Origin of the sequence: Kitasatospora sp. NPDC059673 (assembly GCF_042734215.1) — a bacterium.
Lineage (GTDB): Bacteria > Actinomycetota > Actinomycetes > Streptomycetales > Streptomycetaceae > Kitasatospora.
The window spans coordinates 1-41,414 of sequence record NZ_JBHWEN010000039.1 but is presented as its reverse complement, the minus strand read 5'-3'; the positions used below and the strand labels follow the sequence as shown (position 1 = coordinate 41,414).

33 protein-coding genes and 1 pseudogene are annotated in these 41,414 nt (G+C 73.7%); 13 read left to right on the top strand and 21 right to left on the bottom strand.

Annotation, left to right across the window (positions count from 1 at the left end; genetic code table 11):
- Positions 1-96: 96 nt before the first annotated feature.
- The 3 genes from ACFV18_RS30995 to ACFV18_RS30985 all read right to left on the bottom strand — a co-directional run bounded on the left by ACFV18_RS30995 (position 97) and on the right by ACFV18_RS30985 (position 3,278).
- A complete protein-coding gene (locus tag ACFV18_RS30995) occupies positions 97-1,008 on the bottom strand; it encodes a class I SAM-dependent methyltransferase (protein WP_380488616.1) in 912 nt (303 codons plus the stop codon).
- 96 nt (positions 1,009-1,104) lie between these two features.
- Positions 1,105-2,049 (bottom strand): YihY/virulence factor BrkB family protein, encoded by a 945-nt coding sequence (locus tag ACFV18_RS30990; protein ID WP_380488615.1) that lies wholly within the window; start codon positions 2,047-2,049, stop codon positions 1,105-1,107.
- Between the two features lie 230 nt (positions 2,050-2,279).
- Positions 2,280-3,278, bottom strand: a complete 999-nt coding sequence (locus ACFV18_RS30985; protein ID WP_380488614.1) for a glycosyltransferase family 2 protein — start codon at positions 3,276-3,278, stop codon at positions 2,280-2,282.
- A gap of 142 nt (positions 3,279-3,420) precedes the next feature.
- On the opposite strand from ACFV18_RS30985, the gene ACFV18_RS30980 reads away from it, so the two are divergent.
- Together ACFV18_RS30980 and ACFV18_RS30975 are read left to right on the top strand one after the other, a co-directional pair.
- Complete coding sequence (locus tag ACFV18_RS30980; protein WP_380488613.1) at positions 3,421-6,999, top strand: CDP-glycerol glycerophosphotransferase family protein; 3,579 nt, start codon at positions 3,421-3,423, stop codon at positions 6,997-6,999.
- Positions 7,000-7,114: 115 nt separating this feature from the next.
- The gene (locus ACFV18_RS30975) at positions 7,115-9,535 is read left to right on the top strand and encodes a CDP-glycerol glycerophosphotransferase family protein (protein ID WP_380488612.1); all 2,421 of its coding nucleotides are present in this window, start codon (positions 7,115-7,117) and stop codon (positions 9,533-9,535) included.
- Positions 9,536-9,544: 9 nt separating this feature from the next.
- On the opposite strand, the pseudogene ACFV18_RS30970 reads toward ACFV18_RS30975, so the two are convergent.
- The 7 genes and pseudogenes from ACFV18_RS30970 to ACFV18_RS30940 all read right to left on the bottom strand — a co-directional run.
- Positions 9,545-11,278, bottom strand: a pseudogene (locus ACFV18_RS30970) (stealth conserved region 3 domain-containing protein); the annotation flags it as partial.
- A 124-nt stretch (positions 11,279-11,402) separates the two neighbouring features.
- Positions 11,403-11,960: a 2'-5' RNA ligase family protein gene (locus ACFV18_RS30965; RefSeq protein ID WP_380488611.1), complete on the bottom strand. Its 558-nt coding sequence runs from the start codon at positions 11,958-11,960 to the stop codon at positions 11,403-11,405.
- Complete coding sequence (trpS, locus tag ACFV18_RS30960) at positions 11,960-12,997, bottom strand: tryptophan--tRNA ligase (RefSeq protein WP_380488610.1); 1,038 nt, start codon at positions 12,995-12,997, stop codon at positions 11,960-11,962. The genes ACFV18_RS30965 and trpS overlap by 1 nt, the downstream gene beginning before the upstream one ends.
- A 29-nt stretch (positions 12,998-13,026) precedes the next feature.
- Positions 13,027-14,340: a hemolysin family protein gene (locus ACFV18_RS30955; RefSeq protein ID WP_380488609.1), complete on the bottom strand. Its 1,314-nt coding sequence runs from the start codon at positions 14,338-14,340 to the stop codon at positions 13,027-13,029.
- A 69-nt stretch (positions 14,341-14,409) separates the two neighbouring features.
- Positions 14,410-15,402, bottom strand: a complete 993-nt coding sequence (locus tag ACFV18_RS30950) for a malate dehydrogenase (protein WP_380488608.1) — start codon at positions 15,400-15,402, stop codon at positions 14,410-14,412.
- 250 nt (positions 15,403-15,652) lie between these two features.
- Positions 15,653-16,051, bottom strand: coding sequence for a DUF3017 domain-containing protein (locus ACFV18_RS30945; RefSeq protein WP_380488607.1), 399 nt, complete (start codon positions 16,049-16,051; stop codon positions 15,653-15,655).
- Positions 16,052-16,068: 17 nt separating this feature from the next.
- Positions 16,069-16,923 carry a bifunctional methylenetetrahydrofolate dehydrogenase/methenyltetrahydrofolate cyclohydrolase gene (locus tag ACFV18_RS30940; protein WP_380488606.1) on the bottom strand — a complete coding sequence of 285 codons (855 nt, stop codon included), beginning with the start codon at positions 16,921-16,923 and terminating at the stop codon, positions 16,069-16,071.
- Positions 16,924-17,165: 242 nt separating this feature from the next.
- Here ACFV18_RS30940 and ACFV18_RS30935 point away from each other — a divergent pair, with 242 nt between their 5' ends.
- The 3 genes from ACFV18_RS30935 to ACFV18_RS30925 all read left to right on the top strand — a co-directional run bounded on the left by ACFV18_RS30935 (position 17,166) and on the right by ACFV18_RS30925 (position 18,927).
- The gene (locus tag ACFV18_RS30935; RefSeq protein WP_380488605.1) at positions 17,166-17,600 is read left to right on the top strand and encodes a hypothetical protein; all 435 of its coding nucleotides are present in this window, start codon (positions 17,166-17,168) and stop codon (positions 17,598-17,600) included.
- A complete protein-coding gene (locus ACFV18_RS30930; protein WP_380488604.1) occupies positions 17,597-18,067 on the top strand; it encodes a DUF2752 domain-containing protein in 471 nt (156 codons plus the stop codon). Before ACFV18_RS30935 ends, ACFV18_RS30930 begins: the two co-directional genes overlap by 4 nt.
- Positions 18,068-18,207: 140 nt before the next feature.
- On the top strand, positions 18,208-18,927 hold the full coding sequence (locus tag ACFV18_RS30925) for an RDD family protein (protein WP_380488603.1): 720 nt from the start codon (positions 18,208-18,210) through the stop codon (positions 18,925-18,927).
- 95 nt (positions 18,928-19,022) lie between these two features.
- Here ACFV18_RS30925 and purH read toward each other — a convergent pair whose 3' ends face one another.
- Positions 19,023-20,606 carry a bifunctional phosphoribosylaminoimidazolecarboxamide formyltransferase/IMP cyclohydrolase gene (gene purH, locus ACFV18_RS30920; protein WP_380488602.1) on the bottom strand — a complete coding sequence of 528 codons (1,584 nt, stop codon included), beginning with the start codon at positions 20,604-20,606 and terminating at the stop codon, positions 19,023-19,025.
- The gene (purN, locus tag ACFV18_RS30915; RefSeq protein WP_380488601.1) at positions 20,603-21,262 is read right to left on the bottom strand and encodes a phosphoribosylglycinamide formyltransferase; all 660 of its coding nucleotides are present in this window, start codon (positions 21,260-21,262) and stop codon (positions 20,603-20,605) included. Before purN ends, purH begins: the two co-directional genes overlap by 4 nt.
- Before the next feature lie 347 nt (positions 21,263-21,609).
- Between purN and ACFV18_RS30910 the strand changes: the two genes are divergently transcribed.
- Positions 21,610-22,200 (top strand): hypothetical protein, encoded by a 591-nt coding sequence (locus tag ACFV18_RS30910; protein WP_380488600.1) that lies wholly within the window; start codon positions 21,610-21,612, stop codon positions 22,198-22,200.
- A 7-nt stretch (positions 22,201-22,207) separates the two neighbouring features.
- Here the strand turns inward: ACFV18_RS30910 and ACFV18_RS30905 are convergent, their stop codons facing one another.
- Together ACFV18_RS30905 and ACFV18_RS30900 are read right to left on the bottom strand one after the other, a co-directional pair.
- Complete coding sequence (locus ACFV18_RS30905) at positions 22,208-22,894, bottom strand: response regulator (protein WP_380488599.1); 687 nt, start codon at positions 22,892-22,894, stop codon at positions 22,208-22,210.
- Positions 22,891-24,021, bottom strand: coding sequence for a sensor histidine kinase (locus ACFV18_RS30900; protein WP_380488598.1), 1,131 nt, complete (start codon positions 24,019-24,021; stop codon positions 22,891-22,893). Before ACFV18_RS30900 ends, ACFV18_RS30905 begins: the two co-directional genes overlap by 4 nt.
- Positions 24,022-24,128: 107 nt before the next feature.
- Between ACFV18_RS30900 and ACFV18_RS30895 the strand changes: the two genes are divergently transcribed.
- Positions 24,129-25,037 carry an ABC transporter ATP-binding protein gene (locus ACFV18_RS30895; protein ID WP_380488597.1) on the top strand — a complete coding sequence of 303 codons (909 nt, stop codon included), beginning with the start codon at positions 24,129-24,131 and terminating at the stop codon, positions 25,035-25,037.
- On the top strand, positions 25,034-25,768 hold the full coding sequence (locus tag ACFV18_RS30890) for a hypothetical protein (RefSeq protein WP_380488596.1): 735 nt from the start codon (positions 25,034-25,036) through the stop codon (positions 25,766-25,768). Before ACFV18_RS30895 ends, ACFV18_RS30890 begins: the two co-directional genes overlap by 4 nt.
- Before the next feature lie 516 nt (positions 25,769-26,284).
- On the opposite strand, the gene ACFV18_RS30885 is transcribed toward ACFV18_RS30890, so the two are convergent.
- Positions 26,285-27,553: a DUF6350 family protein gene (locus tag ACFV18_RS30885; protein ID WP_380488595.1), complete on the bottom strand. Its 1,269-nt coding sequence runs from the start codon at positions 27,551-27,553 to the stop codon at positions 26,285-26,287.
- A gap of 117 nt (positions 27,554-27,670) precedes the next feature.
- Between ACFV18_RS30885 and ACFV18_RS30880 the strand changes: the two genes are divergently transcribed.
- Positions 27,671-29,452 carry a sigma factor-like helix-turn-helix DNA-binding protein gene (locus ACFV18_RS30880; protein ID WP_380488594.1) on the top strand — a complete coding sequence of 594 codons (1,782 nt, stop codon included), beginning with the start codon at positions 27,671-27,673 and terminating at the stop codon, positions 29,450-29,452.
- A 380-nt stretch (positions 29,453-29,832) separates the two neighbouring features.
- Here ACFV18_RS30880 and sucD read toward each other — a convergent pair whose 3' ends face one another.
- The 6 genes from sucD to ACFV18_RS30850 form a co-directional block, all read right to left on the bottom strand.
- The gene (sucD, locus tag ACFV18_RS30875) at positions 29,833-30,723 is read right to left on the bottom strand and encodes a succinate--CoA ligase subunit alpha (protein ID WP_380488593.1); all 891 of its coding nucleotides are present in this window, start codon (positions 30,721-30,723) and stop codon (positions 29,833-29,835) included.
- 18 nt (positions 30,724-30,741) lie between these two features.
- Positions 30,742-31,914, bottom strand: a complete 1,173-nt coding sequence (gene sucC, locus ACFV18_RS30870) for an ADP-forming succinate--CoA ligase subunit beta (protein WP_380488592.1) — start codon at positions 31,912-31,914, stop codon at positions 30,742-30,744.
- A gap of 339 nt (positions 31,915-32,253) precedes the next feature.
- Positions 32,254-33,360, bottom strand: coding sequence for a VWA domain-containing protein (locus ACFV18_RS30865; RefSeq protein ID WP_380488617.1), 1,107 nt, complete (start codon positions 33,358-33,360; stop codon positions 32,254-32,256).
- 141 nt (positions 33,361-33,501) lie between these two features.
- Positions 33,502-35,832: a DUF5682 family protein gene (locus ACFV18_RS30860; RefSeq protein WP_380488591.1), complete on the bottom strand. Its 2,331-nt coding sequence runs from the start codon at positions 35,830-35,832 to the stop codon at positions 33,502-33,504.
- Positions 35,829-36,926 carry an AAA family ATPase gene (locus ACFV18_RS30855; protein WP_380488590.1) on the bottom strand — a complete coding sequence of 366 codons (1,098 nt, stop codon included), beginning with the start codon at positions 36,924-36,926 and terminating at the stop codon, positions 35,829-35,831. Before ACFV18_RS30855 ends, ACFV18_RS30860 begins: the two co-directional genes overlap by 4 nt.
- A 161-nt stretch (positions 36,927-37,087) precedes the next feature.
- Entirely contained in the window at positions 37,088-37,498 is a 411-nt protein-coding gene (locus ACFV18_RS30850) for a hypothetical protein (protein WP_380488589.1), read from the bottom strand.
- 92 nt (positions 37,499-37,590) lie between these two features.
- On the opposite strand from ACFV18_RS30850, the gene ACFV18_RS30845 reads away from it, so the two are divergent.
- The 4 genes from ACFV18_RS30845 (at position 37,591) to ACFV18_RS30830 (ending at position 41,373) form a co-directional block, all read left to right on the top strand.
- Positions 37,591-37,944 carry a MerR family transcriptional regulator gene (locus ACFV18_RS30845; RefSeq protein WP_380488588.1) on the top strand — a complete coding sequence of 118 codons (354 nt, stop codon included), beginning with the start codon at positions 37,591-37,593 and terminating at the stop codon, positions 37,942-37,944.
- A 139-nt stretch (positions 37,945-38,083) separates the two neighbouring features.
- Positions 38,084-39,397, top strand: a complete 1,314-nt coding sequence (locus ACFV18_RS30840) for an SWIM zinc finger family protein (protein WP_380488587.1) — start codon at positions 38,084-38,086, stop codon at positions 39,395-39,397.
- Between the two features lie 279 nt (positions 39,398-39,676).
- Positions 39,677-39,814 carry a hypothetical protein gene (locus ACFV18_RS30835; RefSeq protein ID WP_158071864.1) on the top strand — a complete coding sequence of 46 codons (138 nt, stop codon included), beginning with the start codon at positions 39,677-39,679 and terminating at the stop codon, positions 39,812-39,814.
- A complete protein-coding gene (locus tag ACFV18_RS30830; RefSeq protein ID WP_380488586.1) occupies positions 39,811-41,373 on the top strand; it encodes a DUF5691 domain-containing protein in 1,563 nt (520 codons plus the stop codon). Before ACFV18_RS30835 ends, ACFV18_RS30830 begins: the two co-directional genes overlap by 4 nt.
- The last annotated feature ends 41 nt before the right edge of the window (positions 41,374-41,414 follow it).

Here is a 41,414-nt window from a genome sequence, read left to right as displayed (position 1 = left end):
CGCCTGGCTCCACACCTACAATCACCACCGCGGACACACCGCACTCGCAGGCAAACCACCCGCCAGCCGCGTCCCCAACCTCACAGGACAGAACAGCTAGTCGGACTTGCGGGCGCGCCCGGCGGCCAGGGCGCGGCGTACCGCGCGGGTGGCGACCGGGGGCATCACGTCGAGCGCGACCCGGCGGGCGAGCGAGCGCCGCGGGCGCGGGCGGCCGGCGGGTCCGGCCGGGCTGCCGGCCTGGGCCCCGGCGGTGGTGTCCGAGCGGCCGGACGGCTCGTCCCAGGCGAGGCGGTGGCAGGTCTGCCCGGCCAGGTACTCCTCGTCCATCCGGAAGCCCTCGCCCCGCCAGTCCCGGGCGAACAGGTCGGCGCGGACCGCGTCCGGGTCGCCCCAGGTGCCGTAGAACTTCTCGGGGGTGAGCAGCACCGGCTTCAGGCCGAGGGTGAACACGGCCTCCCAGACGGCGGCGTGCACGCCGGGGGTGTGCGGGGCGCGGTAGTCGTCGAGGGCGACCACGCCGTTGCCGGCGAGGACATCGCGGGCCACCCGGATGTCGCCCGCGACGTGCTCGTACAGGTGCGAGGCGTCGATGTGGACGAAGCGGCAGCTGTCGGTGGGGATCCGGCCGTCGGCGAGCACCGAGGTGGGGGCCTGCACGATCGTCGGCAGTTCGGCGTGGAAGGCCTGGTAGTTGGTCTCGAAGGCGCGCCGGGTGAGGGTCGAGCGGTAGGACATCGACATCTCGGCGGAGTTCTCGTCGTCCGGCGCGTCCATGTCGAACAGGTCGCAGACGGTGAAGGTCTCCCCGGGGTGCAGGTGGTCACCGAGCAGGATCGCGGAGCGGCCCAGGTAGGCGCCCATCTCCAGCAGGTCGCCGGTGACGCCGGCCTCGCTCTGGCGGCTGAGCAGCCAGGAGAAGACCTCACGGTCGACGCGGAAGAACCACCCGGGAACGTCGTCGGGGGTGGCTGGCACGGGCGGAGCGGCGGTGGTGTCGAGTGACACACGGCCTCCTGGGAAGGTGGCCGGGGCGCGAGGACGCACCGGCAGGACGGTCGGACGGCGGGACGGCCGAGCTTGATGTTGTGACCGGGATCATAGTCAGTTGTCCGCATGTCGGACAGGGGGTGAACGAGGCGTTTCACCAGCCTGCGCCAGTGCCGCCTCGGCCTGTCTGACGGCCCGTCGGCGGGCGGCCTCCGGGTCGGCGAGTGCCGTCCAGGCCGCGCAGTACATCAGCAGTCTGGACACGAAGTTGATCCACAGCAGCAGTGCCACGGGCACCCCGAACGCCCCGTACAGGCTGCGGCCGGCGACCGAACCCAGGTACGAGGAGAGCGCCACTTTGAGCAGCTCGAAGCCGACCGCGCCGATCAGCGCCCCTTGCAGCAGGGCCCGGCGGCGCTGGACCACGATCCGCGGGAACGGGCCGAGCAGGTAGCAGAAGAGCAGCAGGTCGGCGCAGACGGCGATCAGGAAACCGAGCCCGGACAGCAGCCGGCGGGCGCCCCCGCCGTCCAGGCCGAGCCAGTCGGAGAACCGGTGCGCGAGCGTGGTGGCGACCGCGGACGCCGCCAGCGAGGCGAGGCAGACCAGGCCCAGTCCGAGCAGCACCACGCTGTCCCGGGCTTTCACCTGAACGAGGTTCCCGCCCTCGTCGGGCAGGCGCCACACGGTGCGCACCGCGCCGCGCATGGTGTCCACCCAGCCGAGGCCGGAGGCCAGCAGCAGGGCGCCGGAGAGCAGTCCGACGGTGCCGGCGTTGGCGACCATCGCGTTCAGGTCGAGCGCGTCGGCGAGGCCGGGCAGCTGTTCGGCGATCTTCTCCTGGAGCTGGTGCACCCGGGAGTCGGAGAGCGTGGCCAGCGCGATCGCCAGGGCCACGGTGAGCAGCGGGAACAGGGCCAGGAACCCGAAGAAGGTGACCGCCCCGGCCAGCCGGTTGCCCTCCACGTCGGCGAACAGCCGGTAGACCAGGTACGGGCGGCTGCGCAGGATCCGGGCCACCAGCGGACCGATCAGGGGCAGGCCGGTGAGGAAGTCCATCCTCCGCTGTATACCGGCCGGACGATGCGGCGTCCGGGTGACGCGCCGTCGGCCGGACGGCTCAGCGGCTCAGCGCTTCGAAAGCGGCTCCGAAGCAGCTCGAAAGCGGCTCAACGGCAGCTCGAAAGCGGCTCGAAAGCGGCTCAACGGCAACTCAACGGCAACTCGAAGGTGGCTCGAAGCAGCTCAAGGGCAACTCGAAGCCGGCTCGAAGCCGACTCGAAGGCGGCTCAGCGACGCACCGCGCGGCGGGCCTTGGCCAGCACCCGCAGGCTCTGGAAGCCCAGGTAGCTGCCGCGGCTGAGCAGTTCGCCGCGCACGCCCTCCGGCCCGGCGGGCGGCCGGTACCCGGCCGGGCGGTGCCGGGCGCAGTGCTCGGCGGCGCGGCGGAAGAACTCGCGGCGGTCGGCGGCCAGGACGCGTCCGGGCTTGGTGACGACGGTGGCGAGGTGGCCGAGCATCATCCGGTAGATGACCGGCCGCCAGCGGTCCAGGTCGGGGCGGGCGTCGAGGAAGGCGAACACCCGGTCGTACTGCTCGAAGACGTCGAAGTGCTTGCGGGAGGCGGTGGCCAGGATGTTTCCGCCCTCGCGGCGCTGCCGGTAGTGCACGCCGACCTGGTCGAGCAGGGTGATGGACTCGGCGGCGAGCAGCGCCGGGTAGGTCCAGGGGGTGTCCTCGTAGTACCCGGGCGGGAAGGTCAGGCCCTGCTGCTGGACGAATTCGCGGCGGTAGGCCTTGTTCCACACCACCTGGAGCAGGTCGAGCAGGTCGCGGCGCTCGTCCAGGGTGAAGGTGTCGGCGCCGGGCTTGGCGAACACGGGGGCGGAGGCGGAGCGCACCACGCGGCCGTCCCAGTAGCTGCGGGCGTAGTCGTACACCAGCAGGTCGGGGTCGCCGGTGGCGCGCAGCCGGGCGTCGGTGGCGGCCAGCAGGTCGGGGGTGAGGGTGTCGTCGCTGTCCAGGAACAGCAGATAGTCGCCGGTGGCGAGTTCGAGTCCGGCGTTGCGGGCGAGGCCCAGGCCGACGTTCTGCTCCAGGTGACGGACCGTCACCCGCTTGTCCCGGTAGGCGACTTCGTCGAGGATCGCGCCGCAGCCGTCGGGCGAGCGGTCGTCCACGGCGATCAGTTCGAAGTCGGTGAAGGTCTGCCCGAGGACGGACTCCAGGCAGGCGGGGAGGTACTCCTCGACGGCGTGGACGGGCACGATCACGCTGAACCGCGGCATCTCTTCACTCTCCTGACCTGGCCTGGCCAGGCGCAGACTAGCAAGCCCGGAGAGGTAGGATCGCGGCCGGTGCCGGTCCGGGTTCGACACATCTGCCGGGCCCACCCGGCCGCACTCCCTGAGGAAAGGCTCTGCGCTCCCGATGGCCCCCCGTCTGTCCGTCGTCGTCCCGATCTACAACGTCGAGCGCTATCTCGAGGAGTGCCTCGACTCGATCGCCGCCCAGACCTTCGACGACTTCGAATGTGTCATGGTCGACGACGGCTCCAAGGACTCCAGCGCGTCCATCGCGAAGGCCTACGCCGCGAAGGACTCGCGCTTCCGGCTGGTCCAGCAGGTGAACAAGGGCCTCGGCGCGGCGCGCAACACCGGTTACCGGCACATCTCCGAGGGCACCGAGTTCCTCGCGTTCGTCGACAGTGACGACACCATGCCGCCGTCCGCATACGAGCTGATGATCGGCACGCTGGACGAGACCGGCTCGGACTTCTGCACCGGCAACGTGCTGCGTTTCCGCGCCGTCGGCCACTACCAGTCCGGCGGCCACCGCAAGCCGTTCGCGGCGACCCGGCTGCGCACCCACATCACCGAGATCCCGGCGCTGGTCACCGACCGCACCGCGTGGAACAAGGTGTACCGCCGCTCGTTCTTCGACCAGGCCGGTGTGCTCTACCCCGAGGGCATCCTGTACGAGGACGCCCCGGTCAGCGTGCCGCACCACTACCTGGCCCGCCGGGTGGACGTGCTCGCCGAGCCGATCTACCACTGGCGCGAGCGGGAGGTCGGCGAGATGTCGATCACCCAGATGAAGACCAACCCGAAGGGCGTCATCGACCGGGTCAAGTCGATGGAGCTGGTCCGCGACTGGCTGGGCAAGCAGACCGACCCGAAGTTCCGCAAGTACCTGCACTCCTACGACGAGAACAACCTCGTCGAGGAGATCCCGATGTTCTTCGGCTCGGTGCTGGAGGGCGACCCGGAGTACAACGCCGCCTACCTGGAGTCGGTCGGCCGCCTGCTGCGCGCCATCGGCCCGGACCAGGTCCGCAAGCTGCGCGCCCCGCTGAAGCTCAAGTACCACCTGACCCTGCAGGGCCGGCTCGCCGAGCTGATCGAGCAGCTGCGCTTCGAGAAGGACAGCAACGGCGCCGCCCCGGCCCGCGGCCTGCTCCGCCCGTACGCCGACTATCCGTTCCTGCGCGGCGGACGCAAGAGCGTCCCGGCGGACGTGCTGCGGCTGAGCAACGCCCTGGTGATGCGCTCCCGGGTGTACGACGCCCGCTGGTCGGGCGGCCGGCTCCAGCTGACCGGGCACGCCTTCCCCGAGCACCTGGGCGCCGAGAACAAGCACGACATGGTCAAGGCGCTGGTCCTGCGCGAGGCCAAGAGCCGCCGGGTGGTGGCGGTGCAGACCCGGGCCGAGTTCAGCCCGGAGGCCACCGCCAGCTCCCCGCACGACCTGTACAGCTGCGACTGGGCGGGCTTCTCCGCCACCATCGACCCGCAGCGGCTCAAGCACCGCGGCGAGTGGAAGGACGGCTCCTGGCGGGTGCTGGTGGCCGGCGTCGGCAAGGGCGGCGTCTACAAGGGCCGGGTGTCGGTCGGCTGGCACGACCGCGCCGAGTACGCGCCCGTGCACTGGGTCGAGGACGACGTCCGGGTGGTGCCGTGGCAGCGCGACGGCCACCTGCTGCTGCGGGTGGAGCGGGTGCGTGCCCGCGCCACCGCGGTGTCCGCCGAGAACGGCACCCTCGAACTGCACGGCCTGGTCCGCTCCGGCGCCGACCTGGCCGGCGCCGAACTGCGGCTGAAGCACGTCGAGTCCGAGCGCGACGTGGCCGTCCCGCTGGACCTGGGTGTCCCGTCCGGCCGCGACCTGCCGTTCACCGCGCGGGTCCGGGTCGCCGACCTGACCGCCGTCCGGGAGGCCTGGAACGCCCTCGACCCGACCTCCGAGAAGCGCACCCGCGACCGCTGGGACCTCGAACTCAAGCTCTCCGACGGCACCGGCCTGCCGGTCGTCCTGGACGACCGCCGCGCCCCCGTCGGCCTGCACCTGCCGCTCGGCGACGGCGCCCGCGCGCTGTACGCCAAGCCCTCCCCCAGCGGCTACCTGCAGCTGTGCGACCAGGTGCTGCAGCCGGTCGTCGAGGAGATCACCCGGGCCAAGGGCGGCGAGGGCTTCATGCTCAGCGGCTCCTTCCCGCTGCCCGGCACCCACCGCTACGAACTGGTGATCCTGCACGGCAAGCGCCGCGAGGAGCACGCCTACCCGGTGGAGATCGCCGACGGCCGCTTCCGGGCCGCGCTGCCCGCGGTGCCGACCGCGTCCTTCGCCGGCGAGGTCCCGCTGCACAAGGGCACCTGGACGGTGCTGTTCCGCCCGGTCGGCGCCGCCGTCGACAGCGAGTGGCCGGCCGCGGTGCTCGCCGCGTCCACCTTCGACGCCCTGCCGCTGGAGCTGGAGGCCCGCGGCAAGCGGGTCGCCCTGGAGCGCCGCGCCTTCGACAGCCTGTCGCTGGAGTCCCACGACCCGCTGTCCCCCGCCGAGCGCAGTGGCTACCGGCAGCGGCAGCTGCGCACCGCGTACACCGAGGGGCAGCGCCGTCCGCTCACCAACACCGTGCTCTACCACACCGTCCGCGAGGACTGGTGGGCCGCCGACGGCGGCCTGTACGCGGACTCGCCGCGCGCCGTGCACGAGGAGCTGGTCCGCCGCGGCCTTCCGCTGCGCCACCTGTGGACCTCCGTCGATCTGCAGGCCGAGCTGCCGCAGACCGCCGAGTGCGTCCGGCACCGCTCCCCCGAGTGGTTCGAGGCGCTGTCCACCGCCAAGTACATCGTCACCTCCACCCACCTGCCGACGTACTTCCGCCGCCGCCCCGGCCAGGTCGTCCTGCAGACCTGGCAGGGCTCCCCGCTGAAGCGGATCGGCACCGACTTCGAGAAGGTCTGGTTCACCGACTCCGGCTACCTGGAGCACCTCAAGGAGGAGGTGCCGCAGTGGAGCCTGCTGGTGGCGGGCAGCCGCTGGGCCGCGCCCATGCTGCGTCGCGCCTTCGGCTTCGAGGGCAAGGTGCTGGAGAGCGGCTACCCGCGCAACGACCTGCTGTTCGCCCCCGACCGGGAGAAGACCGCCGAGCGGGTCCGCGAGCAGCTCGGCCTGCCCGAGGGCAAGCAGGTGGTGCTCTACGCGCCCACCTTCCGCGAGGACCGGCGCCTGCCCGACGGCGGCTACCAGCTCAACCTGCAGCTCGACCTGGAAGCGGCCCGCGCCGCCCTCGGCGACGACCAGGTCCTGCTGGTCCGCGCCCACGAGGTGGTCCGCGGCCGTCTCCCCGAGGCCGGCAACGGCTACGTCTGGGACGTCAGCACCTACCCCGACATGGCGGAGCTGCTGCTGGTCGCCGACGTCCTGGTCACCGACTACTCCGCCTCGGTGTTCGACTTCATGAACACCGGCCGTCCGGTGCTGTTCTTCACCTACGACCTGGAGCACTACCGCGACAACCTGCGCGGCTTCAGCCTCGACCTGGAGACCAAGGCCCCGGGCCCGCTGCTCAGCACCTCCGCCGAGGTGGTCGCGGCGCTCGGCAACCTGCCGCAGGTCACCGCCGAGTACGCGGAGAAGTACGAGGCGTTCCGCGAGGCGTACTGCGACCTGGACGACGGCGATGCCGCCGGACGGGTGGCGGACGCGCTGCTCGCCGAAGGCGAGTGAGCGGGAAAATAGCTCCAGGAAAATCGAATATCATATGCAAATAAGTCAATTCCCTCCCTTTTTTGCAAAGGGGGGGAATTGACTTTTCCCCGCATTGTGCACTGGGATATCTGGAATGTCCCACCTCGTACGGCGCCCCACCACCGCCCGGCCCGCGCGCCCCACCGAACCGGCCGCCGCCGCCGCGCTGCGCCGCGCCGTCTGGGAGAGCGGGGAGCTCGTCCTGACCGGCGAAGGCCGACTCCTCGACACACCCGGCGAACGCCCCGGACAGACCCGCATCGTCCTGGAACTGCACCCCACCGACGGGAGCCGCCGCCCGCTGCGGCTGCGCACCGTCCCGCACTACCTGCCCGAGGCCACCGACGACAGCGCGCAGACCCGGCACAGCCTCGACTGGACCGGGTTCACCGCCCACCTCGAACCGGCGCTGCTGCACGCCCCCGCGCTGCGGCCGGTCCCGGGCTGGCGGGTCGAAGCGGTGGTCGGCAGCGGCCCGCGCCGGGCCCGCGCCCCGCTGGCCGCGTACTGGTGCGGCAGCGGCGAGTACCCGCCCGCCGGGTGGACCGGCCCGGCGCTCCAGCTCGTGCCGACCGTCGAGGACGGCGTGCTGCACCTGACGGTGCGCCCGGCCCGCGCCCGGGTCGACTCCTGCCGCTCCCGCCCCGACGGCTTCGAACTGCGCGGCACCGCCGCCGGCACCAGCGGCGCCCTGGTCCTGCGGCACCGCGCCACCGGCGCCGTCGTGCAGAGCCTGGTGCACTGGCAGGGCCACGAGTTCACCGCCTTCGCCGGCAAGGTCCCGCGTCTCGCCGAGGGCCACTGGGAGCCCTCACTGACGCTCCCCGACGGCGACGCCCCACTCGTCCTGCGCCACCCGCCCACCGGCAGCTGCCAGCTGCCGGTGGGCGCCGGCCAAGTGCTGTACGCCAAGCAACTCGCCGACGACCGCCTGCAGTTCTGCGTCCAGCCGGCCGAACCGCTGATCGACCGGATCACCCCCGTGGACGGCGGCTTCGACCTCGCCGGAGAGTTCCCCGGCGCCCCCGACACCCCGCTGGAGCTGGTGCTGCGGCACTGCGGCGACGGGCGCGAACGGCGTACACCGGTCCGCCCGCCCACCCCGGACGGGGGCGGCCGCTTCACCGTCCGACTGCCGCTCACCCCCGACGGGCCCGACGGTGTGCCCCGCCCGCTCGGCAAGGGCATCTGGGAGGCCCTGCTGTGCCCCGCCGGCCCCGACCGGCACCCCGGCCACCCGCTGCGCCTGCACCCGGCCGCGCTCCCGCTGCTCCCGGCTCCAAGACGGTCCGGCGACAAGTCCTTCCTGCTGCAGCGCCGCTGGCACGACACCCTGATCGTGGACAGCCTCCCGGTGCTCGCCGCCCTCGAACGCAGCGCCCTGCGCCAGCACCGGCTGCGCACCGAGAGCTACCCGGCCGCCCGCCGCCGCCCGCTGCGCGACGCCGTGCTGTACGACGTCTTCGGCGGCCGCGGCTACGCCTGCAACCCGCGCGCCGTGCACGCCGAACTCGCCCGCCGGAAGCTCCCGCTGGAGCACCTGTGGGTGATCGAGGACGGCCAGGAGCAGCCGCCCGGACCGGTGCGCGCGGTCCGGCAGTGGAGCCCCGAGTGGTACGAGGCGCTCGCCACCTGCCGCTACCTGGTCGGCAACACGCACTTCCCGGACTTCCTGCGCCGCCGCGACGGCCAGGTGGTGGTACAGCTGTGGCACGGCACCCCGCTGAAACGGATCGGCCACCGCATGCCGGAGAACTGCACCACCGCCGGCGGCTACCTGGAGCGGCTGGACCGCGAGGTGCGGCAGTGGAGCCTGCTGCTGTCGCCCAGCCCGTTCGCCACCCCGGAGCTGGTCGCCTCCTTCGGCCACCGCGGCGAGGTGCTGGAAGGCGGCTACCCGCGCAACGACCGGCTGGTCCGGTCCGACCCGGACGAGGTGGCCGCCGTCCGCCGCCGGCTGCGGGTGCCGCCCGACCGCCGGGTGGTGCTGTACGCGCCGACCTGGCGGGACGACCGGCGCGGCGCCAGCGACCGCTTCGAGGTCGATCTGCACCTCGACCTGGCCGCCGCCCGGGCCGCCCTCGGCCACGACCACGTGCTGCTGCTGCGCCCGCACGTGCACTGCGGCGGCGCGCTGCCGGACGACGACTTCGTCCGCGACGTCGCCGACTACCCGGACGTCCAGGACCTGCTGCTGATCGCCGACGTGCTGGTCACCGACTACTCCTCGGTGATGTTCGACTTCGCGGTGACCGGCCGTCCGATGCTGTTCTTCACCTACGACCTGGAGCACTACCGCGACCGCCTGCGCGGCTTCACCTTCGACTTCGAGGCGCAGGCCCCGGGCCCGCTGCTGACCGGCTCCGAGCAGGTGGTGGCCGCGCTACGCGACCTCGACCCGGCGCGGTACCGGGAGAACTATCGCGCGTTCCGCGAGCGGTTCTGCCCGCTGGACGACGGCGGGGCAGCAGTCCGCCTGGTCGACCGGATGCTCGCCCTCGGCGCCGCCGGCTGAGCCGGCCGGCCGCTCGTACGGGCCGGGCACCGGGAAGTACGCGGCCAGGAACGCGGCCATCGCCCGGTCCTGCTCCTGCGCGGGGCTGCCGTCGCCGCTCCCGTCGGCCAGGCAGAACGCCAGCAGGTCGCGCTCGTCGAGCAGCCGGGCCATCCGGTCCCGGTCCTCGGCGCGGTCCACCGCCAGGTACCCGTGGGCGAGGGTGCCGTCCACCGCGGCGCCGCGCAGTTGCGCGTGGTACAGCGCCAGGGTGACGGGGGCGACGTCGGTGGCGGAGCGGAACGCCGAACGGCCGGTGGCCTCCAGTTCGGTCCGCCAGCGCCGCGCGGAGTCCTCCAGCAGGGTGCGCCGCAGCGCGTACGGGACGTGCGCGAGCACCCTGGTGAAGGCCCGGCCGTGGTCGCGTTGCAGCGCCCGCCGGGTGTTCTGCTGGGCGGCCGTGTAGACGTCGGCGGAGCCGGCCCCGGCGGACGGCGGGACGATCCGGGTGTCGCGGAAGACCCTGGGCAGTCCGTTGCCGAGGAAGAAGTGCTCGGGGCGGACCGGCCCGCCGAGGAACATGTCGTCGTTGAAGTACAGGAAGTGCTCGGCCAGGCCGGGGATCCGGTGCAGTCCGGTCTCGATCGCGTGCGAGTTGAACACCGGTCCGCCGTCCAGCAGTTCGCGGTGCGACACCAGGGTCAGCCCGGGCACCGAGGTGTCCAGCCACGACGGCGTCTGGTCGTCGGTGACCAGGAAGATCCGCCGGATCCAGGGGGCGTACATGGCGATCGAGCGCAGGCAGTGGCGCAGTTCGTCGCGGTTGCGGTAGCGGTGGTCGCCGTCGTCGTGGTCGGTGTCGTCGGCGGACGGCCCGGCGTCTCCGTACAGCCGGGTACGGGCGGCGTCGCGGCGTTCGCACCAGGCGGGGTCGCGGTCGTCGACCCAGGTGATCACGGCGTCCACCGGGAAGCGGACGTCCTCGGGCAGGGCCTGCAGGAACGGTTCCGCGACGGGGTAGTCGTGGTCGCCGACCCGGACGGTGCCGGCCACCTCCAGTGAGGGCAGCCACCAGCCGAAGGGGGTCTGGTCGATCGAGGCGACGGCGCCGCGCGCCGAGCCGTCGGTGTCCCAGAACTCCAGGTCGCAGCCGTGGTCCGAGCCGTAGTACAGGGTGCGGGTACCGGTCACCACCGGCCGGAACAGGCGCACGCCCTTGACCCGCTCGGGCGGCTCGACAGGCTCCACCGGTTCGCTCGCCTCGTCCACCGCTTCGCCCGTGTCCTGCGCGGTCTCCTCCACCTGCGGCGGCAGCTCGTGCTCGGCGACGGCCTGCGGCAGCTCCTCGGCGAGCACCGTGCGGTGCACACTGCCGTGGCCGAGCAGCGCCGCGTACACGGGGGCGCCGCGGAAGGCGTCGGCGACCACGTCCAGCACCCGGTCCCGGCCGCCGGGGGGAACGGCCAGCCGGTGGCGCGGGCCGCGGTCGGGGATCAGGGTGTAGCGCACCTCGGCGGCGTCCAGCACCCCGGCGACGGCGGTCAGGTTGGCCTGGCGGGCCTGCGGGGCGAGCAGGTCGTCGCGGAGCTCGGCCAGCCGGTCGTGGTGCCGCACGAGCCGGCGGTCGGCGGCCAGCAGCTCGTCCTCGCGGACCCGCCGCGGGTCCGGCGGCGGGTCCGGAACGGCGGCGGGAGCGGCGGGGGCCGGGAGGACGCCCAGTCGGCGAAGCACCCGGCCCGCAAAACGCCGCGCCAGTTTCCGCATCGACCTGCCAGCCATTCTTCTCCTGCCCCGCGATCGCCCCATTCGACGGTAACAATGGGGAAAGCCCGGGCGAAGGAATGGCAAAGGACTCCCAGACAACTCCGGGAATCCGCGAACGGAACGCTCAGGATCGGCCGAACGCGTAACTGCGCCAGGGCCGCCACACCGCGTCGGCACCGAACGTCGAGAGGACGAATTCGGTGACCTCGAACACCGCGCGGAAGGTGCGGGCCTGTTCGTGGGCCTCGTCCAGGACGGGGTCGGGGAGGCCGTGGGCGACGGTGACGTGCGGGTGGTAGGGGAAGGCGAGTTCGCGGGCCAGGGGGCCGGAGCGGACTTCGGCTTCCAGGGCACGGCACTCGTGGGCGCCCTCCTCGACCCGGACGAAGACCACAGGGGAGACCGGGCGGAAGGTTCCGCTGCCCTGGAGCAGCATGCGGAACGGGCGGTTGGCGGCGGCCACGGTCCGCAGGTGGTGCTCGATTCCGGGGAGCCGGTCGGCCCGGGTCTCGGTGGGCGGCAGCAGGGTGACGTGGGTGGGTATCGCCCGGGCCTGCGGGTCGCCGTGGCCGGCCCGGGCGTCCTGCACCTGGCTGCCGTACGGTTCCGGGACGTGTATGGACACGCCGATGGTGACGGCCTCGTCGAGCCCGTCACCATCGGGGGCGGCAGCCGTCGGCATCAGCGCTTCGGCGCCAGGAAGCCGACGCGGTCGTACACCTCGGCGAGCGTCTCGGACGCCACCGCCCGGGCCTTCTCGGCGCCGAGCGCGAGCACCCGGTCCAGCTCGGCCGGGTCGTCCAGGTACTCCTGGGTGCGGGTCTGGAACGGGGTGACCCAGTCGGTGAACAGGTCGGCCAGTTCGGTCTTCAGCGCGCCGTACATCTTGCCGTCGAAGTGCGCGACCAGCTGCTCGATGCTCATCCCGCTGAGCGCGGAGTGGATCCGCAGCAGGTTGGAGACGCCGGGCTTGTTGGCCTCGTCGTAGCTGACGACGGTGTCGGTGTCGGTGACGGCGCTCTTGAACTTCTTGGCGCTGGTCTTCGGCGGGTCGAGCAGGCTGATCAGGCCCTTGTCGCTGGCCGCGGACTTGCTCATCTTCGCGCTCGGGTCCTGCAGGTCCTGGATCTTGGCGGTGGCCTTCAGGATGTACGGCTCGGGGACGGTGAAGGTCTTGCCGTAGCGGGTGTTGAAGCGCTCCGCGAGGTCGCGGGTGAGCTCCAGGTGCTGGCGCTGGTCCTCGCCGACCGGGACGGTCTGGGTCTGGTAGAGCAGGACGTCGGCGACCATCAGTACCGGGTAGGTGAACAGGCCGACGGTGGTGCGGTCCGCGCCGTGCTTGAGGGACTTGTCCTTGAACTGCGTCATCCGGGAGGCCTCGCCGAAGCCGGTGAGGCAGTTCATCACCCAGGCCAGCTGCGCGTGCTCGGGCACCTGGGACTGCACGAACAGGGTGCAGCGCTCGGGGTCGAGACCGGCGCCGAGCAGCTGCGCGACCGAGACCCGGGTGTTCTGCCGCAGCGTCGCCGGGTCCTGTTCGACGGTGATCGCGTGCAGGTCGACGACCATGTAGAAGGCGTCGTTGGCCTCCTGCATGTCGACCCACTGACGTACCGCGCCGAGGTAGTTGCCCAGGTGGAATGAGCCTGAGGTGGGCTGGATGCCGGAGAGCACCCGGGGACGGTCCTTCACCGGACCGGTGACCGCTGCGTTGACCATGGGCCCATTGTTCCAGTTCCCCCGGCCGCTCAGGAAACGTCCGGCGCACCCGGGTTGGGCAGTGTGACGGCACTCACCCGCAGCCGTTCGATCCGGCGTCCGTCGAGGCGGGCCACGGTGAGCCGGGCGCCGGACTCGGTGACCACCTGGTCGCCCTTCTGCGGCAGCCGGCCGAGTTCGCGCACCACGAAGCCGGCGACCGTCTCGTAGGGGCCCTCGGGCAGGGTGAAGCCGGTCTCCTCGGTGAAGTCGGCGAGATTGAGCAGGCCGTCGAGTTCGACGCCGCCACCGGCCAGGCGGCGGGTCGCGGTGGTGTCCTGGGCGTCGTACTCGTCGCGGATCTCGCCGATCACCTCCTCGACCAGGTCCTCCAGGGTGACGATGCCGGCGGTGCCGCCGTACTCGTCGACCACGATGGCCAGGTGGTGGCCCTCGCGGCGCATCTCGCTCATCGCCTCCAGCACCCTTTTGGTGGCGGGCAGCAGTTTGACGGGGCGGGCCAGGTCACGGACCCGGGCGGCCTGTTCGCCGCGCACCCCGTACAGGTCGCGGACGTGCACGAAGCCGGTGACGGCGTCGTAGGAGCCCTCGACCACCGGGTAGCGGGAGTGCGGGGAGGAGTCGGTCTCGGCGCGGACCTCGCGCACCAGGCGGTCGCCGTCCAGGAAGGTCACCTCGGTCCGCGGCACCATCACCTCGCGCAGCTGGCGCTCCCCCGCCGCGAACACCTCGTTGATCAACTCGCGTTCGTCCGAACCGAGTTCGGTGTTGGCGGCGACCAGGCCGCGGAGCTCCTCGGGGCTCATCACGCCGCGGCCGGCGGACGGGTCGCCGCCCAGCAGGCGCACCATCAGGTTGGTGGAGTGGCCGAGCAGCCAGATCACCGGACGCAGCGCCACCGACATCACGTCCACCACCGGCGCGGCCAGCAGGGCGATCGACTCGGCCCGCTGCAGGCCGATCCGCTTGGGCGTCAACTCGCCCAGCACCAGGGAGGCGTAGGAGATCACCAGGGTCAGGCCGACCAGCGCGACCGCGTCCGCGACGCCGTCCGAGAGTCCGGCCTTCACGAACACCGGGGCGAGTTTGCCGGCCAGCGTGTCGGCGCCGAACGCCGCCGACAGGAAGCCCATGCACGTCACACCGACCTGCACGGCGGCCAGGAACCGGTTCGGGTCGGCCGCCAGGTGCGCGGCCCGGGCGGCGCGGCGTGAACCGGCCGACTCCAGGGTGCGGATCTGCCCCTCGCGCAGTGAGATCAGCGCGATCTCGGCGACGTTGAACAGACCGCCCAGCATGATGAACACCAGGACGAGCGCGGCGTCCTGCAGGGTTTCGGTCACGGCCCGAGTGTAGGAGAACGGCCGGGCGCCCCGTGGGCACCCGGCCGTTCACACGCGGCAAAGCGGCACTCAGATGAGGCCGAGCTCCTGCACCGCGTCGCGCTCCTCGGCGAGCTCCTTGACGGAGGCGTCGATCCGGGCGCGGTCGAACTCGGAGAGGTCCAGGCCCTGGACGATCTCGAACTTGCCGTCCTTGGTGGTGACCGGGAACGAGGAGATCAGGCCCTCCGGCACGCCGTACGAGCCGTCGGAGACGATGCCCATCGAGGTCCAGTCGCCGGCCGGGGTGCCGTTGACCCAGGTGTACACGTGGTCGATGGCGGCGTTCGCGGCCGAGGCGGCCGAGGACGCGCCGCGGACCTCGATGATCTCGGCGCCGCGCTTGGCGACCTTCGGGATGAAGAAGTTCTCGACCCACTCCTGGTCGGCGCCGACGGCGTCGAACGCGGACTTGCCGGAGACCTCGGCGTGGAACAGGTCCGGGTACTGCGAGGCGGAGTGGTTGCCCCAGATGGTGACCTTCTTGACGTCCTCGACCGTCACGCCGGCCTTCTTCGCCAGCTGGGCGACGGCGCGGTTGTGGTCCAGGCGGGTCATCGCGGTGAAGCGCTCGGCCGGCACGTCCGGGGCGTTGCGCTGGGCGATCAGGGCGTTGGTGTTGGCCGGGTTGCCGACCACCAGGACCTTGATGTCGTCCGCGGCGTGGGCGTTGATCGCCTTGCCCTGCGGACCGAAGATGCCGCCGTTGGCGGACAGCAGGTCGCCGCGCTCCATGCCCGCGGTACGCGGACGGGCGCCGACCAGCAGCGCGACGTTGGCGCCGTCGAACGCGACGTTCGCCTGGTCGGTGATGGTGATGTCACGCAGCAGCGGGAACGCGCAGTCGTCCAGCTCCATGGCGACACCCTCGGCGGCCTTCACGCCCTGCGGGATCTCCAGCAGGCGCAGGTTCACCGGCACGTCGGCACCCAGCAGGTGACCGGAGGCGATGCGGAAGAGCAGCGCGTAGCCGATCTGGCCGGCCGCTCCGGTAACGGTGACGTTGACGGGGGTGCGAGTCATATCTACCTTCTCCAGCTGTCGCCAGGCGCCCCAGGCACATCGGCGCGCCGGAGCCGAGGATGATCTCTCGATGTCGAGAGACCCGAGACAGGCTATCGCGAAGGCAGGTGGCTGGGAAAACAGGGGCGCGTGGGGGTACCTCCCGGCCCGCCAGGACTGGGGGAGAACTGCGCGCAGCGGAAGGCACCCGACCGCAAGATCGCGACGTGGGCAATGACTTGCCGTTGATCGCGACCTTGCGGACGTGGGCCTAGTGCACGGGGTGCCCGATGAGCCGTCCGATGTTGTCCAGCATCGGGACGTTCAGCCACGGGTTGGGCTGCGCCACCAGCGTGAGCAGCACGATCACCCCGCCGAGCACGAACATCAGGGTGACGTCGGTGAACCGGCTGCGGACGGCGAGCATGCCGACGTCCGGCAGGCCGAGTCGCAGCAGGGCGCCGAGCAGTGGTGCGGCGCCGACGGCGAGCAGGCCGAGCCGGAAGTTTCCGGCCCAGGTGACCAGCAGGCCGAGGGTGGCGACGGCGAGGACCAGGGTGATCGGCCACTGCCGGAGCGGGAGGGTGTGGCCACGGCCGAGTGCCGCCCGGGAACCCTCCGGCGGGAGGGTTCCTTCGGTGGTGACGGGTCGGCGGCGGGCGCGCTTCATGACGCCGGGCACCGGTCTCAGACGCCGGCGCGGCGCTCGGCCGCCTCGACGATGTTGTTGAGGAGCATCGCGCGGGTCATCGGGCCGACGCCGCCGGGGTTGGGGGAGATCCAGGCGGCGACCTCGGCGACGCCGGGGTGCACGTCGCCGACGATCTTGCCCTCGCTGCGGGAGACGCCGACGTCCAGTACGGCCGCACCGGGCTTGACGTCCTCGGGCTTGACCAGGTGCGGGACGCCCGCGGCGGCAACCACGATGTCGGCCTTGCGCAGGTGGAAGGCGAGGTCGCGGGTGCCGGTGTGGCACAGCGTCACGGTGGCGTTCTCGCTGCGGCGGGTGAGCAGCAGGCCGATGGAGCGGCCGACGGTGATGCCGCGGCCGACGACCACGACCTCGGCGCCGTCGATGGCGACGCCGTGGCGGCGCAGCAGTTCGACGATGCCGAGCGGGGTGCAGGGCAGCGGGCCGTCGATGCCGAGGACGAGGCGGCCGAGCGAGGTCGGGTGCAGGCCGTCGGCGTCCTTGTCGGGGTCCATGAGTTCGAGCACGCGGTTCTGGTCCAGGCCCTTGGGGAGGGGCAGCTGGACGATGTAGCCGGTGCAGGCCGGGTCGGCGTTGAGCTCGCGGACGACGTTCTCGACGTCTTCCTGGGTGGCGGTGGCGGGCAGTTCGCGCTGGATGGAGGCGATGCCGATCTCCGCGCAGTCGCGGTGCTTGCCGTTGACGTACCACCGGCTGCCCGGGTCGTCGCCGACCAGGACGGTGCCGAGGCCGGGGACGATGCCCCGTTCCTTGAGGGCCGCCACGCGGACGGCGAGTTCGGACTTGATCGCGGCCGCGGTGGCCTTGCCATCGAGAATCTGGGCAGTCATGTCTCCATTCTTCCGGATCCGGGGTCCGCGCCGTGCCGCCGGGCGGGCGTGCACGGAGCGTCCCTGCCGGACACGGAGCGTGCCGGGGGATTGCGGTTGTGCCACGGTCGTGTCCGTGGCCTGCGTGTGGCTGGACAGCGTGCGGCGCCAAGGCTCACGATGACAAGGCAAGTACCGCCGCCCAGGTCCTGGTGACGGACCGTCGGGCCGCGGGGGACGAACACAGTCGGGGGAATCGACACGTGAGCAATCCGTACCAGCCGGATCCGTACGGCGGTTACGGCCAGGCCGGCGGCCCGTCGGGTCCGCCGCCGCAGCAGCCGTCGTACGGCTATCCCCAGGCGCCGCAGCCACCACAGCCGCAGCCCGGTTACGGCTACGGGTACCCGCAGCAGCCGCCGCACCCCTCGCACCCGTACCCGCCGGGCGTTCCGATGGCGGTGAACAACAACGCCGCCACGACGTCGGTGGTGATCGGTTTCATCGCGGTCCTGCTGTCCTGCGTCTACGGCGGCGTGCTGGGCCTGGTGGGTCTGGGCTTCGGCGTCTCGGGCCTGAACAGGTCGGCGCAGCTGGGTGGTACGGGCCGAACCGCCGCGATCGGCGGCATCGTGCTGAACTCCCTGTCCGTACTGATCACCCTCGGCATCGTCGTCCTCGGGCTCACCGTCACATGAACCCCGCGACTCCCGGGCCGGCCGGGTCGGTGACGGCCTGTCCGGTGCCGCTGTCCGGCGGCGCGCTGACGGCCCGCCGGTGGCGGTCGGCCGGTACGGTGCCGGGCGCGGTGGCGCGGGTGCTGGTGCGGCCGGCCGCGGCGGCGGGGGCGGCGCTCGCGGTGGCGGCGGTGCACGACGCCCACGACCCGGGCGTGCTCTGCCCGTTGCGGTTGATGACCGGCGTACCGTGCCCGTTCTGCGGCAGCACCACCGTGTTCATCGAGGCCGGTCACGCGCACTGGGGGGCCGCGTTGGCGGCGAACCCGGTGACGGCGGTGGCGGTGGTGGCGCTGCTGTTCGCGCCGCTGGGACCGGGGCGCTGGTGGCGCCGGCTGTCGTACGGCCGCCGGAACCTGCTGCTCGGCGCGGCCGCGATGGCCGCCTGGGCCTGGGAGTTGGCCCGCTTCGGCATTCTCGCGCTCTGAACGGAGGGTCCGCGGTTGACTGTTGATCCCCCCGTCGTCGGACTCGTCCGCTACTCTCCGACGCGGTCGGCGTGTCCCCTGCCCACCCGTCCCCAGGATTTTTTCGTTCCGTCCACGCTCCTTCCTGCCCGGAGGCATCGATGAGCTACCCGCCCGACCCCAACAACCCCTACGGCCAGCAGCCGGCGCAGCCGGGTTACGGCTACCCGCAGCAGCCGCCGCAGCAGCCCGGCTACGGCTACCCGCAGGCGCAGGTGCCTCCGCAGCCCGGTTACGGCTACGGCTACCCGCAGATGCCCGGCACGATCCAGGCCAACAACGGCTACATCAACATCGCCAACCTCGGCATGGTGCGGGTCGCCACCATGGGCCAGCGTTTCCTGGCCCGCCTGCTGGACGGCCTGATCAGCAGTGTCGTCGTCGGCATCGCGATGGCGCTGGGCCTGGCCGGTGCGCTGGGCTTCACGGACGGCGCCAGCAAGACCTGCACGGGCTACGGCACCGCCGCGTACCAGGCCTGCGTCAACGAGCGTGCGCAGGCCTCCACCGGCGCCGCCGCCGCGCTGTTCGGCATGGTCGCGGTGGTCGCCATCTTCAACCTGCTCTACGAGTGGCTGATGATCAGCTTCGCGGGCGCCACCCTGGGCAAGATGGCCCTGGGCCTGCGCGTGGTCAAGGAGAACACCGGTCAGAACCCGGGCGCGGGCGCCGGTTTCGTCCGCTTCATCATTCCGCAGGTCGGCTACTTCCTCTGCGGCATCGGCATGCTGCTGGTCTTCCTGTCGCCGTTCTTCGACAACTCCGGCAAGCTGCAGGGCTGGCACGACCGTGCCGCCGGCACCCTGGTGATCAAGAAGTAACGCTCGCCCCGAGCGCCCGAGGGCCCCGCACTCCGGAGACGGAGTGCGGGGCCCTCGGCGTTCGGAACCGGCCGGTCGGTGCCGGTCGGCGCCGGTCAGTGGAAGAAGTGCCGGGTCCCGGAGAAGTACATGGTCACGCCCGCCTTCTCGGCGGCGGCGATGACCTCTTCGTCGCGGATCGAACCGCCGGGCTGCACCACGGCCTTGACGCCCGCGGCGAGCAGGATCTCCAGGCCGTCGGCGAACGGGAAGAACGCGTCGGAGGCGGCGTAGGAGCCGGTGGCCCGCTCGCCGGCCCGGGTGACGGCCAGCTTGCAGGAGTCGACCCGGTTGACCTGGCCCATGCCGACGCCGACCGAGGCGCCGTCCTTGGCGAGCAGGATCGCGTTGGACTTGACGGCCCGGCAGGCCCGCCAGGCGAAGGCGAGTTCGGCCAGCTCGTCGGCGGACAGCGCCTCGCCGGTGGCGAGCGTCCAGGTGGCCGGGTCGTCGCCCTCGGCGTCCACCCGGTCGACCTGCTGGAGCAGCACGCCGCCGGAGATGCGGCGGGACTCCAGCTTGTCGGCGGGGGCCTCGGGGGCGAGCAACACCCGCAGGTTCTTCTTCTTGGTCAGCACCTCGAGGGCGCCGTCCTCGTAGCCGGGGGCGACGACGACCTCGGTGAAGATCGGGGCGATCTGCTCGGCCAGTTCGACGGTGACCGGGCGGTTGACGGCGATCACGCCGCCGTACGCGGAGACCGGGTCGCAGGCGTGGGCCTTGCGGTGCGCCTCGGCGGCGTCCGCGCCGGTGGCGATGCCGCACGGGTTGGCGTGCTTGATGATCGCGACGGCGGGGCCGGCGTGGTCGTAGGCGGCGCGGCGGGCGGCGTCGGTGTCCACGTAGTTGTTGTAGGACATCTCCTTGCCGTGCAGCTGCTGGGCGCCCGCGAGGCCGCCGGTGCCGTCGGTGTAGAGCGCGGCCTGCTGGTGCGGGTTCTCGCCGTAGCGCAGGACGTTGCCCAGCTCCCAGGTGTTGCCGAGGAAGGACGGGAACGCCGCGTCGGTCTCGGTGTAGCCGGACTCCTCGAACCAGCTCGCCACGGCGACGTCGTACGCGGCGGTGTGCGCGAACGCGGCGGCGGCCAGGCGCTTGCGGGTCAGCAGGTCGAAGCCGCCGGACTGCGCGGCCGTCAGCACGTCCGCGTAGCGGGCCGGGTCGACGACGACGGCCACCGAGGGGTGGTTCTTGGCGGCGGCGCGGACCATCGACGGGCCGCCGATGTCGATCTGCTCGACGCACTCGTCGGGGGTGGCGCCGGAGGCGACGGTGGCGGTGAACGGGTACAGGTTCACCACGACCAGGTCGAACGGCTCGACGCCGAGCTCGGCGAGCTGCGCGCGGTGCGACTCCAGGCGCAGGTCGGCGAGGACGCCGGCGTGCACCCGCGGGTGCAGGGTCTTGACCCGGCCGTCCAGGCACTCGGGGAAGCCGGTCAGCTCGGAGACCTCGGTGACCGGAACGCCCGCGGCGGCGATCCGCCCGGCGGTGGACCCGGTGGAGACGATGGCGACACCGGCGGCGTGCAGGCCCTGGGCCAGCTCCTCCAGACCGGTCTTGTCGTACACGCTGATCAGCGCGCGGCGGATCGGGCGAACGTTCTCGGAGACGGGCGGAGTGGCGGAGGGAGCGGCGCTCATGCCGGGATCCATACCTTTCGGTCCTCGATGCGGTGTCCTTCGCGGGCCAGCCGGCCCACGACCTCGACGAGCAGCTTGCGCTCGACAGTCTTGATGCGTTCGTGCAGCGCCTCGCCGCCGTCGGCGTGGTCGGTGTCCTCGACCTCCACCACGCCCTGGGCGAGGATCGGCCCGGTGTCCACGCCGGCGTCCACCAGGTGCACGGTGCAGCCGGTGACCTTCACGCCGTACGCCAGCGCGTCGGGGACGCCGTGGGCGCCGGGGAAGGCGGGCAGCAGCGCGGGGTGGGTGTTGACGGTGCGTCCGGCGAAGGCGCCGAGGAACGCGGGGCCGAGGATCTTCATGAACCCGGCGGAGATCACCAGGTCGGGTTCGTGCGACGCGACGGCGGCGGTCAGCGCGGCGTCCCAGGCGGCCCGGTCGGCGTGGTCCTTGACCCGCTCGACGAACACCGGGATCCCGGCCTGCTCGGCCCGGTCGATCCCGGCGATGTCGTAACGGTCGGCGCCCACCGCGACGATCCGGGCGCCGAAGGCGGGGTCGGCGGCGGCGTCGATCAGCGCCTGGAGGTTGGTGCCGGAGCCGGAGACCAGCACCACCAGCCGGGCCGGTCCGGGGGTACGGGGCGGGAACACTTGGGTGTCAGCGGCAGCCACGGCGCGATTCTCCGTAGGTCGGTGTCGCCCGCTGGTACGTCCACCGTCGGTGGGGCCATTACGGGCGGCGGCAGGTCGGGAGCCGTCGATGGCGCGGGCGGCCGCGGCGCTGCGGGACCCGGGGAACCGTCGGGAGCTGCCGACCGTCACCACGATAACGGCTGGTGGGGGGCCATTCGTCACCACCCCGCAACGCTACGCGCGTAGTTGAGACGCGGATCTCCCGGCCGCCCGGCAGCGGTCTGGCGGGGTGCCGTACAGCCGCCGACCGGTTGGGGGATCATTGACGGACCGCCCACTCCCCCACCACCGGGCGGACAAACCGACGAGCAGAAACGGCCGACACCATGAGCAGCGGCGAGGACAGCGGCGAGCGCAACCCCTTCGCGCCCCCTCCGCCCGGCGCCCCGGACCAGCCCTGGCGCCCCCGCCTCCCGCAGCCGCCCGAGTCCGGCAACCGGCCGGACGGGCAGCCGGACGGCGAGCACCCGCAGCCGCCGCAGTGGGGCCCGCGCCCCGAGCCCGGCCCGCAGGGGCCGCGCCTCGACCTGTCCGACCCGGCGCACCGCACCGCACGCAACGCCCTGCTGTCGGGTTTCATCGCCCTGCTGTCGGTGCTGTTCGGCCTGTACTGGATCGGTTTCCCGCTCGCCCTGCTCGCCGTCTGGTACGCCGTCACCGTGCTGCGCGCGCCCGCCGAGCCGGTCACCGACCCGTTCGCGCCGCGCCCGGTCCGCCCGCAGGTCCCGGCCGCGCTCAGCGCGCTGCTCACCGGCGGCCTGGCGCTGGTGATGTCGCTGGCGACGTTCACCATGCAGTTCGCGTACCACGACTACCTGGACTGCGTGAACTCCGCGATCACCAAGGAGGGCGTGCGCAGCTGCGGCACCGACGTCCCCTCCTGGGTGACCACGATCTACGAGGGCCCCGCGGAGTGACCTGCCGTCAGGCGTGGCCGGCGGCGGGGTCCGGATCGGCGGCCGGGGAGACGAAGCCCGACTCGTAGGCGGCGATCACCGCCTGGGTGCGGTCGCGCGCGCCAAGCTTGCCGAGCAGGCTGCTGACGTGCGTCTTGACGGTCTGCACGCCCAGGTGCAGCCGTTCGCCGATCTCCGCGTTGGACAGTCCGCGCGCCATCAGCCGCAGCACCTGCCCCTCCCGCTCGGTCAGCCCGGCCCGGGCCACCGCCCCGCCGTCCGCCGCGCCCCCGCTCCGGGCCGCGGCGAGGCGGCGGATCGACGCCGGGAACAGCAGCGACTCGCCCGCCGCGACCAGCCGCACCGCCTGGACGATCTCCGCCGGGCGGGAGCGCTTGAGCAGGAAGCCGTCCGCGCCGGCCCGCAGCGCCTCGTACACGTAGTCGTCGGCCTCGAAGGTGGTGACCACCAGGATCTTCGGCGGCCGGTGGGCGGCGCGCAGGATCGCCCGGGTCGCGGCCAGCCCGTCCAGACCGGGCATCCGGACGTCCATCAGCACCACGTCGGGGCGCAGCGAGCGGACCAGGCCGAGGGCCTGGGCGCCGTCCTCGGCCTCGCCGACGACGCCGATGCCGTCCTGGGCGTCCAGGACGGCGCGCAGGCCGGCCCGGATCAGCTCCTCGTCGTCGACCAGCAGCACCTTGATCACCGTCACCGGCCCAACCGTAGTGGCAGCCGCACCCGCAGCACCCAGTCCGGGCCGTCCGGGCCGGCCTCGCAGTCGCCGCCGAGCAGCACCGCGCGTTCCCGCACGCCGCGCAGGCCCTTGCCGCCGCCCCTGCGCGAACTCCCCTTGCCGGTCAGCGTGTTGCGGCAGGAGAGGGCCAGCTCGCCGGCCGCGACCAGGGCGCGGATCCGGATCGGCGCGCCCGGCGCGTGCCGCAGCGCGTTGGTGACGCCCTCCTGGACGATCCGGTACGCCTCGCGGGACAGCACGCCGGGCAACTCGGCCGCGCAGACGTCCAGTTGGGCGTCCACGGGGCTGCCGGCGGCGCGGGCGGCGGCGAACAGCTCCTCGGCCCGGTCCAGGCCGGGCTGTTCGCCGGCGGCCGCCTCGGGGGCCTCGCGCAGCAGCACCAGCATCCGTTCCAGGTCGTCCAGCGCGCGGCGGCCGGTGGTCTCGATCGCCTCCAGCGCCCGTTCCCGGAAAGCCGGGTCGGCGACCTCGCGGGCCGCGCCCGCCTGCAGGACCGTCACGGTCAGCGCGTGGCCGATCGAGTCGTGCAGTTCGCGGGCCAGCCGGTTGCGCTCCAGCAGCCGCTCCGCACGCAGCTCCGCCGCAGCCAGCCGCTCCGCCGCCGAGGGACCCAACAGGCGCATGGCGAGCGCGAGTTGGAGCCGGCCGGCGAGCACCACCAGCCACAGCAGCGCGCCCAGCGCCGGCACCGCGAGCACCGGCCACCGCGCAGCCGCGCCGAACGCCGCGGCCATCAGGACGCCCGCCGCCGTGCCCAGCGCCACGCGCGCGACCAGCCAGAGCGCCGTCCGTCCGCGGTCCGCCCAACTCGCCGACGCGGCAACGCCGATCGACTCCTCGCGCTCCGGCACCAGCAGCAGCCGCGCCTGCACGCCCTCCGCCCGCCGCACCGCCGGCACCAACGCGACCAGGCCCAGCAGCGGCACGTCGACCGCGCCGCTGAGCAGCAGCGCCCGCCCGGTCGAGACGCCCTCCGTCCCCGGGTAGACCAGCAGCACCATCCCGGCGAACACCGCGCCGACCAGCAGGTGCAGCCATCGGGCCCAGGTCGCGGGCAGCAGCAGCGGGGCGAACAGAGCGGGCATCGCGCCATCCTCCCTCCCGAGAGGGAGACGGACCACTCCCGGGCGGGATCCGCCGCTTCCCGCACGCCGATTGACTGATGGTCACACCCGACGAGAGGAGCGCCGCCGTGATCGAGATCCGCGACCTGACCAAGGCCTACGGAGAGCGCCGGGCCGTGGACGGCCTCGGCTTCCGGGTGGAAGCGGGCCGGGTCACCGGCTTCCTCGGACCGAACGGCGCGGGCAAGTCCACCACCCTGCGCATGGTGCTCGGCCTGGACCGGCCGACCTCCGGCACGGCCCTGATCGACGGCCGGCCCTACCACCGGCTCACCGAGCCACTGCGCCGCGTCGGCGCCCTGCTGGACGCCCAGGCCGTGCACGGCGGCCGCACCGCCACCGGCCACCTGCGCTGGATCGCCGCCTCGCACGCCCTGCCCGCCCGCCGGATCGACGAGGTGCTCGCCCTGGTCGGCCTCACCGACGCCGCCCACCGCCGGATCCGCACCTACTCGCTCGGCATGCGCCAGCGCCTGGGCATCGCCGCCGCCCTGCTCGGCGACCCGGCCGCGCTGCTGCTGGACGAGCCGGCCAACGGCCTGGACGCGGAAGGCATCCGGTGGATCCGGACGCTGCTGCGCCGACTCGCCGACGAGGGCCGCGCGGTGCTGGTCTCCTCGCACCTGATGGCGGAGATGGCGCAGACCGCCGACCACCTGGTGGTGATCGGCCGGGGCCGACTGCTGGCCGACACCTCCACCACCGCGTTCCTGGCCGAGCACGGCCGCCGCCGGGTCCGGCTCCGGGCCGTCGACCCGGCCGCCCTCGCCGCGCTGCTCGCCGAAACCCACCCCACGGCGGTGCCGCTCGGCAACGGCGCCTACGACGTGCCGGACGCCGACCCGGGCGAACTGGGCGCACTGGCCGCGTCCCGCCGGGTGGCGCTGGTCGAACTGTCCGTCACCCACGACTCCCTGGAGGAAGCTTTCATGCGGATGACCGCGGACGCCGTCGAGTACCGGGCGGTGGCGGCATGAGCACCCACCCGCTGCGCGCCGAATGGGCCAAGTTCACCACCCTGCGCTCCCTGTGGACGACGCCGCTGCTGGCGGTCGCGCTGAGCGCGGGCATCACCGCAGCCGTCCAGTTCGCCTACGGCCGCACCGACACCTCGATCACCGAGGACCCGATGGAGGGCCTGTTCTACGGACTCAACTTCGGCCAGGTCGCGGTGGTCTGCCTGGGCATCCTGCTGGTCGGCCAGGAGTACGCCTCCGGCACCCTGACCACCTCGCTCGCCGCCGTCCCCGACCGGACGCGGTACTACCGGGGCAAGCTGCTGCTCGGCGCGGGCCTGGGCCTGGCCGTCGGTCTGCTCACCGTGGCAGGCCAACTCGCCGCCACCGCCGCCTCGGTCGGCCTCGACCTGTCCGCCCCGGGCAGTTGGCGGGCCCTCGCGGCGGGGGTGCTCTACCACCCGCTGCTGCTGGTGCTGTGCCTGTCGCTGACCACCGTGCTGCGCAACCAGACCGCCGCGCTGGGCCTGCTCTCCCCCCTGGTCTTCCTCGGCACCACCGCGCTCTCCGCCATCCCCGGCATCCGCGAGGCCGCCCAGTTCCTGCCCGACCGGGCCGGCCTGTACGCCACACGCCTGCAGGACGCCCCCGGCGTCCACTACGGCCACGGCACCGGCCTGCTGCTGATGGCCCTGTGGACGGCGATCGCCGCGGCGGCGGGCCTGCGCACGCTGCTGCGCCGCGACGCCTGACCGCGCCCGCCCCACCCACCCACCCGTGACCCCGCCGCCAACGTGCACGCGCCACCCCCCACTGCGCCAGCCCCTCCCGCGGGCCCGTCCCACCAACCCGGCCCCGCGCAGCGGACCCGGCCGGGCTTCGCCCCACCCCGCTCCCGACCCCAGCCCTACGCAATGGGCTGCCCCGGGTCAGGCCTGCGCAGCATCCGACCCCTGGCCCACTCACCCCTCAGCCCCGCGCAACGGACTGCCCCGAGCCGGCCCGCGCAGCGTCCGCTCCCCATCAACTCACCCAGCTCCCGACCAGCCCCGCACAGCAGACTGCCCCCCGTTCACTCACCCAGCTCCCGACCCCAGCCCCGCGCAGCGGACCGCCCCCCTCGTCCACTCACCCCACTCCCCCCAGCCCCGCGCAGCGGACCGCCCCCCTCGTCCACTCACCCCACTCCCCCCAGCCCCGCGCAGCGGACCACCCCGGGTTCACCTCGGCGGCGGGGTCACGGGTGGGTGGGCGGGCGGGCGTGGGCGCTACGCGGCAAGGCGGCACACCAGGCGGTACGCGCCGACCCGGGCGCGTACCACCGGGCCCGCCCCCTTGCGGGTGTGCCACCAGCGGGCGAGCAGCGCGCCCGGCACCGCCACGGCCAGCAGCCAGGCGCTCTGAGCGAGGCCGAACTGCCATGGCACCGGCCCGAGTTCGGCCATCCGCCGGGTCCCGAGCGCGCCCCCGCAGGACCAGCCGGCCAGCACGCCGAGCGGGGCGGCGGCCAGCGCGGCGACGGCGGCGACCCCGGCGGTCTGCGAAACACTCCAACGAGTGGCGGCGCGACCCAGCAACAGCGCGGCGACGACCGCGGCGGCGGCGGGCATCGCGCAGGCCAGCAGGTGCCAGTCCGCACCGCGCCGGTCGGGCAGCACGGCGAGCAGCGGGAAGTCGGGGACGGCACCGAGCCCGGTGCCCAGCGGCCCGGCGTGGCTGCCCGCGCCGACCGTGAAGCCCGGGCCGAGCGCGTAACCCACCGCCCAGAGCAGCGCGTTGGGCACCAGCGCCGCGCTGGCCAGCAGCATGCCGAGCCATCCGGCGGCGCCGCCGCCGAGGCGCTGGGCGCTCTGTCCGGCCGAGCCGAGCAGCACCGCCGCCCCGAACACTGCCCCGCCGCCGGCCAGCAGCGCGCCCGCCCACCCGGCCAGCGCCCGCAGGACCGCCGGCTCGGCGCCGTCCGGCGGCCACAGCGCGGCAGGCAGCGGCAGCCGTCGCAGCTGCCCGGGCCGGCCGAGCCCGCCCCACAGCCCGTAGCCGAGCGCACCGGCCGTCAACCCGGCGACCGCCAGCAGGTCCAGGACCCCCCGGGAGCACAGCGCGGCCTCCGGATCGGCGCACTGCGCGACGGCTCCGGCCGAGACCAACTGGTACCCGGCGTACATCGCCAAGGGGGAGCGCCAGCGGACGAACCCGCGCCCCCGGGCGCGCCGGGCCACCCGGCGTCCGGCCCGCGCCACCAGCACCGCGAAGACCACCGTGAGCAGCAGCGGCGTGACCGTCACCGGCGCGGCCTCGGGCCCCCGGGCGAGGGGCGCGCCGTGGCCGAGCAGCCACAGCCCGAACGCCGTCCTGGCCGCACCCTCCGCCGAGTCGTCGCCGTACGGGGCCAGCACCCACAGGCCGAACACCGGGACGGCGACCACGGACAGGGTGAGCAGCGCGGTACGTACTCCGGCGAGCAGATCGGCGAGGGAGGAACGACTGTCGAGTTCGCTCGGCAGGCCGAGGATCGGACGGCCCATCAGCTGCGTCATGGGCCACATGCTGCCAAGGCCGCGCGTTACGGGGTGTCAACGCGCAAACCTTCGCCGTGTCCCGGATTATCAGTACATGTGCCTATTGCCGGGACGGACTCACAGCGGAGGATTGCGGTGACTTCACCTTTGACCGCCGGACCTGCGCGCACCACCGGAGACCCCTCCCGCACCCGCGACCTGCTGCGCAGCCTCACCCCGCGCGAGGCTCATGCGCTGGCGCGCGTCGCCGCCGGCGACGACGACCTGCGCATCATGGCCCGCAACCTCGGCGTCTCCCCCGGCACCGCCCGCGCCCACCTCAACCGCGCCGTGCGCAAACTCGGCGCCCGCACCCCCGAGGAAGCCGCCGCCCTCGCCACCGCCCTGGCCCCACCGGGGGCAACGTCCGGCGCAAAAACGGCCCCTGACGCTCCGAACGCCACCCCACGGCCCGCCACCACCGCCCCGCCGCCCGCCACCACCGCCCCGAAACGCAGACCGGCTAAGGCCGGCCCTGCCGCGCCACCCGCCAAGGCCTCACCGGCGTCCGGCCCCGCCCGCCGCCAGAAGCGCAAGCCCGCCAAGGCTCCCCGAGCGACAACACCGGGCACGGAACCGGCCCCTGACTCCCCGGCGACCAAGACCTCACCGACACCCGACCCCGCCCGCCGCCCGAAGCCCAGGCCCGCCGCCCCCGAAGCCCCCCACGCCCCGTCCGGTGGATTCCCGCAGCAGCCCGCCGGGGCCCGCCCGTCCGCCGAAGACGAAACCCCCGCCGACCCCGAAGCCCCCCACGCCCCGTCCGGTGGATTCCCGCAGCAGCCCGCCGGGGCCCGCCCGTCCGCCGAGGACGAAACCCCCGCCGGGTTCGAGGACTTCGTCGCCCTGGTGCACACCCGTCTGGTGCAGCAGACCTTCCTGCTGACCGGCCACCGGCACCGCGCCGTGCACTGTGTGCACCTCGCACTGGGGGCGGCGGGGCGGCGCTGGGCGGAGGTGTCGGCGGCGGACCCGGAGGGGTGGGTGCGGTCGGCGGCGTTCGACCTGGCGCTGTCGCCGTGGCACCGGGGCGGCCCGCGCCGGACCCGGGTGCTGCGGCGGGCGGCGCGGCGCCGGATCAAGGTCGCCGAGCCGGTCGTCCCGGAGCCTCCGACCCGGCTGACGCCCCGGGACCGGGCGCTGTTGAAGGCGTTGCAGCGGCTGTCCCGGCCGCGCCGCCGGGCGCTGGTGCTGCACGACACCCTGGGGCTGTCGGTGGAGCAGCTGGCGGTGGAGGTGGAGTCGAGCACGGCGGCGGCCGAGGCCCGGGTGCGTTCGGCGCGCGCGTCGCTGGCCCGGGAGGTTCCGGCGCTGGTCGGCGACCCGGCCGACCCGGAGTTCGTGGAGCGGCTGGGGGAACTGCTGCACAAGGCCGCAGTGCACGGCTGCCCGGGCCCCCGGCTGCCCTCGCCGGCCCTGCTGGTGGCGGACAGTCGCCTGCACACCGGCCTGCTGACCGGCGCGGCCGCCACGCTGACGGTGGCGGTGGGCGCGGCCGTGGCGGCCACCCTGCTGGGCGTGGGCCCGGCCGACCTGCTGCGGGCGGGCCTGCCGGCGGCGACGGCCTGCACGGCGGCGGGCTCGGGCAGCGCGGGGCCGGCGGCGGGGGCCGGCGCGCCGGGCATTCGGACGCCGTGGTGCGGCCCGACGCCGGGGGTACCGGCCCGACTGGTCGGCCCACCGGCCCGGGTGCTGCCGTCGGTGCAGCCGTCCGACGGCGACGACGGGGACACCGCGAACAGCGTGGACGCCCTGCCGCCCGGGCCGTTCGGGGCGCCCCGCCGACCGCTGCTCCCACCGGCAGCACACCGCCGGCTTCCGCCCCCACTGGCCGACGCGTGCGTACCACTGGCGCACTGCCGACCGCGCGAGTCCTGACCGGCCCCCCGTCGCCCTTCGGGGCCTGGTCAGGACCCCGCCCGTCCCCGCACGACCCGCACGCCCCCCACGACCCGACCGACCCGCCGAGCACCACCACCCCAACGCCCCACGCGCCCGCCGCTCGCACCACCCCACCGCACGACCTGCCCGACCCGTCGAAACACCACCAACCCGACCGCCCGCTGCGCCCGCCGCTCGCACCGCCCCACCACCCCACCGCCGTCGTCGTCCCGCCACCACCCCGACGACCCGCGCGCACGCCCCCTCCGCACACCGCGCGACCCGACCGCCCCGCCGAACGCCGAAGGCGCCGCCCACCTCACGGTGGACGGCGCCTTCGTGCCGAAAGCCGAAGCGGAAGCGGAAGCGGCGCTGCCTTACTTGGCGGCGGCGATCAGCTCGCGGGCCAGGCGGGCGGTCTCGGACGGCGTCTTGCCGACCTTGACACCGGCGGCCTCGAGGGCCTCCTTCTTCGCCTGGGCGGTGCCGGAGGAGCCGGAGACGATGGCGCCGGCGTGGCCCATGGTCTTGCCCTCGGGCGCGGTGAAGCCCGCGACGTAGCCGACGACCGGCTTGGTGACGTGCTCGGCGATGTAGGCCGCGGCACGCTCCTCGGCGTCGCCGCCGATCTCGCCGATCATCACGATCAGCTCGGTCTCCGGGTCCTCCTGGAACGCCTTGAGGGCGTCGATGTGGGTGGTGCCGATGACCGGGTCACCGCCGATGCCCACCGCGGAGGAGAAGCCGAGGTCGCGCAGTTCGTACATGAGCTGGTAGGTCAGGGTGCCGGACTTCGACACCAGACCGATCTTGCCCGGGCCGGTGATGTTGGCCGGGATGATGCCCGCGTTGGACTGTCCGGGGCTGATCAGGCCGGGGCAGTTCGGGCCGATGATGCGGGTCTTGTTGCCCTTGGCGCCGGCGTGGGCCCAGAACGCGGCGGTGTCGTGCACCGGCACGCCCTCGGTGATGACCACGGCCAGGCCGATCTCGGCGTCGATGGCCTCGACCACGGCGGACTTGGTGAACGCCGGCGGGACGAAGATGACGGTGACGTCGGCACCGGTCTTCTCCATCGCCTCGACCACGGTGCCGAACACCGGGACCTCGGTGCCGTCCACGTCAACGGTGGTGCCGGCCTTGCGCGGGTTCACGCCGCCGACGATCCGGGTGCCGGAGGCGAGCATGCGGCGGGTGTGCTTCATGCCCTCGGAGCCGGTCATGCCCTGGACGATGACCTTGCTGTCCTTGGTAAGGAAGATAGCCATGGTGTTAAGTCCCCTTCCTTACTTGTTGGCCAGCTCGGCGGCGCGGTCAGCGGCGCCGTCCATGGTGTCCACCTGCTGCACCAGCGGGTGGTTGGCGTCGGTCAGGATCTGGCGACCCAGCTCCGCGTTGTTGCCGTCCAGGCGGACGACGAGCGGCTTGGTGACGGCCTCGCCCTTGCTCTCCAGGAGCGCGAGGGCCTGCACGATGCCGTTGGCGACCGCGTCGCACGCGGTGATGCCGCCGAAGACGTTGACGAAGACCGACTTGACGTCGGTGTCACCCAGGATGATCTCCAGGCCGTTCGCCATCACCTCGGCGGACGCGCCGCCACCGATGTCGAGGAAGTTGGCCGGCTTCACGCCGCCGTGGTTCTCACCGGCGTACGCGACGACGTCCAGGGTGCTCATGACGAGGCCCGCGCCGTTGCCGATGATGCCGACCTGGCCGTCGAGCTTGACGTAGTTCAGGCCCTTCGCCTTGGCCGCGGCCTCCAGCGGGTTGGCGGCCGCCTTGTCCTCGAGCGCCTCGTGCTCCGGCTGACGGAACTCGGCGTTGGCGTCCAGGGAGACCTTGCCGTCCAGGGCGATGATCTTGCCGTCGCCGGACTTGATCAGCGGGTTGACCTCGACCAGGAGGGCGTCCTCCTTGACGAAGACGGTCCACAGGGTCTGCAGGACCTCGGCGATCTGGTCCGCGACCTCGGCCGGGAACTTCGCGGCGGCGACGATCTCGGCGGCCTTCTCGGCGGTCACGCCCTCGTTGGCGTCCACCGGGATCTTCGCGAGCGCCTCGGGCTTGGTGGCCGCGACCTCTTCGATGTCCATGCCGCCCTCGACGCTGGCCATGGCCAGGAAGGTGCGGTTGGTGCGGTCGAGCAGGAAGGAGACGTAGTACTCCTCCTCGATGGACGCGGTCTGCGCCAGCATCACCTTGTGGACGGTGTGGCCCTTGATGTCCATGCCGAGGATGGCCTCGGACTTGGCCACGGCGTCCTGCGGGTCGGACGCGAGCTTCACGCCACCGGCCTTGCCTCGGCCACCCACCTTCACCTGAGCCTTGACGACGGCTCGGCCGCCGAAGCGCTCCGCGATGGCGGCAGCGTCTGCGGCGGTCTCGATGACATCGCCGTCAAGCACGGGTACACCGTGCTTGGCGAAGAGGTCCCTCGCCTGGTACTCGAACAGGTCCACGTGTTTGTCCTTGTTCGTGGTCGCGGAATGTGTCTCTACGAGCGTGCCACGGCAGGATCTTCGCTGCGGGTCGTCGGCGCTGAGCGGGTACGCAGATGTACGGCCTTGCGGCCCACCCAGTTGCCGGGCGCATCGTGGATCAACACGCGCGTCACGTCCGCATGGCAGGTTATCCCCGGACGGCGGGCGTGTTTCGCCCGGGACCGGCTCGACCTTCGTGAGAACCGTCACAGCGGACCCGACCCGGCGTGTCGCCGGGCCGTCGGCGGCCCCGGGGCGCGCGACGGTCGGCCGCACCACAGGATCACCCCGACGGGTGGTACCCGCGGCCATTGACCGTCACTGCCGGTCCGGCACCGGCAGCGGACGCTTCTCGATCGCGGCCGCCATGATGTCCGGAAACGCGTCCGGGGTGCAGGCGAACGCCGGGGCCCCCAGCGCGGCCAGCGCCTGCGCGTGCGCGTGGTCGTACGCCGGCGCGCCCTCGTCGGACAGCGCCAGCAACGCGATGAACTGCACCCCCGACGCCTTCATCGACGCCACCCGCTTCAGCATCTCGTCCCGGATGCCGCCCTCGTACAGGTCGCTGATCAGCACCACGACGGTCTCCGACGGGCGGGTGATCTTCGACTGGCAGTACGCCAGCGCCCGGTTGATGTCGGTGCCGCCGCCCAGCTGCGTCGCGAACAGCACGTCCACCGGGTCGCTCAGCTGCTCGGTCAGGTCCACCACCGAGGTGTCGAACACCACCAGCCGGGTGTCCAGGCTGTGCATCGACGCCAGCACCGCGCCGAACACCGCCGAGTGCACCACCGACGGCGCCATCGACCCGGACTGGTCGATGCACAGGATCACGTCCTTCTTCACCGCCCGCTGCGCCCGCGCGTAGCCGACCAGCCGCTCCGGCACCACCGTGCGGTACTCCGGCAGGTACTTCGACAGGTTCGCCCGGATCGTGCGGTCCCAGTCGATGTCCCGGTGCTTGGGCCGGTTCACCTTGGCGCTGCGGTCCAGCGCCCCGCCCAGCGTGGAACGGGTCTTGTCGGCCAGCCGGCGCTCCAGCTCCGCGACCACCTTGCCGACCACCATCCGCGCCGTCTCCCGGGTGGTCTCCGGCAGCGCGTGCTTCAGCGACAGCAGCGTCCCGACCAGATGCACGTCCGGCTCCACCGCGGCCAGCATCTCCGGCTCCAGCAGCAGCCGGTCCAGGCCCAGCCGGGAGATCGCGTCCTGCTGCATCAGCTGCACCACGCTGGTCGGGAAGTACTCCCGAATGTCCCCCAACCACCGTGCCACCTGCGGCGCCGACCCCCCGAGCCCCGCCGAGCGCTTCCCGTCCTCCCGGTACAACGCCCCCAGCGCCCCGTCCATCGCCGCATCCCGCCGCGAGAGCCGCACCCCGGTCCCGTCCCCGTCCGCACCGAGCACCAGCCGCCAGCGCCGCATCCGCTCATCATCCTGACGGACAGTCACTTTGAATCACTCCTTAACCCCCACGCCCCATCAGGGGCGCGGGGAACTGCGCGAAGCGGAAGAAAGAAAGAGGAAAGGATCGGGGCGCCGCGGAACACGGATCCTGTGGGCCGGTCAACCGGCGCGGCGGTCCAGTTGGCGCGGGATGCCCACCTGCACGCCCAGCAACAGCGCCAGCACCGGCGTCGTCGCGTCCGCGCGCTCCGCGTCCATCTCGATGTCGGGGCCGCTGTCCGCCACGGACGTGCTCAGCGGTCCGGCGGCCACCCGCGACCCGACGGTGTGCCGGACGCCCGTCTCCAGCGAGGAGAAGGTGCGGCGCAGGACCGGCAGCAGGTCGGTGAAGGTGTCGGCGGGGACGCCGCACAGCCAGGTGTCGATCAGCCCGAGCAGCGCCGGGTCGTGCAGCAGCAGCGCCCCGCCGCCGGAGACCAGGCCCTCGACCCAGCCGGCGGCGTCCAGGGGGCCGGAGGCGACCGAGAGGACGAGACCCAGCCGCCGCCCGGCCTCCGCCGCGTCGATCCGTCCGTCGTCCAGCAGCAGCCGAACCGCGCGGCCGCGCAGCAGTCCGGGAACGCCGGTGGCCGGGCCGCCGTGCGGTTCGCGGGCGGCGATCGCGGTGAGGGTGCCGGCCCATTGTTCGCCGACCGCGGTGGAGGAGAGCAGGGCGATCGCCTGGTGGACGGCGTCGATCTCGGTGCGCCGGGCACTCGCGCCGTCCGCGTCCAGTCCGGTGCAGGCGGCGGGCAGGGCGACGCAGAGGCGTTCGGCGAGGCCGAGGGCGACGGCGGTGAGGGCGCTGGTGTCGGTGGCCCGGACGTCGCCGTAGCGCAGGGTGCGGACCAGCGCGGGCAGTGCGGTGGCGAGGTGTCCGGCGTCGGTGTCGAGCGCGGCGCGGTCGGCGAGGCGTCGCATCACCTCGGGCAGGGCGTCGGGCAGGGCGGCGAGCAGGCAGTGTTCGGCGAGTTCGGTGAGCGCGGTGAGTTCGGCGGTGGCCGCGTCGGCGACGGCCTTGCCGGTGGCGGCGCCCTGCACGGTGGTGCCCCACTGGCCGGCTTCGACCAGGCGGACGGAGAACTCGGGTTCCCAGGCGAGCTGCCAGGTCTCCCGGAAGGTGCCGGTGGACTGCACGCTGTCGCGGACGATCCGTCCCCAGTGCAGGCCGAGCAGCCGCAGCCGGTGCAGCAGTCGGGAACGTTCGGCGTCGAGGTCCTTGCGCAGGTCGAGGACGAGTTCGCGGCTCGTCGCTTCGGGCTTGAGCCGCAGGGTGCGCTGAAGGCGGGTCAGGTCGCGTTGCAGCGGCACCGCGGGCGCGCCGTCGGGGACTTCGCCGAGCGCGTCGCCGACCACCAGCCGGTCGTGGATCAGCGCGAGGGCCAGGTCGGAGCCGTCGCACATGACGGCGCGCACCGCGTCCAGGGTCTCGGTGAGGCCGGGCAGCGGGCGGCCGCGCATCGCGGCGAGGGTGTCGGCGAGCCGGATCGCCTCGATGACGTGCGCGGAGGAGACCGGGTGGTCCTCGGCGCGCAGCAGTTCGGCGACCTTGGTCATCCAGCGGGCGATGGGCTGCTCGGGCGTGGTGTACAGGTGGTGGTACCAGCCGGGCGAGTCGATGCCGGCGCCGTAGCCGGTGTGCTGGGACAGCCGGCGGTGGGTCCAGGGCACCCAGGTGAGTTCGGTCTTCAGCTTCTTGGGGAGTTCGGCGAGCAGCGCCCGGTCGTGCGCGACGGTCGGCATGACGGCCAGCGCGGGGACGTGCCAGGCGCCGCAGACCACCGCGATGGTGCGGTGCCCGGCCCGGCGGGCGGCCCGGATCTGCTGCCGCATGGCGGCCTCGCGGATCCGGTCGCGCCGCTCGACGGGGTGATGCTCGCGCAGCGCGCTCATCGCCTCGGCGAGGGCGGCGAACGGCGCGAGGGGGTCGTCGCCGGGGGCGCGGTGCTCGATCACGTCCTCCCACCAGGCCTCCGGGTCGAGGTGCCCGGCGGCGGCGGCGAGTTCGGCGATCGGGTCGACGGGGGCGGGCCCGGAAGTGCCCCCCGGCACTCCCGACCCCTCCTCCTCTTCTTCTGACGCGCCGTCGGCCTCTTCTGTGGCACCCGGATTCGATCCGCGCGGGCCGAGCGCGAGGCTCTGCCCGGCGGGCAGGTCGATGAAGCGGACCGGCACCCCGGCGTCCGCGGCGTACCGCAGTGCCACCCACTCGGGGGAGAACTCGGCGAGCGGCCAGAACGCGGCCCGCGCCGGGTCGTCGCTGACATGGGCGAGCAGGGCGACCGGCGGCACCATGTCCTTCTCGGCGGCCAGCCCGGTCAGTTCGTCGGCCTCCGGCGGGCCCTCGATCAGCACCGCGTCGGGCTGCAGGGCGGCCAGCGCGGCGGCGACCGCGCGGGCCGAGCCGGGGCCGTGGTGGCGCACCCCGAGCAGCGTCACCTGGGCACTCACGCGGAGACCTCCCGGGCGGCCCGGTAGAAGTCCTTCCAGCCGTCGCGGTCGCGGACCACGCCTTCCACGTACTCGCGCCACACCTGCCGGTCGGCGACCGGGTCGCGGACCACCGCGCCGACGATGCCGTCCGCGACGTCGCCGGCCCGCAGCACGCCGTCACCGAAGTGGGTGGCCAGCGCAAGGCCGTTGGTGACCACCGAGATCGCCTCGGCGGTGGAGAGGGTGCCGCTGGGGGTCTTCACCTTGGTGCGGCCGTCGGCGGTCAGGCCGGCCCGCAGCTCGCGGAAGACGGTGACCACCCGGCGGATCTCCTCGGCGCCGCCCGGCAGTTCGGGCAGGTCGAGGGAGCGGCCGAGCTGGCCGACCCGGCGGGTGACGATCTCCACCTCCTCGTCGAGGGTGGCGGGCAGCGGCAGCACCACGGTGTTGAAGCGGCGGCGCAGCGCGGAGGAGAGCTCGTTGACGCCGCGGTCGCGGTCGTTGGCGGTGGCGATCACGTTGAAGCCGCGCACCGCCTGCACCTCGGTGCCGAGTTCGGGCACCGGCAGGGTCTTCTCGGACAGGATGGTGATCAGGCTGTCCTGCACGTCGGCGGGGATGCGGGTGAGTTCCTCGACCCGGGCGATCTGCCCGTCCCGCATGGCGCGCATCAGCGGGGACGGCACCAGGGCGTCCTCGCTGGGCCCGTGGGCGAGCAGCTGCGCGTAGTTCCAGCCGTACCGGACGGCCTCCTCGGGGGTGCCGGCGGTGCCCTGGACGAGCAGCGTGGAGTCGCCGGAGATCGCGGCGGCCAGGTGCTCGGACACCCAGGTCTTGGCGGTGCCGGGCACGCCGAGCAGCAGCAGCGCCCGGTCGGTGGCCAGCGTGGTCACGGCGACCTCGATCACCCGGCGCGGGCCGATGTACTTGGGCGTGATCACGGTGCCGTCGGCGAGTTCGCCGCCCAGCAGATAGGTGGCGACCGCCCACGGCGACAGCCGCCAGCGCTCCGGCCGGGCCCGGTCGTCGTGCCGGGCGAGGGCGGCCAGCTCCTCGGCGAACGCGTCCTCGGCGTGCTGCCGCAGGACCTCGCTGGTCGTCTCGGTGGTCATCGACTGCTCCGATCTCACGGGACGTCAGAACACTGCGCAGAAAGGGCGCGAAGAATGAATGGGCACGGCGCTGACCTGGGAGAACGAACTCCCGTTCGCCCCGTGCACCCACCACTTTGCCGCCCGCCACTGACAACCGAGGCACCTCGCCGGGACGACCGTCAGCTCCGCGCCACCGCCATGCGCTCGGCGGCCGGCGGCCACAGCTGGGCCGCGCCGAACGCCACCTCGACGGCCAGGAATCCCCACAGCAGGCCGGTCGCGCCGTGCGCCAGGGCCCAGGCCTGCCAGCAGGCGAACAGCACCCGGGCCGCGCCGTCGTACAGCCCGTGCACCGGCAGCGGGCGCAGTAGGCGCAGCAGCGCCCACACCACCACCAGCGAGCCCATCAGGTTGGCGAACAGCGTCAGCACCGGCTCCGGCGGCGGCAGTTCGCCGAGGCCGAGGGCCCGCCCGGCGGCGGACAGTGAACGGTGGGCCAGGGCGTACGTCCAGGGGGTGGCGAACGGGGCGGTGACCAGCAGGTCGTACCAGGCGCTGGCGCGGACCACGCGGAGGTGGCGGGGCGTCATCGGGCGGACTCCTTCGACTCTCGTTGTGCGGACCGCTCCAGGCTCGACCCTGGAGTACTGTCCAAGGTCAAGTCGCCGACGGGGGCAGGGACATGAGAATCGGGGAACTCGCCGAGCAGACCGGGCTGAGCCGGGACACGGTGCGCTTCTACGAGCGCACCGGGCTGCTGACGGCCCGCCGGCTGCCGAACGGCTACCGTGACTTCCCGCCGGAGGCGGTGCCCTGGCTGCGGTACGTCCGCACCGCGCAGGCGCTCGGCTTCTCGCTCGCCGAGATCGCCCGCACCGGCGCCGAGCTGGACGGCGCGCCGGACGCCGCCGAGCGGCTGTCCGCACTGCTGCGGCAGAAGATCGCCCTGATCGACGCCCGCACCGCCGAACTCGCGGCCCTCCGCGCCGACCTGGTGGAACGCGCCGACTCCGACTGCCCGCTGGCCCCGGCCTGACGAATCCCCTGCTGGACGTGACGGTGGCGATGGAACGCCTGGAACAGCTCGTCCCGGCGCCGGCCGCGTCCCCGCCCGAGGGTGACGCTCGGCCCTGACCCGCCCTCAACTGTCAGTGGCGCCGCCTAGCGTCGTGGGCATGGAGGAACGCTGGAGCACCGAACACGTCCTTTCCCTGGCCCCCGACCCGGCGTCCCAGAAAGCCGCGGGCAAGCTCTCCGGGCCCGCCCCGTGGAGCGGTACCGGCACCGGGCAGGGCGCGCTGTGGGGCCTGTGCAAAGGCAGCGGCAGCACGCCCTACCGGACGGCGGTGGAACTCGGCACCCCCGCCTACAAGTGCAGTTGTCCGAGCCGGAAGTTCCCGTGCAAGCACGCCCTGGGCCTGCTGCTGCTGTGGGCCGCCGGGCCGGAGGCCGTCACCGCGGCCGCCGAGCCGCCCGACTGGGTGTCGGAGTGGCTGAACGGCCGCAGCCAGGCCGCCGCCGACAAGGTCGCCAAACAGCAGGCGAAGGCCGCCGACGCCGACCCGGAGGCCGCCCGCAAGCGGGCCGCCAAGCGCTCCGCGCGGGTCGCCGCGGGCGCGCTCGACCTGCGGCTGCGGCTGGCCGACGGGGTCCGCCGGGGCCTCGCCGACCCGCTGCCGGCCGGCGCCTGGGACGAGGTCGCGGCCCGGATGGTCGACGCCCAGGCCCCGGGCCTGGCCGGCCGGGTCCGGGCGCTGGCCGACACCCCGCAGGACGCCCTGCTGGAGGAGTACGCGATGCTGCACCTGCTGGCCGGCGCGTACGGCCGGATCGACACCCTGCCGGAGGCGCTGGCCGCCACCGTCCGCACCCGGGTCGGCTTCACCACCGACACCGCCGAACTGCTCGCCGGGCCGACCGTCCGCGACCGCTGGCAGGTCCTGGGCAGCCGCGACACCGCCGACGAGCGGCTCACCACCCGCCGGGTGTGGCTGCGCGGCGCGAAGACCGGCCGTGACGCCCTGCTGCTGGCCTTCGGCCGGCCCGGCCAGGCGCCGGACCTGGCACTGCCCACCGGCCGCCTGCTGGAGGCCGACCTGGCCTTCCACCCGGGCGCCCGCCCGCTGCGCGCCGTCCTCGGCACCCGCTACGGCAGCCCCGAACCGGCCCCGGCCGCCGTGCCCGCCGGGCTGTCCCCGGCCGAGGCGCTGGCCGCGTACGGCACCGCCGTCGCCGAGGACCCGTGGCTGGACAGCTGGCCGGCCGTCCTCACCGACGTCGTGCCCGTGCTCACCGGGGACGGCTGGCAGCTCACCGACGGCCGGCACACCCTGCCGGTGCGCCGCGGCGCGCTCGCCGACGCCGCGCTGTGGCGCCTGGCCGCGGTCTCCGCCGGCCATCCCGTCACGCTGTTCGGCGAGTGCGGCCACGTCGGCTTCACGCCGGTCACCGCCTGGGACGCCGAGCACCGCCCCGTCGGCCTCGGCTGACCCGAGCCCGAGCCCGAGCGCGAACCTGAGCGCGAACCTGAGCCCGAGCCCGAACCCGAACCCGAACCGAACCCGCACGCCGTCCTGACGCCACGCCACGTCACGGCCGCGGCTGATCCACATCCGAACCCGATCCCGCACGCCGCCCTGACGCCACGTCATGGCTGCGGCGTGCCCGGCCGCGCCTCACCCACCGGCCGAACGCAAGCCACCACACCCGACCGACCGGCCCAGGCGCTCCCCGGCGTTTCCCGACGGCCCGTCAACCGGAGGAACCACATGTCCTGCATCCGCACCCGCCAGCGCGCCGCCGTCCGACGCATCTGCCTGCACCACGCCGCCCGCCGCGCCGCCACCGCCAGCGGCTGGGGCCGCCGTCACCGCACCACCGCCCGTCCGATCGGGGGCCGCGCATGACCGCCCCCGCCGTCGCCGACGGCCAGTGGGCCGAGTTGCAGGGCGCGGCCCTGCTCGGCACCGACCGCCGCCCGCTGCCCGAGCCGGGCACGCCGCTCGCCGCCGCCGTGGACCGCGCCGAACCGGCCACCGCGCTGCTCGACCTGGCCGCGCTCGCCGCGGTCCGCCGCCGGGCCGGCGCGCTGCCCGCGCCCGCCGTGGACACCCCCGCGCCCGCCCCGGAGGACACCCGCCCGGCGCTGCCGGAACCCGCCGCCCGCCGGCTCGCCGTGCTGCTCGGCACCCGCGGCGGCCACGGCTCCACCGCCAACCTGGCCGAGCTGCTCCCGCAGTGGCTCGCCACGGCCCGCGCGCACGGCTACCGGCTGCCGCCCGCCCTCGTCCCGGCGCTGCTGGACTCCGCCCGGGCCCGCTCCGAACTGCGTGCCGACGCCGTGACGCTGGCCGGCCCGCTCGGCCGCTGGCTGGCCCCGCAGAACCCCGACTGGCGGTACGTCACCCGCACCGCCGCCGACCACGACACCACCGGCGAGCCCGGCGAACGCCTGTGGCAGGAAGGCCTGTTCGCCGAACGCGTCACCCACCTGACCCGGCTGCGCCGGACCGACCCGGCGGCCGGCCTGGCCCTGCTCACCTCCACCTGGTCCACCGAGCGGGCCGAGGACCGGGTGCTGTTCCTCGACGCGCTGCAGGACGGACTGTCCGGCGCCGACGAGGAATTCCTGGAGACCGCGCTCGGCGACCGTTCGAAGAACGTCCGCGCCACCGCCGCCGAGCTGCTGTCCACGCTGCCCGGCTCGGCGCTCGCCGCCCGGATGGCCGCCCGCGCCCGCGAGGCCGTCCGGTACGAGGGCGGGCGGCTGCACATCACGCCGCCCGCCGCCTGCGACCCGGCCATGCAGCGCGACGGCATACCCGTCAAGTCGCCCACCGGGCGCGGCGAACGGGCCTGGTGGTTCGGCGAGGTCGCGGCCGCCGCCCCGCTCGCGCTGTGGACCGCCGACACCGGCCTGACCCCCGAACAGCTGCTCGCCGTCCCCACCGTGGACGCGGCGGACGGCGGCGGCGCGGAGTGGGCCGAGGACCTGCGCGAGGCCTGGGCCCGCGCCGCCGTCCGCCAGCAGGACGCCGACTGGGCGCGGGCGCTGCTCGGCGCCCCGCCCCGCCCCGGCCGCGAGGGCCGCACTCCGGGCGCGCCCGCGAAACTGCTCGCCGTCCTGTCGCCGGCCGAACGCGCCGCCTGGACGGCCGCGTTCGTGCAGACCCACGGCCTCGGCGACGCCTTCCAGCTGCTCGGCGCCTGCGCCACCCCGTGGACGCCGCCACTGTCCACCGCCGTGGTCGCCGCCCTCAAGCGGGCCGCGGAGCTGGGCTCCTACCCGTGGAGCCACAGCGGCGTCCTGGGCATGACCGAGCGCGCCCTCGCCCCGGAGACCGCCCCGGCGGTCGAGGCGCTGGCCGCCGACACCTCCCCCGACACCGCCTGGTCCGACACCTTCACCCGGCTCGCGGGCACCCTGCGCTTCCGCCAGGCGATGCTCGCCGAACTGGTCCGGTAGCGCGAAAACGCGGCGGCCCCGGGCGAGTTGTCGCCCGGGGC

Bases quoted from the DNA above. Each gene is read 5' to 3' on its own strand.
- ACFV18_RS30990 (WP_380488615.1), bottom strand. From the start codon at position 2,049: ATGGACTTCCTCACCGGCCTGCCCCTGATCGGTCCGCTGGTGGCCCGG.
- ACFV18_RS30985 (WP_380488614.1), bottom strand. From the start codon at position 3,278: ATGCCGCGGTTCAGCGTGATCGTGCCCGTCCACGCCGTCGAGGAGTAC.
- ACFV18_RS30980 (WP_380488613.1), top strand. From the start codon at position 3,421: ATGGCCCCCCGTCTGTCCGTCGTCGTCCCGATCTACAACGTCGAGCGC.
- ACFV18_RS30975 (WP_380488612.1), top strand. From the start codon at position 7,115: ATGTCCCACCTCGTACGGCGCCCCACCACCGCCCGGCCCGCGCGCCCC.
- ACFV18_RS30965 (WP_380488611.1), bottom strand. From the start codon at position 11,960: ATGCCGACGGCTGCCGCCCCCGATGGTGACGGGCTCGACGAGGCCGTC.
- trpS (WP_380488610.1), bottom strand. From the start codon at position 12,997: ATGGTCAACGCAGCGGTCACCGGTCCGGTGAAGGACCGTCCCCGGGTG.
- ACFV18_RS30950 (WP_380488608.1), bottom strand. From the start codon at position 15,402: ATGACTCGCACCCCCGTCAACGTCACCGTTACCGGAGCGGCCGGCCAG.
- ACFV18_RS30945 (WP_380488607.1), bottom strand. From the start codon at position 16,051: ATGAAGCGCGCCCGCCGCCGACCCGTCACCACCGAAGGAACCCTCCCG.
- ACFV18_RS30940 (WP_380488606.1), bottom strand. From the start codon at position 16,923: ATGACTGCCCAGATTCTCGATGGCAAGGCCACCGCGGCCGCGATCAAG.
- ACFV18_RS30930 (WP_380488604.1), top strand. From the start codon at position 17,597: ATGAACCCCGCGACTCCCGGGCCGGCCGGGTCGGTGACGGCCTGTCCG.
- ACFV18_RS30925 (WP_380488603.1), top strand. From the start codon at position 18,208: ATGAGCTACCCGCCCGACCCCAACAACCCCTACGGCCAGCAGCCGGCG.
- purH (WP_380488602.1), bottom strand. From the start codon at position 20,606: ATGAGCGCCGCTCCCTCCGCCACTCCGCCCGTCTCCGAGAACGTTCGC.
- ACFV18_RS30910 (WP_380488600.1), top strand. From the start codon at position 21,610: ATGAGCAGCGGCGAGGACAGCGGCGAGCGCAACCCCTTCGCGCCCCCT.
- ACFV18_RS30900 (WP_380488598.1), bottom strand. From the start codon at position 24,021: ATGCCCGCTCTGTTCGCCCCGCTGCTGCTGCCCGCGACCTGGGCCCGA.
- ACFV18_RS30890 (WP_380488596.1), top strand. From the start codon at position 25,034: ATGAGCACCCACCCGCTGCGCGCCGAATGGGCCAAGTTCACCACCCTG.
- ACFV18_RS30885 (WP_380488595.1), bottom strand. From the start codon at position 27,553: ATGACGCAGCTGATGGGCCGTCCGATCCTCGGCCTGCCGAGCGAACTC.
- sucD (WP_380488593.1), bottom strand. From the start codon at position 30,723: ATGGCTATCTTCCTTACCAAGGACAGCAAGGTCATCGTCCAGGGCATG.
- ACFV18_RS30865 (WP_380488617.1), bottom strand. From the start codon at position 33,360: ATGCGGCGCTGGCGGCTGGTGCTCGGTGCGGACGGGGACGGGACCGGG.
- ACFV18_RS30855 (WP_380488590.1), bottom strand. From the start codon at position 36,926: ATGACCACCGAGACGACCAGCGAGGTCCTGCGGCAGCACGCCGAGGAC.
- ACFV18_RS30850 (WP_380488589.1), bottom strand. From the start codon at position 37,498: ATGACGCCCCGCCACCTCCGCGTGGTCCGCGCCAGCGCCTGGTACGAC.
- ACFV18_RS30845 (WP_380488588.1), top strand. From the start codon at position 37,591: ATGAGAATCGGGGAACTCGCCGAGCAGACCGGGCTGAGCCGGGACACG.
- ACFV18_RS30840 (WP_380488587.1), top strand. From the start codon at position 38,084: ATGGAGGAACGCTGGAGCACCGAACACGTCCTTTCCCTGGCCCCCGAC.
- ACFV18_RS30835 (WP_158071864.1), top strand. From the start codon at position 39,677: ATGTCCTGCATCCGCACCCGCCAGCGCGCCGCCGTCCGACGCATCTGC.
- ACFV18_RS30830 (WP_380488586.1), top strand. From the start codon at position 39,811: ATGACCGCCCCCGCCGTCGCCGACGGCCAGTGGGCCGAGTTGCAGGGC.